Annotated in this window: 48 protein-coding genes and 1 pseudogene; 35 read left to right on the forward strand and 14 right to left on the reverse strand. The window is 40.4% G+C overall.

Annotation, left to right across the window (positions count from 1 at the left end; all coding sequences use genetic code 11):
- The 7 genes from J8L97_RS12915 to purF form a co-directional block, all read left to right on the forward strand.
- A partial coding sequence (locus tag J8L97_RS12915) for a FimV/HubP family polar landmark protein (protein WP_282098525.1) occupies positions 1–3,385 on the forward strand: 3,385 nt, incomplete at its 5' end.
- A 203-nt stretch (positions 3,386–3,588) separates the two neighbouring features.
- On the forward strand, positions 3,589–4,386 hold the full coding sequence (gene truA, locus J8L97_RS12920) for a tRNA pseudouridine(38-40) synthase TruA (protein WP_192508094.1): 798 nt from the start codon (positions 3,589–3,591) through the stop codon (positions 4,384–4,386).
- 293 nt (positions 4,387–4,679) lie between these two features.
- Positions 4,680–5,555 (forward strand): acetyl-CoA carboxylase, carboxyltransferase subunit beta, encoded by an 876-nt coding sequence (accD, locus tag J8L97_RS12925; RefSeq protein WP_192508093.1) that lies wholly within the window; start codon positions 4,680–4,682, stop codon positions 5,553–5,555.
- Positions 5,556–5,578: 23 nt separating this feature from the next.
- On the forward strand, positions 5,579–6,832 hold the full coding sequence (gene folC / locus J8L97_RS12930; protein WP_211050243.1) for a bifunctional tetrahydrofolate synthase/dihydrofolate synthase: 1,254 nt from the start codon (positions 5,579–5,581) through the stop codon (positions 6,830–6,832).
- 15 nt (positions 6,833–6,847) lie between these two features.
- Entirely contained in the window at positions 6,848–7,534 is a 687-nt protein-coding gene (locus tag J8L97_RS12935) for an SPOR domain-containing protein (RefSeq protein ID WP_211050245.1), read from the forward strand.
- 60 nt (positions 7,535–7,594) lie between these two features.
- The gene (locus J8L97_RS12940) at positions 7,595–8,089 is read left to right on the forward strand and encodes a CvpA family protein (protein WP_210996760.1); all 495 of its coding nucleotides are present in this window, start codon (positions 7,595–7,597) and stop codon (positions 8,087–8,089) included.
- Positions 8,090–8,106: 17 nt separating this feature from the next.
- On the forward strand, positions 8,107–9,633 hold the full coding sequence (gene purF / locus J8L97_RS12945) for an amidophosphoribosyltransferase (protein WP_210996759.1): 1,527 nt from the start codon (positions 8,107–8,109) through the stop codon (positions 9,631–9,633).
- Between the two features lie 99 nt (positions 9,634–9,732).
- Here purF and J8L97_RS12950 read toward each other — a convergent pair whose 3' ends face one another.
- Positions 9,733–10,332 carry a Yip1 family protein gene (locus J8L97_RS12950; protein WP_192508088.1) on the reverse strand — a complete coding sequence of 200 codons (600 nt, stop codon included), beginning with the start codon at positions 10,330–10,332 and terminating at the stop codon, positions 9,733–9,735.
- Between the two features lie 273 nt (positions 10,333–10,605).
- On the opposite strand from J8L97_RS12950, the gene miaE (J8L97_RS24070) reads away from it, so the two are divergent.
- From miaE (J8L97_RS24070) to J8L97_RS13000, 10 genes are all read left to right on the forward strand, one after another.
- Entirely contained in the window at positions 10,606–10,839 is a 234-nt protein-coding gene (gene miaE, locus J8L97_RS24070; protein WP_409455162.1) for a tRNA isopentenyl-2-thiomethyl-A-37 hydroxylase MiaE, read from the forward strand.
- Positions 10,793–11,614: a tRNA isopentenyl-2-thiomethyl-A-37 hydroxylase MiaE gene (gene miaE / locus J8L97_RS12960; RefSeq protein ID WP_282098526.1), complete on the forward strand. Its 822-nt coding sequence runs from the start codon at positions 10,793–10,795 to the stop codon at positions 11,612–11,614. Before miaE (J8L97_RS24070) ends, miaE (J8L97_RS12960) begins: the two co-directional genes overlap by 47 nt.
- 98 nt (positions 11,615–11,712) lie before the next feature.
- Positions 11,713–12,915, forward strand: a complete 1,203-nt coding sequence (locus J8L97_RS12965) for a hypothetical protein (protein ID WP_211050249.1) — start codon at positions 11,713–11,715, stop codon at positions 12,913–12,915.
- Positions 12,916–13,830: 915 nt separating this feature from the next.
- Positions 13,831–14,040, forward strand: coding sequence for a helix-turn-helix transcriptional regulator (locus tag J8L97_RS12970; RefSeq protein ID WP_211050251.1), 210 nt, complete (start codon positions 13,831–13,833; stop codon positions 14,038–14,040).
- Positions 14,041–14,113: 73 nt separating this feature from the next.
- Positions 14,114–15,241 (forward strand): hypothetical protein, encoded by a 1,128-nt coding sequence (locus J8L97_RS12975; RefSeq protein WP_211050253.1) that lies wholly within the window; start codon positions 14,114–14,116, stop codon positions 15,239–15,241.
- The gene (locus tag J8L97_RS12980) at positions 15,238–15,690 is read left to right on the forward strand and encodes a three component ABC system middle component (protein WP_211050255.1); all 453 of its coding nucleotides are present in this window, start codon (positions 15,238–15,240) and stop codon (positions 15,688–15,690) included. The genes J8L97_RS12975 and J8L97_RS12980 overlap by 4 nt, the downstream gene beginning before the upstream one ends.
- A complete protein-coding gene (locus J8L97_RS12985; RefSeq protein WP_211050257.1) occupies positions 15,687–17,726 on the forward strand; it encodes a DUF3732 domain-containing protein in 2,040 nt (679 codons plus the stop codon). Before J8L97_RS12980 ends, J8L97_RS12985 begins: the two co-directional genes overlap by 4 nt.
- Before the next feature lie 266 nt (positions 17,727–17,992).
- Complete coding sequence (locus J8L97_RS12990; RefSeq protein ID WP_211050259.1) at positions 17,993–19,252, forward strand: hypothetical protein; 1,260 nt, start codon at positions 17,993–17,995, stop codon at positions 19,250–19,252.
- A 130-nt stretch (positions 19,253–19,382) separates the two neighbouring features.
- Entirely contained in the window at positions 19,383–20,390 is a 1,008-nt protein-coding gene (locus J8L97_RS12995) for a YiiX/YebB-like N1pC/P60 family cysteine hydrolase (RefSeq protein ID WP_211050261.1), read from the forward strand.
- 69 nt (positions 20,391–20,459) lie between these two features.
- Positions 20,460–21,500 carry an IS481 family transposase gene (locus tag J8L97_RS13000; protein ID WP_211050263.1) on the forward strand — a complete coding sequence of 347 codons (1,041 nt, stop codon included), beginning with the start codon at positions 20,460–20,462 and terminating at the stop codon, positions 21,498–21,500.
- A gap of 71 nt (positions 21,501–21,571) precedes the next feature.
- Here J8L97_RS13000 and J8L97_RS13005 read toward each other — a convergent pair whose 3' ends face one another.
- The 3 genes from J8L97_RS13005 to J8L97_RS13015 form a co-directional block, all read right to left on the reverse strand.
- Positions 21,572–22,474 (reverse strand): DarT ssDNA thymidine ADP-ribosyltransferase family protein, encoded by a 903-nt coding sequence (locus J8L97_RS13005; protein ID WP_211050265.1) that lies wholly within the window; start codon positions 22,472–22,474, stop codon positions 21,572–21,574.
- 645 nt (positions 22,475–23,119) lie between these two features.
- Positions 23,120–23,749 carry a recombinase family protein gene (locus tag J8L97_RS13010; protein WP_312037165.1) on the reverse strand — a complete coding sequence of 210 codons (630 nt, stop codon included), beginning with the start codon at positions 23,747–23,749 and terminating at the stop codon, positions 23,120–23,122.
- A 146-nt stretch (positions 23,750–23,895) separates the two neighbouring features.
- Positions 23,896–25,569 carry a recombinase family protein gene (locus tag J8L97_RS13015; RefSeq protein WP_211050269.1) on the reverse strand — a complete coding sequence of 558 codons (1,674 nt, stop codon included), beginning with the start codon at positions 25,567–25,569 and terminating at the stop codon, positions 23,896–23,898.
- Positions 25,570–25,696: 127 nt separating this feature from the next.
- On the opposite strand from J8L97_RS13015, the pseudogene miaE (J8L97_RS13020) reads away from it, so the two are divergent.
- A pseudogene (miaE, locus tag J8L97_RS13020) lies at positions 25,697–26,329 on the forward strand (tRNA isopentenyl-2-thiomethyl-A-37 hydroxylase MiaE); the annotation flags it as partial.
- A gap of 15 nt (positions 26,330–26,344) precedes the next feature.
- On the opposite strand, the gene J8L97_RS13025 reads toward miaE (J8L97_RS13020), so the two are convergent.
- Together J8L97_RS13025 and J8L97_RS13030 are read right to left on the reverse strand one after the other, a co-directional pair.
- The gene (locus tag J8L97_RS13025) at positions 26,345–27,085 is read right to left on the reverse strand and encodes a UDP-2,3-diacylglucosamine diphosphatase (RefSeq protein WP_211050271.1); all 741 of its coding nucleotides are present in this window, start codon (positions 27,083–27,085) and stop codon (positions 26,345–26,347) included.
- A 57-nt stretch (positions 27,086–27,142) separates the two neighbouring features.
- Positions 27,143–27,634 (reverse strand): peptidylprolyl isomerase, encoded by a 492-nt coding sequence (locus J8L97_RS13030; protein WP_211050273.1) that lies wholly within the window; start codon positions 27,632–27,634, stop codon positions 27,143–27,145.
- Positions 27,635–27,838: 204 nt separating this feature from the next.
- On the opposite strand from J8L97_RS13030, the gene cysS reads away from it, so the two are divergent.
- Together cysS and J8L97_RS13040 are read left to right on the forward strand one after the other, a co-directional pair.
- A complete protein-coding gene (gene cysS / locus J8L97_RS13035; protein WP_211050274.1) occupies positions 27,839–29,218 on the forward strand; it encodes a cysteine--tRNA ligase in 1,380 nt (459 codons plus the stop codon).
- A gap of 306 nt (positions 29,219–29,524) precedes the next feature.
- Positions 29,525–29,980 (forward strand): hypothetical protein, encoded by a 456-nt coding sequence (locus J8L97_RS13040; RefSeq protein ID WP_192508083.1) that lies wholly within the window; start codon positions 29,525–29,527, stop codon positions 29,978–29,980.
- A 61-nt stretch (positions 29,981–30,041) separates the two neighbouring features.
- Here J8L97_RS13040 and J8L97_RS13045 read toward each other — a convergent pair whose 3' ends face one another.
- From J8L97_RS13045 to J8L97_RS13060, 4 genes are all read right to left on the reverse strand, one after another.
- Positions 30,042–30,872, reverse strand: coding sequence for a mechanosensitive ion channel family protein (locus tag J8L97_RS13045; protein ID WP_211050275.1), 831 nt, complete (start codon positions 30,870–30,872; stop codon positions 30,042–30,044).
- A gap of 24 nt (positions 30,873–30,896) precedes the next feature.
- The gene (locus J8L97_RS13050; RefSeq protein WP_211050276.1) at positions 30,897–31,598 is read right to left on the reverse strand and encodes an LrgB family protein; all 702 of its coding nucleotides are present in this window, start codon (positions 31,596–31,598) and stop codon (positions 30,897–30,899) included.
- Positions 31,591–31,878, reverse strand: coding sequence for a CidA/LrgA family protein (locus J8L97_RS24075; protein ID WP_409455163.1), 288 nt, complete (start codon positions 31,876–31,878; stop codon positions 31,591–31,593). The genes J8L97_RS13050 and J8L97_RS24075 overlap by 8 nt, the downstream gene beginning before the upstream one ends.
- A gap of 141 nt (positions 31,879–32,019) precedes the next feature.
- Complete coding sequence (locus J8L97_RS13060; RefSeq protein ID WP_211050290.1) at positions 32,020–32,811, reverse strand: crotonase/enoyl-CoA hydratase family protein; 792 nt, start codon at positions 32,809–32,811, stop codon at positions 32,020–32,022.
- 163 nt (positions 32,812–32,974) lie between these two features.
- On the opposite strand from J8L97_RS13060, the gene J8L97_RS13065 reads away from it, so the two are divergent.
- From J8L97_RS13065 to J8L97_RS13075, 3 genes are read left to right on the forward strand one after another with little or no spacing between them, the layout of a single operon-like run.
- On the forward strand, positions 32,975–33,307 hold the full coding sequence (locus tag J8L97_RS13065) for an HI1450 family dsDNA-mimic protein (RefSeq protein WP_247682546.1): 333 nt from the start codon (positions 32,975–32,977) through the stop codon (positions 33,305–33,307).
- Between the two features lie 30 nt (positions 33,308–33,337).
- Entirely contained in the window at positions 33,338–34,162 is an 825-nt protein-coding gene (locus J8L97_RS13070; protein ID WP_211050278.1) for a DUF481 domain-containing protein, read from the forward strand.
- 11 nt (positions 34,163–34,173) lie between these two features.
- Positions 34,174–34,692 carry a hypothetical protein gene (locus tag J8L97_RS13075; protein WP_211050279.1) on the forward strand — a complete coding sequence of 173 codons (519 nt, stop codon included), beginning with the start codon at positions 34,174–34,176 and terminating at the stop codon, positions 34,690–34,692.
- 60 nt (positions 34,693–34,752) lie between these two features.
- On the opposite strand, the gene J8L97_RS13080 is transcribed toward J8L97_RS13075, so the two are convergent.
- The gene (locus J8L97_RS13080; RefSeq protein ID WP_210996750.1) at positions 34,753–35,238 is read right to left on the reverse strand and encodes a peptidylprolyl isomerase; all 486 of its coding nucleotides are present in this window, start codon (positions 35,236–35,238) and stop codon (positions 34,753–34,755) included.
- A gap of 12 nt (positions 35,239–35,250) precedes the next feature.
- The gene (locus tag J8L97_RS13085) at positions 35,251–36,165 is read right to left on the reverse strand and encodes a folate-binding protein YgfZ (RefSeq protein WP_211050280.1); all 915 of its coding nucleotides are present in this window, start codon (positions 36,163–36,165) and stop codon (positions 35,251–35,253) included.
- A gap of 196 nt (positions 36,166–36,361) precedes the next feature.
- On the opposite strand from J8L97_RS13085, the gene J8L97_RS13090 reads away from it, so the two are divergent.
- Together J8L97_RS13090 and J8L97_RS24080 are read left to right on the forward strand one after the other, a co-directional pair.
- Complete coding sequence (locus J8L97_RS13090; protein WP_192508075.1) at positions 36,362–36,613, forward strand: succinate dehydrogenase assembly factor 2; 252 nt, start codon at positions 36,362–36,364, stop codon at positions 36,611–36,613.
- Positions 36,614–36,653: 40 nt separating this feature from the next.
- On the forward strand, positions 36,654–37,010 hold the full coding sequence (locus J8L97_RS24080) for a protein YgfX (RefSeq protein ID WP_409455164.1): 357 nt from the start codon (positions 36,654–36,656) through the stop codon (positions 37,008–37,010).
- On the opposite strand, the gene nadB is transcribed toward J8L97_RS24080, so the two are convergent.
- A complete protein-coding gene (gene nadB / locus J8L97_RS13095) occupies positions 37,007–38,599 on the reverse strand; it encodes an L-aspartate oxidase (protein ID WP_192508074.1) in 1,593 nt (530 codons plus the stop codon). The two genes, J8L97_RS24080 and nadB, sit on opposite strands and share 4 nt — an antisense overlap.
- A gap of 254 nt (positions 38,600–38,853) precedes the next feature.
- On the opposite strand from nadB, the gene rpoE reads away from it, so the two are divergent.
- The 10 genes from rpoE to pdxJ are packed head-to-tail and all read left to right on the forward strand — an operon-like array spanning position 38,854 to position 47,245.
- Positions 38,854–39,435, forward strand: coding sequence for an RNA polymerase sigma factor RpoE (gene rpoE / locus J8L97_RS13100; protein WP_192508073.1), 582 nt, complete (start codon positions 38,854–38,856; stop codon positions 39,433–39,435).
- 1 nt (position 39,436) lies between these two features.
- Entirely contained in the window at positions 39,437–40,042 is a 606-nt protein-coding gene (locus J8L97_RS13105; protein ID WP_210996748.1) for a sigma-E factor negative regulatory protein, read from the forward strand.
- 4 nt (positions 40,043–40,046) lie between these two features.
- Positions 40,047–40,997: a MucB/RseB C-terminal domain-containing protein gene (locus J8L97_RS13110; protein ID WP_192508071.1), complete on the forward strand. Its 951-nt coding sequence runs from the start codon at positions 40,047–40,049 to the stop codon at positions 40,995–40,997.
- The gene (locus tag J8L97_RS13115) at positions 40,994–41,452 is read left to right on the forward strand and encodes a SoxR reducing system RseC family protein (protein ID WP_211050282.1); all 459 of its coding nucleotides are present in this window, start codon (positions 40,994–40,996) and stop codon (positions 41,450–41,452) included. The genes J8L97_RS13110 and J8L97_RS13115 overlap by 4 nt, the downstream gene beginning before the upstream one ends.
- Before the next feature lie 58 nt (positions 41,453–41,510).
- Positions 41,511–43,298 (forward strand): translation elongation factor 4, encoded by a 1,788-nt coding sequence (gene lepA, locus J8L97_RS13120; protein WP_192508069.1) that lies wholly within the window; start codon positions 41,511–41,513, stop codon positions 43,296–43,298.
- Positions 43,299–43,311: 13 nt separating this feature from the next.
- Positions 43,312–44,247: a signal peptidase I gene (gene lepB / locus J8L97_RS13125; protein WP_211050284.1), complete on the forward strand. Its 936-nt coding sequence runs from the start codon at positions 43,312–43,314 to the stop codon at positions 44,245–44,247.
- A gap of 2 nt (positions 44,248–44,249) precedes the next feature.
- On the forward strand, positions 44,250–44,927 hold the full coding sequence (gene rnc / locus J8L97_RS13130; RefSeq protein ID WP_192508067.1) for a ribonuclease III: 678 nt from the start codon (positions 44,250–44,252) through the stop codon (positions 44,925–44,927).
- Positions 44,917–45,816, forward strand: coding sequence for a GTPase Era (era, locus tag J8L97_RS13135; protein WP_192508066.1), 900 nt, complete (start codon positions 44,917–44,919; stop codon positions 45,814–45,816). The genes rnc and era overlap by 11 nt, the downstream gene beginning before the upstream one ends.
- Positions 45,817–46,506: a DNA repair protein RecO gene (gene recO / locus J8L97_RS13140; protein WP_211050286.1), complete on the forward strand. Its 690-nt coding sequence runs from the start codon at positions 45,817–45,819 to the stop codon at positions 46,504–46,506.
- 4 nt (positions 46,507–46,510) lie between these two features.
- On the forward strand, positions 46,511–47,245 hold the full coding sequence (gene pdxJ / locus J8L97_RS13145) for a pyridoxine 5'-phosphate synthase (protein ID WP_211050288.1): 735 nt from the start codon (positions 46,511–46,513) through the stop codon (positions 47,243–47,245).
- A 92-nt stretch (positions 47,246–47,337) separates the two neighbouring features.
- On the opposite strand, the gene J8L97_RS13150 is transcribed toward pdxJ, so the two are convergent.
- A partial coding sequence (locus J8L97_RS13150; RefSeq protein WP_282098528.1) for a catalase-related domain-containing protein occupies positions 47,338–47,750 on the reverse strand: 413 nt, incomplete at its 5' end.

Consider the following 47,750-nt stretch of genomic DNA (forward strand, 5'->3'; position numbering starts at 1 on the left):
CACGCAGTTGCTAGAAGAAAATGACGAACTTGATACAGATGATACAGATGATATCGATGTGCTTGTTGATGACGTGGAGCCAGAGCAAGAACCTGCCACGCAGTTGCTAGAAGAAGAAAATGACGAGCTTGATACAGATGATATCGATGGGCTTGTTGATGATGTGGAGCTAGAGCAAGAATCTGCCACGCAGTTGCTAGAAGAAGCAAATGATGAGCTTGACGCAGATGACATTGATGGACTTGTTGATAATGTGGAGCTAGAGCAAGAATCTGCCACGGAGTTGGAATCAAATCTAGCATCGGTTGAAGAAGGTAGTGAAGATTTCCATGAAGCTAGTGGCGATGAGTTGGACATCGAAGACATAGATAGTTTATTGGATGTTGCTGAGGACGAGCTTGATACGCAAAGTGTAGAAGAGTTATCTAATGTCAATGTGGATGCTGAATTAAGTTCAAGTTTAGCAAATGACTATATTGCTGATGACCTCTTAGATGAAATAGATATTGAACTACAGTCTGAAACGGTAACAGAAAGTAATGGGGTAGAACTATCAGAGAGCGATTTTGATCTTGATGACTTAAGACCTTTGGAAGAAGCTGATACTGCTTCGCTTCAAGAATCAACTGAGCATGCAGATCTTTTACAAGGGATGCTGAATGAGGAGGAGGAGGTTCCGACTACATTTGGCAATGCTGAGCCAAAAGAATTGCAAAGCGTCGATGAGTTGTTAAATGAGCTTGATGATCAGGAAAGCCATGATTGGGATGATGAGTTAGCCGACGAAACGGAAGTTGATTTAGGGGATGATCCGTTATTAGAAGACGTTGATTTATCAGAAAGTGAAGTGTTTTTCGAGCCAGACCCCGTCACACCGAGTATTGAGTTGGAAAGTTACCCTGAACTGGCATTGGACACAGAACCAGCGGAAACTCGATTGGTTTCAAGTGAAACCGAACAAGCACTTTCGGAAGCTTTACAAGGGAATGACTTAATTGAAAGTTCTTTAGATGGCGACTTGGATGATGAGCATGATGATACGCATGATTTGTCATTTTCTGATGAGGAACACGATACTATAGAAGAACCGTATGATAGCGATAATGCCTCCTTATCAGATATAGAAACGCTTCCTGAGTTTAACGAGAAAGATGCGTTAGAATCAATGGGTGATGAACCGGAAGAATTGAGCTCTTCTGAGTTTGACACTTTGCTTGACGAAGCGCGTGACGAGGAACCTGTTACCATAGCTGATGAGTTAGAAGGTGACATTGCGGGATCTGTTGAGCCCGAACCTGAACTAGCGCAAGCGTTAGAGTCCGAGAGTGATGACATCAGTGATGATGCAAGCATTGAGACGCACCATGAAGCACTTGATGACACATTAAGTGAATTTGACGAACAAGCCGCGATGGATGCCGTGGCCGATGAGCCAGCAAGTGATGTTGCGGAATCAGATAAGCCTGAACCGGATCTAGCACAAGCGTTAGAGTCCGAGAGTGATGACATCAGTGATGATGTCAGTGCTGAGACGCACCATGAAGCACTTGATGACACATTAAGTGAATTCGACGAACAAGCCGTGATGGATGCCATGGCCGATGAGCCTGCAAGTGACATTGCGGAATCAGATAAGCCTGAACCGGATCTAGCACAAGCGTTAGAGTCCGAGAGTGATGACATCAGTGATGATGCAAGCATGGAGACGCACCATGAAGTACTTGATGACACATTAGGTGAATTTGACGAACAAGCCGCGATGGATGCCATGGCCAATGAGCCTGCGAGTGATGTTGTGGAATCAGATAAGCCCGAACCGGATCTAGCACAAGTATTAGAGTCCGAGAGTGATGACATCAGTGATGATGCCAGCATTGAGACGCACCATGAAGCACTTGATGACACATTAGGTGAATTCGACGAACAAGCCGCGATGGATGCTATGGCCGATGAGCCTGCAAGTGATGTTGCGGAATCAAATAAGCCCAAGCCCGACTTAGCGCAAGCGTTAGGGTCCGAGAGTGATGACATCAGTGATGATGCCAGCATTGAGACGCATCATGAAGTACTTGATGACACATTAGGTGAATTTGACGAACAAGTTGCGATGGATGCCATGGCCGATGAGCCTGCTAGTGACGTTGCGGAATCAAATAAGCCCAAGCCCGACTTAGCGCAAGCGTTAGGGTCCGAGAGTGATGACATCAGTGATGATGCTAGCGCAGAGACGCATCATGAAGTACTTGATGACACATTAGGTGAATTTGACGAACAAGCTGCGATGGATGCCATGGCCGATGAGCCAGCAAGTGACGTTGCGGGAACTGTTGAGCCCGAACCGGATCTAGCGCAAGCGTTAGAACCCGTAAGTGATGGCATCAGTGATGACGCCAGCATTGAGATGCACCATGAAGCACCTGATGACACATTAGGTGAATTTGACGAACAAGCTGCGATAGATGCCATGGCCGATGAGCCTGCAAGTGATGTTGCGGAATCAGATAAGCCTGAACCGGATCTAGCACAAGCGTTAGAGCCCGAGAGTGATGACGTAAGTGATGATGCCAGCGCAGAGACGCACCATGAAGCACTTGATGACACATTAGGTGAATTCGACGAACAAGCAGAGAAGGCAGATGAGCTTGCAAATGACGTTGCGGAGTCTGTTGAATCTGATTTAACGCAAGTACTTGAAAATGAAGCTATACAGCCATCCAATTTAGCTGATGCACCTGAGTTTGAATTTGAGAATGAAGATTCAGGCCCCACTGATGATGTTGAAAAAACGGCATCTCCAGATGAGTTTTTATCTAATTTAGATACATTGTCAGCAGAGGAAGAAAATACAGAGCAATTAGAAATCGATGAGGCGGCAATTGAAAGTGAGTTTATGTCTAATTTGTCGGACACAGACTTTGATGCGTTGCTTAATGATTTATCTGAACCAGACTCTGTGAATATTGATGATTTGGATGACGTGGAAGTTGATTTTGAATCATTACTGAGTGACGAGCTAGAAACCGAGTTAAACGAGACGGATACTGCTAGCGTATCAGAAGAGCATGAAGTTGAAGAGGAAGATCACTTTGTCAATATCGATGATTTGTTATCTCAAAGTGATGATTTAGAACCTTCAGATGAACCTTACAATGAAGCAGATATGGATGTTGGGTTAGGAGATTTTGATGAGTTTTTAGCAGGGGATAATGCAACCGATGTTGACTTAGAAGCAGATGGTTTCTCCGCAAAACTCGACTTGGCTCGTGCCTATATTGAAATTGAAGATTATGATGGTGCTATGGGAGTTATCCAAGAAGTTTTAGAGAATGGCCCTGAGTCGGTTCAAAGAGAAGCGCAAGCGTTACAAAGTAAGCTTGAGCACTAGATGAATCAAATCAACGAAGGTGATTAAAGGTATAGCTTGCTATACCTTTTTTATTGAATGGTGCCCATATCCATAAATTGAATAATTTCGGTAGTACAGGGGTTAATGGCGATAAATAAGCTAAGTATCACGAGCACGCTTTTATTCATGCGGGCGATCGCATAAAATGCTCGGCTATTAAAACATTGAGATAAGAAGTGAATATGCGTGTAGCATTAGGAATAGAATACAACGGGGCAAATTACAGTGGCTGGCAACGCCAGCCTCACGTAAATAGTGTACAGCAAGAGCTGGAAACAGCATTATCTCGTATCTGTAATCATCCTATTGATATAGTGTGCGCTGGGCGCACCGATGCGGGTGTGCATGCAACCGGTCAAGTTGTTCACTTTGATACCCATGCTGAGCGAGACATGAGCGCCTTCACTTTGGGTTTAAACTCGATGTTGCCTGACGATATTGCGGTACGTTATGCGCAGCAAGTTGATGATGAATTTCATGCACGCTTTAGTGCAACGGCGAGACGGTATCGATATGTTATTTATAACCATGCATATCGACCTGGAATACTGCGCAGTGGTGTAACGCATTTTCATCATCCCCTTGACGAAAACTTGATGCAGGCTGCGTGTCCTGCCATGTTAGGCGAACAAGACTTTACCTCTTTTCGGGCGGTACATTGTCAATCGAATACCCCGTTTCGTAATATCCACCATTTAAGCGTGGAGCGCGTAAATGATTATTTAGTTATTGATATTAAAGCGAATGCATTTTTGCATCATATGGTCCGAAATATCACTGGATGTTTGACTGACATTGGTATGGGGAAACAGTCACCACAGTGGATGGCGGAGCTGTTAACACTTAAAGACCGCACACAAGCAGGCGCAACGGCAAAACCAAATGGCTTGTATTTAGTGGATGTGGATTATCCTGAAAAGTGGGGGATACCGTCTACGTCACTAGGACCATTATTTTTACCAAATAAAGACATTGAATAATACGTTAGTTGATTCGTCATTAATAACACAAACGTTATTAATGCGTTCGATAGTGAATGTGTGTAAAAATTATTTTTGAGCCGAGGCCATTCTAATTTAGTCATAAGTATCAAGAATGTTTATTATAATAAATATAAGTAAATTATTATTGATTTGTTTGTTGTGGCTCGTATTATGGCACGACTACTAAGACCAGTTTTTTATACCGTTGTAGTCTAAATCATGGTTTAATTGAATCAGTTTGTCTGTATTTACAGACGTCGCGACACAGAATTAGCACAAGAGAGTTGCAAATGAGTTGGTTAGAAAAGATCTTACCTAAAACAGCAAAAGCTTCAGGTAAAAAAGAAATTCCTGAAGGTGTATGGGCAAAATGCGGAGATTGTGATGCTATTTTATATAAAGCTGAACTTGAAAAGTCATTAAATGTCTGCCCTAAATGTGATCATCATATGCGTTTAAGCGCTCGTAAGCGCTTAGAGTATTTTTTAGACGATGCTGATCTTCAAGAGATTGGTGCTCAGCATGAGCCGAAAGACGTACTAAAATTTAAAGATTCGAAAAAATATTCAGATCGAATTTCATCAGCGCAAAAAGTAAGCGGCGAAAAAGATGCGTTGGTTGCTATGACAGGCCGTTTGAAAGGTATGCCTGTTGCTGCTGTTTCATTCGAATTTGCTTTCATGGGCGGGTCAATGGCCTCTGTTGTCGGCGCGCGTTTTGTTGACGCAGTGAATCAAAGTTTAGAGCATAATATGCCATTGGTATGCTTCTCTTCATCTGGCGGTGCACGTATGCAGGAAGCTTTGATGTCGTTAATGCAAATGGCTAAAACAAGCGCGGCGTTGGCAAAAATGAGTGAGAAAGGTTTGCCATTTATTTCAGTGTTAACCGACCCAACAATGGGTGGGGTTTCTGCATCGCTTGCTATGCTAGGTGATATTAATGTTGCAGAGCCAAAAGCACTTATTGGTTTTGCGGGCCCACGTGTTATTGAACAAACTGTACGTGAAACGTTACCAGATGGTTTTCAGCGCAGTGAATTCTTATTAGAGCATGGTGCAATCGATATGATTGTTGACCGACGCGAAATGAGAGATACCTTAGCACGTATACTGGCTAAGTTTATGGACTTGCCTTCAACTGAACAAGAGCATAGAGTAGCGTAAATTTTTTAGTTTAAGCTACGTTTATGACAATTCAGACGCCCAGCCAATCGTCAACCCTTGATGATTGGCTTTGTTATTTAGAAAGTGTGCACCCTGCGAATATTGCAATGGGTTTAGCACGAGTCCAAGAAGTTGCGGAAAATATTGACTTACTTGACACGCCAAGCAAAATTATTCTTATCGCTGGGACAAATGGCAAAGGAACAACCGCACGTTGTTTAGAGTCACTTTTGCTTGCTCAAGGGTATAGTGTTGGTACCTATGCATCACCCCACTTAAGTCGTTATAACGAGCGTGTCAGAATAAATGGAAAAGAACTAGACGATCAAGTGCATGTCGATGCTTTTCATTTATTAGAGCTGGGTAGAAAAGAGACCCCTTTAACCTATTTTGAATATGGCACATTGGGTGCGCTTGCTATTTTTAAGCGCTTTGCAGTCGATTTTGTCCTTCTTGAGGTTGGATTAGGTGGACGACATGATGCGACCAATATTGTTACACCATATGCGAGTGTGATCACGACGATTGATTTAGATCACAAGGAATATTTAGGAGATACCCGAGAGCTGGTCGGGTACGATAAAGCAGGTATTTTCCGTAAAGATACGCCAGCTATTGTGGGGGATTTAAAAATACCCCATACAGTAACCGATTATGGCGTTGAAATTGACGCTGATTTGATACTGTCAAAGCGTGACTTTTTATTTATTCCTACGCCCACGGGGTTTAGGTGGATTTATAACGATTTTGATTATGAATTTGCTAAGCCCTCTATTCCAGCGCAAAATGTCACCACAGCATTAACCACATTGGCACGGTTAAATTTATTACCAGAAGAAGATGTCATTAGGCAATGTTTGATTGACTTGCAAGTTGAAGGCCGTTTTCAGCAGTTAAGTGCGCAGCCGAGAATATTCACGGATGTGGCACACAACCCAGAGTCAGCACGGTATTTAGCACATAAATTGAATGACTTTAAAGTGCGGGGCTTTAAAATTCATGCATTAATCGCTATGCTTGCAGATAAAGATAAGTTGAGTGTTATCAATGAAGTGGTTGATTTAGTAGATACATGGTCATGTGCGTCTTTGCAAAACCCTCGTGCAGAATTAGCAACCAACTTACAAACATTGATACCAAACATAGCATCGAGTCAGGTATTTGACAGCGTTCAAGAGGCGCTTGACTGTATTGTACCAATACTAGATGAGCAGACTGTATTGATTATCTTTGGCTCATTTTTCACGGTGGCAGATGCCATTGCATATTTTGAATAAATAGAGAGTAATTACGTGAACTCAGGATTTATTAACCGTCTAGTAGGAACAAGTATCGTCGTTGTTGCGGCCATAGTTTTTATTCCCAATATTCTTGATGGTGAAAAGGTTCACTACAAAGAAGGCTTTAAAGCCATCCCAGAACGTCCTGAGTTTACGACAGTCGATTTAAAATCGAAAATAAACCTGCGAGTAGAGAACGGCCCAACGATACGTGGTGAGGCTATTGAGGAGGTTGAGGCAGACGATGAGCATTTACTTGAACCTACTGTAAAAGTAGCTGAAGTAAATAGTGAGATTGAAGCCGATGAATCTGAGACGAAAAATAGTAGTGTAAATGTGTCTACTACAGACGCAACAGTGCAAGAGCAAGTCAAACCTGCACCAGAAAAAGTCACAGTAAAGTCTCAGCCCAAAGTCACTCCCCCGGTGCGTAATAGCACTTCCAACCTGACAAAAATGGCTTATGTGATTCAGTTGGGTAGCTTTTCACATAAACCGAATGTGGATGCGTTGGTTAAAAAGTTACACAATGCTGGCTTTAAAGCTTTTACACGACCAGTAAAAACGCCTAATGGTACATTGACCAAAGTGTTTGTTGGCCCAGACCTGGATAAGACGAAACTCGAATCTAAGCTATCTAAATTGAAAGAATTAACCAAATTGAATGGTCGTCTTACTCAGTTCAATATTGCAAAATGATCTGGTAATTGCCTTTAGGCTCTTATAGAATGCGCCCAAATTAACGACTTATTGGTTATTATGATCTGGGTTGATTACGCTATACTGTGTATTGTCGGGTTATCGACATTATTTGGCTTACTTCGTGGTTTCGTCAAAGAAGCTATGTCTCTAGTCGTATGGATTGGCGCATTCTTTATCTCTAGTCTTTTTTATCAATATCTAGCAACCTTTCTCACTTCCATTTCAGAACCCCTTTTAAGAAATGCGGCCGCAATTGCCATATTATTCATTGCGACCTTGATGTTGGGTGGGTTTGTTAACTATATCTTAGGTGAGCTTGTGCAGCGCACGGGTTTGTCTGGCACCGATCGACTTTTCGGAATCGTATTTGGTGGTTTACGAGGCGTACTGGTCGTCAGCGCCTTATTGTTTTTTCTGGATGCATTCACTAGTGCGCCTGGCACGCAGTGGTGGTCAGCATCTACTTTGATCCCTGAATTTGGCTTTGTGATAGAGTGGTTTTTTACCTACCTTGAGCATAACTCCAGCTTTTTAAATTCAGTAAACCGTTAATCGGCGAGGAAAATTTCATGTGTGGTATCGTTGGGATAGTCGGAACTTCTCCTGTAAATCAGGCGATTTATGATGGCTTAACTGTTTTGCAACACCGTGGCCAAGATGCTGCTGGCATAATTACTATTGACAATAATACGTTTAGTCTACGTAAAGCAAATGGTTTAGTAAAAGATGTGTTCCATACACGTCATATGAAGCGCCTACAAGGTAACATCGGCATTGGGCATGTGCGCTATCCAACAGCAGGCTCTTCTAGCTCAGCTGAAGCTCAGCCTTTTTATGTGAACTCTCCTTTTGGTATTGGTCTTGCTCATAATGGTAATTTAACCAATGCAGAAGCACTTAAAGAGCGTTTATTTACCACGGCGCGCCGTCATGTAAATACAACGTCAGACTCTGAAATTTTATTAAATATATTGGCACATGAGTTAGGTAAACCTAACAAGATGAAACTCGATGCTGAAGACATGTTTAATGCAATTACCGAGGTAAATGCACAGGCAACAGGTGGTTATGCGAGTATTGCGATGATCATCGGACATGGTATTCTTGCATTTAGAGATCCAAACGGCATTCGCCCACTGGTTTTTGGCAAACGAGAGACGAGCAGTGGTGTTGAGTATATGTTTGCCTCTGAAAGTGTTGCGTTAAAGATTGATGGTTTTGAGTTTGTTCGTGACGTCGCGCCAGGCGAAGCGATTTATGTAACCGAAGATGGACAATTGCATTCACAAATCTGTGCAGTGAAAACTCAACATGCACCGTGTATTTTCGAGTTTGTTTATTTTGCCCGCCCAGACTCAGTTATTGATAATATGTCAGTTTATGCGACCCGTATGAATATGGGTACTAAATTGGGTGAGAAAATAGCAAGAGATTGGGCAGACAAAGACATTGACGTGGTTATTCCTATTCCAGAAACATCTTGTGATGTAGCGTTAGAAATAGCGTCTGAGTTGAACTTGCCGTACCGCCAAGGGTTTGTGAAAAACCGTTACATTGGCCGGACATTCATTATGCCGGGGCAGGAACTACGAAAGAAATCAGTTCGTCGCAAGCTCAATGCAATCGACAGTGAATTTAAAGGCAAAAACGTCTTACTTGTTGATGATTCAATTGTACGTGGTACAACATCGGCGCAAATTGTTGAAATGGCGCGTGAAGCCGGTGCAAAAAATGTGTATTTTGCATCAGCAGCACCAGAAGTACGTTTCCCTAACGTGTACGGTATTGATATGCCATCTGCGGCAGAACTGATTGCGCACGGACGGGAAGTTGAAGATATTAACGCAAGCATTGGCGCCGATGGCCTAATTTATCAATCGCTGAATGATTTGATTGCTGCTGTTGGTCAAGAGAATCCAGAGATTAAAGTATTCGAAACATCAGTATTTGATGGGGAATACATTACTGGAGATGTTGATCAAAATTATTTGAATCGCATTGATGCATTACGTAATGATTCAGCTAAGTCAACACGTGAACATGCCATGTCTTCTAGTTTAGAGTTACATAACCAAGAAACAGACGAAGGTGAATAACCTTATAGTCAGTTAACAGGTTCATTAAAACAAAAAAGGAGCGACTAGTCGCTCCTTTTTAATTTAGGATAAAAGCAAGGGGTGTCGGTTTCGATACCCCTAATTGAATGTAGGACTAATTATGCCATTGGTCCATAAAATTGCTGTTGCAGCTAATATAATCACTAGTAGTATCAAACCGCAAGTCACCACAGAGCTGGCATAGATAAACCCGCGTTCCTCAGGAATATGCATAAGTATTGGCACACCTGTGTAGAGCAAGTAAACAGAATACGCTAAGGCAACCATTCCCGCAGACACCACAAACCAAAGTTCAGGGTAAAATGCTGAGAATGCCGACATAAACATAGGTGTTGCTGTATAAGCAGAAAGCTCTAAAGTTTGGGTAAATGTTGGTTTGGCGCCAAATGTAACCGCCATCCAATGTGCAAGGTACGATAAGGCAAAAATGCCTAAAATGAGTGCTGTATACATGGCAATGCCAATAAGTAGTGCGCTTTCATGTGTTAAATAAACGGCATCTCCAACACCAATTTCCCATCCTAGATGAACGGATGAGTAATACCCCATAATACTTGGGATCAATGCGATTATTGCAATATGAGATAGGCTGTACTTTACGCTTTCATGACGGTTATCTATTGTTTGCCACTCTTCAAGTGGGTGAGCGTATAAGCCCCACAAATGGTTAAAAATCATATTATGCCCCTTTTTGTTGTCGGTATTATTTTTATACTGCACATATAATTTATGAGGGACTGCTCAATTTTTGTCAAGAAAAGGTTAAACTTTCGTCTAATTGAAAAGTTTTGAATTATTTGAAAACAGATAAAATAAAATCGGTTTCCCGAGTCGGTTCAAGGCGAAGTATCGACTACTTGTGTTGGGTAGGGTTATGGTATAATTGCTCGCGTTGCGCAAAATTAAGAGTCATAAGACCTATTTTCCTGAATTTTAGAAGAGATGTAACCCTTGGACGAGCTATTACACCCAATTAAACAATTCTTACAATGTGAAACACCTCAAGCGTGGATTGAGGCAGCAATTGACCCAGATAATTTATCAATTGTCCTAATTGACCATCTGATCTGCGAGCTTAAAGTATATATGTGCACATTGCTCAATCGTTGTACAACGATTGAGCCTTGCAGTTATGGCAATGGTGCACAGTTCCAAAGCAATAAATTTGCAAGTTTGGAGGTGTAACGTGGATGAGTTGTTAAAACCTATATATTCGTTTTTAAAATGTGAAACGCCTGATGAGTGGATAACAGAGGCAACAAAACGTGAAAACTTAACTGTAGTGCTTACGGACCACTTAGTGTGTGAGTTGAAAGCAGCTCAGTCAGCAATGTTCTTAATCAGAAAGTATGCTGTAGATAAAGCTAGTGGTGATGCGCTACTTGAATGGTTAAAGCCGTTCGAAACACTTATCTACAAGCGCGAGGGAGATTGGCGTGAGTTGGCTGACAAGAACAAACTAACCAAGTCGATGATCCCAAAGTCAAATACTCCATATGGTCAAGATCTCATCGATAAGATGGTGATTCTAATTAAAGAAGAGTTGCATCACTTCTATCAAGTACTTGAAATTATGGACGAGTATGGCATTAAGTATCAAAGCATCACGCCATGTCGCTATGCAAAGGGCATGCTTCGTAATGTAAAAACTTTCGAGCCAGACGCGTTGGTGGATAAGCTCATTGTTGGTGCGTACATTGAAGCGCGTTCGTGTGAGCGGTTTGCCAAATTAGCGCCACATGTAGATAAGCGTTTGGGGGATTTTTATATTTCCTTACTACGCTCAGAAGCTCGCCACTACCAAGACTACCTAAAGCTGGCACAAGAAATTAGCGAACTTGATATTTCTGAACGAGTAGAGCTTTTGGGCACTGTTGAAGCTGAGCTAATTTCCACCCCAGACGATGACTTTAAGTTCCACAGTGGTTTGCCAGCCTCGAGCGCAAGCAGTGTTAGGTAGTATCAGAAGTGAGCTCTAAGGATAATTTAGAACTCGATAGAGCTATAAAACTCTCTAGCTCTTCGTCACTTCGAGGTGAAAAGGTAACTCGTAGGTTTATGAGCCGAGTAAGCTATAAAAGTATAGCTGCGTTAGAGGAGTTACTCGAAGTATTAAAGAGTGACTTTCAAGCTAACGATAAAAAGTTTCATAAGAGTGTATATCGTGAGTACCTCAGTATTGTTCTGGCTCACTTGTTGTATGCTAAGGAGCATGAGTGTAGGGTAAGGTACTCCCGATCAACTAGTCATTGTTCTGGCTCATTAAATGCGGAAATCATAATTAAGCTTTTGGATTTTCTTGGTAAACTTGGATTAATTAAGCAACATATTGCAGCTCCAGTTGAAGGGAATCCCGAGCAGTCGACTTTTTGGCCAACAGAAAAGTTTGCTAGCTATTCCTATGGTAAGTTTGAGTGGAAAAACATAGTATTCGTGGGTACTGGCATCCTTCTAAGGGACAAAGACAAAGTTGAGTTACCGTTGCCTAAAAGTGCAAAGCACTTGCTTAGTAGAGTTAGTAAGGTGAACTCTTTACTGCAAAATACAATAGTTCTTCAAGATAATAAAAAGCAAAAAGTTGCGCTAACACGGATATTCAAACATTCACTTGATCTCGGCGGAAGGTTTTACACTCGAAATGAAGTTAACTCTTATCAAACTAGTAAAAAAGAGCATCGAAAATTAATAACAATTGATGGCTACTCTACTAAGGAAATTGACTTCAAAGCTATGCATCTGAACATGCTATATGCTTGGGCTGGTATTAAGATAGCTCGAGACCCTTATATTATAGAAGGGTTAGAGCGTGGGCTTGTTAAGGCGCTTGTATTACGCTTTGTGAACTCTGAGAACTTGTCTGCTTTTAAGGCTGCTGTAACCAGAAGCGCTAACTCTGAATTCAAGCACAAAATGAATTGTCCGATTGAAAGAGCTAAGGTAGTTCCTGAGGCAAGGGAAAGTTTTATAGAAGGACTTCCAGATGGTATGACTGGGGGGGAGGCATACGGCTACCTATCTTCTGCTTATGCTGACATTAGTGAGTATATAGCTCAAGAGAATATAGGGTTAAAACTTCAAAACACGGATAGCAAAATCATGGATGCAATTCTGGTAGAATTATGCGATAGAGGTATAGCCGCATTGCCTATGCATGACTCGGTAATCGTCAAAGAAAGTGACGTTTTAACAGCACAAGAAGTAATGAAGAAAGCTTACAAAGACATTATGGGTGGCTATGAGATTGACGTTTCAGTTACATAGTTGTAATCAGCTGTCGCGCAGTTGGTTATCGAATTGAGCAGTTATAAATGGTTGGGGTGACCTCTAATTGTTAGTTACTTATTTGCAAGTAGATGTTTGATTGTGATCTATCACAAATAGGAAGTACACCCACGACAGCGTCGGGGGTGCACGTGTCGGGCGAAGCCTGACACGTCCTTGCTGTTGTCTATAGTGCCATGCCCGTTGTATTACAGATTCTAGTTTAGTGATCTTTCTAGCAAGCTTTACTGTTATTGGTTGTTCTAATTATTATTGATTATTTATGTTGTATTAAACTGCCCACCAATAGTGTTGAATAGTGTATTGGTGCGTTAATGCTATGCTCTATTTGCATAGGTCGGAGGGGGGTAGTAGGTATGTGTTTAATGGTGCCCCTTGTACATATCAACTAACACGTTCTTAACTTTGTGTTTTGTTTATCGGAAGTGTTTGCGCTGCAACATATTTGGGTGTTATTTCAACAACCGAAATATCTATGATGGTTGGCCTGCACTTATCTTAAACACTGTCTTACGCTTTCCTTGAAATTAAAGAGTTTTATTAATAACAGTCATTTAGCCCCCCTAAATGACCGAACGAAAAGTTAGCATGCTGTGGTGCAGCGTATTAGAAGTCATTAGCGGCGTATGTTTTTTATCATTTGATTGCAACAATTGTCGTGGGATCGTCATTCAGGTCTTGTATTAAGCATTCCGGTGCAATCTTTTAGGTATTATGCAGTTGCTCAAATAGAAAATATTTGCTGAATGCTTGCTTTGGATATTACGAAGTCAAATGCATCTTCCTCTAAACCGTAATAATTAGAGTTAAACTTAAAAAATTAAAGACAAAGCAATATTATGGGTGTATAAAATAGTCTTAGGTTTGATTGTCTTGCTCTGAGGGGAAGGCCACATGATCAGGTGTCACCTTGCACGTTTGATGGGCGAACAAAAAATGAAAATTAGTGACGTCATCCGAGAGACCGGTTTGAGTAGAAATACAGTTACTCTCATGTATAAAGAAACTGCGAAAAAGTATGATATTGGGGCTTTAGACAAAATTTGCGAGCTTTTTGATTGTGAAATTGCAGACTTATTAGAACGAGAAGTCAGTAAACATTGATACAAAGGGTTACAGGTAGTTGGTTGTCTCAAATTTCAGTTTATTGACAATTATTGGAGTCTAGGAAGAGGGAGTGAGCACAATTAAAACAAAAAATGCTGCATTAACAACAGCGCTAGCGTTTCATTATCAAGTGCTAATTGGCTTGGATAGCTGCTTTTCACTTGAAGATGGGCAGAGAATTTGGTTCGAATTAGATGGCGATGTTAGCTTACTTTCCTCAGACTCTTCTGTATCTATACAAACCGAAGTTAAAGATTATGCTTCGCCACTTACAGACCATCACGAAAACCTATGGAAAACACTAAAAAATTGGCTTGAGCCGGCATTCGAACATCATCAGTATGGTGTCTTGGTTTTACATACAACCCAAGCTTTCGGAAAAACTACACGTTTAAAAAATTGGAACGCTTTGAGCTCCGCCAAGCGTTTAGCTGTGCTTAAAGAAATATTCGCAGAAAGAAGCGAAGAAGAAGTTAACGCTGAAAAAGTATCAGAAGTAATCAAGCATCAAAAGTCAGTTATGGCGTACGATTCAAATGTACTTGAGACTTTGCTTACAAAAGTTACCTTGTATACGGAAGCTGATAGCTCCCAAAAGCTTCAAGAAAAAGTTAAATCTTACCTTGTGGGCATACCTCCTAGTAATCGTAAAAGCTACTTAGACGGGCTTGTAGGCTTTGTATATGGTCAAGCCTCAAATCAATCATGGAGTATTTGTTATAAGGATTTTACTGCAAAGTGTGAAGAGTTAACTGCGCGTTTATGTAAAAAGGAGTTTACCTTCCCTGCATTTTCTGGACAAGAGGCGTCAGAGAGTGAGATTGAGCAGCACCAGGATCGCGATTTTGTAAAAAAAATTACGGATATTAATCACAATGTGATGATTACTGATGCGGTGGGAAACTGGATCGAACTGCAAAACTCGCTTATCGAACAATTAGATGAATATCCACTCTATAGAAAGCAAACAGTTACTTATCAGAATCGATTGGTGAAGAAGTTTCAACTTCAATACTCCAATGCCCAACTAGAGGACGATGATGTTATTAAGAGTTCAAAACGACTATATAACAATACTATTGGCGAACAAGCGTTGAATATGGGAGATAATATACCTCCGATTGAATACAAAAATGGTTTAATTCACGATGCAATGGATGACGAGGAGCGTGAATTGCAGTGGAGGGTTGAAAAGTGAGCAGTGTCGTTGATGCACTATACGAGCTAAAGTATAACCCGTTTGAGTATGGACCTTATTTCGTTTCATTCTATCGAGCGCTTGACGAAGCCGAGAATAACCTTTTATTAGCTCCACTTTTAATCCCGCTTTGTAGTCACCCGATTTACGAAAAAAAGATATCTAATTCAAATGTTAGAAGTTCAATCTGGTCTGTTTTTGACGACCGCTCTAAGCTTTACGATCTACAAGAACGTATCGACGCATTTCAAAAACTAACAGAGCAATGCATTCAATATTGCTTGGTTAATGATTGGATAGTTGTAAATCAAGAGAGCTTGTCTCTCAGTATATCTGGCAGTGAGAGCAAAGAAATCGCTTTCCCAAAAGTTGCAGAGAAGTTAGGTCGTTTATTCAAAGAGCATTCAGTAGTTGAAATATATGCGTTTTTAGGAGTGAAACCGCAATGAGAACTTTAATTCACGAAATTGGCGTTATTGATAATAATGGGAACAAACACCCTGTAAAGTTTCAAAAAGGATTAAACGTCGTGACTGGTAAGTCTTCGACAGGTAAGAGTGCTCTTATCGAAATCTTTGACTATTGTTTTGGTAGTGGCGAAAACACAATTCCTAAAGGGGTTATTACTGATAACGCTGACATGTATTACGTTGCTTTAGCTGTTAATGGGCAAGATATGGTTATTGCACGTGATCCGAGCCTTACTAACAAAGCTTTCTTTCGCCGCGAAGATGTTTTTGAATCCGACGAAATTGATAGAGAATACTTCAATACGAGCTATTTCCGTCCATTAGAAGAGTTCAAGAAACATTTAAGAGACTTCTTTTTGGATATAGATGATGTCGATGAATCCTTGGCTGCGAGAGCTAATAGAAGGTTTAACGCGAAAGCGCCAACACCTTCCATTAGAAGCTTTTCGTCTTTTACGCTGCAACATCAAAACTTAGTAGCTAACAAACATGCCTTGTTCTATCGATTTGATGAAAAAGCTAAGCGTGATCAAGCGATAGAGCATACTAAAATATTTCTGGGGCTAGTTGATCAAGAGTTTTATCATTTATCTCAAGAGAAAGAGCGATTAACGGCTGAGGTTAAGAAGTTAGAAAGGTTGAAAGATACTAATAAGCGAACTTCTGACGTTAACAAACAAAAAGTCGGTCCAGTTTTAAATCAGCTATACGCGCTAATGGGGATTAAAGATGAACCTCTGTCGTTAGAGAAGATAGTTCGACACCCTCAAGATGCTAAAGAACAACTTGATAAAATAGTTGTCCCTGAAAAAATTAACCACAACTCTGATGCTATAACCCAAAGATATAATCAACTAAAAAAAGAGCGTGATAGTAAAACAGCAGAATTAAGAAAAATGCAACGTCAAATTGCTTCTATTAATAAAAACATTAGCGAAGAAGAGCGATTTGTTGGCAACATAAAGAAATTTAGCGTTCCGCAGCATGTTCATATATCAACATCAGTTTGTCCGTTTTGTAATACGGAACAAGATTCACTTCAAGAAAGCGCAGTTAGACTGAAAAAAGCTATTTCTAAGGTATCTGGAAATCTAGCACAAGCTCGTCCAATGAAAGCGAAATTTCAGTCATCTCTGGTTGCGGTACAAAGGGAGACTGAGTTATTAAACAAAGAGTTACTAGCTCTGAGTAAAGAAATAGAAGATGTCGAAGCTACAGAAGAAAAAATAGCAAAAAATAAGAGTCTTTATGAAAGTGTTATTATGCAAAAGGCTAAGCTATTCGCTCTTTTGGATAATCTTAATATCGCTGATGATGCAGATCTCGAGCAACAACTAAAAGCTCTGATAAAACAGTTAAAAAGCATAAATAGAGACCTTGGTAAGTATGATGTGCAGCGTGGACTCGAAGATGCGTCTGCAACAGTAAATGAATATATGACTGAGATTGGAAGCCATTTTGAATTCGAAGCTAGTTACAAGCCAATTAATCTTCATTTTTCATTTGAGACTTTCGACTTATATCACCTAACATCCGATGGTGAAAAAATTTATTTGAGATCAATGGGAAGTGGGGCTAACTGGTTATATTGCCATGTTACTTTGTTTTTGGCATTGCATAAGTATTTCGCTGAGCTAGGAGATGCATGCGCAATCCCTTCATTACTTTTCTTAGATCAACCAACACAGGTCTATTTCCCTAACTTTAATCGAGATAATTCGGATACATTTGAAGAGCAGAAAGAGCAAGAAGCGCAATATAGAACAACAACAGAAAGGGCTGTGGATGAGGATATTAAAGCTGTTGAGAACTTGTTTAGTCAGTTATCAACTTATTGCAATGAATTGGAATTGAATAATGGATTTAGTCCGCAGCTAATTATTACTGATCATGCCGATAGTTTGGCGCTATCAAATGAAGTGTCGTTTGAATATTTAGTAAATGGCAATCGTTGGCGTAAAAGAGGCTTAATAGAGCCGCTTCCAGTGAAAGACGAGGAAACACCCGTGGCGTGAGTCTAGCTATTTCTTTTTAGATTCACCACGGTAATTTGAGAGGCTCGCTCAAATATAACTGGCAATCATGAATGTTAGTTAGGGTTGGGTAAGTTAGTATTTTCTCAATTCAGACCTTGTGCATGCTAACCTTTCCCACTATTTCTTACTCTCAAAAGGTTTTAAGTTTAGTCGTAAAGGTTAGCATCAGGATTCTTAGCGATTAGATGAGTCACTAATTCAAAAGTTACATACCATTAAGTTTTTATCACTCGAAGGAGTAATCATTGAGAACGGAAACACCGCAGCAAAGGATAATAAGGCTTCAAAATGCTGCAAATGCAATAGTGATGCATGCGTCTTCTGATAGCTTCAAAAACCTAATAGATAATAACGAAAATTTATTCCGTGGGTTTAGGCTAGTATATTCCACAAATAACATTGAGGCAGGGTTTTCACACTCTTCATTGAAAAGCATTGAAGATGACTGTCCGACACTAAAAAAATTTTTTTATGGTACGGGGTTATTGTTTTATTCCGAAAAGCATTACGAAGATACTAAAAGAAAAGGTCGAATTCGAATTCCAATAGATTATTCGCTAAGTCTAGATTCTAACGCTGCGGAGAGGTTTCGAATATGGGAAAGTGGAGGCTCTCTAGACAAAGAAGAAAGCAGATTTGAAGGGCTTGTTAGATTTATAATGGAGGGGAAAGAGCAAGGGTTTAATTTTGATTATTCTTTTTTCATTATTGAAAACTTATTGGACTCATTGAAGCCAGAAAATCTCCGGCCATTTAATACCATCAGCGCATTAAAGCGATTTGACCACCTAGAGTATGAAGGTGAATCATTTGATATTCGTAACCCAAAATTCACTGAAAACAAAGAGGTTGCTGGCCAGAGAGCAGTCGAAGCATTACGTGCCTTTCAATCAAGTACCGAAACCCAAAGGTTTCTAGACAGAAGAATGGGGCTTTATCTCATCTTCCTTAAAGCTGTTCTACTTAGAGAACAGAAAGAAATGGGGTTGTACAAGCAGTTGGAAGCATTGATTGAATATTCATTAGATACTCTAGGTGCCTTTGCTAAAACTGAAATTTATTTTTCATGGAAACTTTTGAAGTATGGTAAAACCTTTAGATTCTTTGATCCAATCAGTCAACTGGGGAAAAAATCACTTCACAAAATAAAAGGAATGTCTTGGGATCTGTTTGCGGTAAGGTACCAAGAAACACTTGCAAGTATGTCTGATATTGGCGATTTCTATGTTCCATTTTTTGCTTCATTTGATAACCGATTTGTTGAACTTGCACAAGCATGTCCTATCAGAGCAATTCTAATTGATGATCTAGATAAGCGGGTTATGACTATTCATTTAGATGAGTATGAGTACATGGTTGATCTAAATAGATCAATTTCTACGGAATTAAATCATCGGTTACAAGACCCCGAAGAAAAAATAAAACGTATGTCGAGAAAGCCTACCGTAAAAGAGTTAGAGAAAAAAGCTAATGAATTAGAGCTAGCATTGACTAAGTACTATTAACCTATAGAAACCCTAAAATTAAGGTGCGAAAAAACGGATTATTTTGACGAGGTGTATAGCATCTTTTTTATAAATTTATAATTCCGTGGCTTGGTGTTTGTCTTACAGATTGTATTACTAGGAAGTTAATATGTTTTTACTAAAAATGGAAAGCTTGATTGCTGGAGATATCATACTTACTGGGAATGATGAAAAGCTTAGTCGAGTAATAAAAAAGTACACTAAAGGGGGCTTTTCTCACGCTATTTTGTATGTTGGTCATGGCAGTTACATTCATTCAGACCGAGACGGTGTTCACTCTAATAATATACAGCGATTACTCTTCGAATCGAAAGATAACGTATCTGTTTTTCGGGCTATAGATAATTCCATTGTCCCAGCTGTTTGTCAGTATGCTCGTTCTCAAGTCGGCAAAGAGTACTCTATACCGAGTGCAGTTAACGCACAGTTTAAAGCTCCAATAGAAGTTGCTAGTAACCGTCAGTTTTGTTCAAAATTAGTTGCACAGGCTTACGAGTATGCCGGTTTGAAGTTAGTTAAAGTCTCCGAGCGCTGTACTCCGAAAGAAATCGAAGAGAGCCCTAGCTTGAAGAGGCTTGATGATATTGTTAGAGAAGCTAATGACGCTGAGATTGATTTTGCAAATAGTGAAAGCCCTTTGGATAAACAAACAAGAGTCACAAATGATATTCTGGAAAATGCGAGAAAAATTTTTGATAGAGATATACAGACTCTTTCAGAGCTAACTGCTGCATTATTTATTAATCCGGAACATGACTCTAAAATATCAAAACTTATGTTACTGTCTGGGTATTTCAGTTTGTGGGATGAAGATTTGGCAAGAAATTCATGGCGGTATGAATATTTATCATTCATGGAGTTACCTATATCGAAACAAGAGAAGGTTGATTTAGCTCGGAGAGAAATTGAAAGCTCCAAAGAAATGGTAAGTAGATTTGGAAGCATGTTGGAGCATTATAAACAGGCTCATGAAAAGTATGATTTGGAATATACTCGTTTACACAAATCACTATATGAAAAGTTGCTTAAAGCTATGCTTGATAATAATAAAGTTGCCTCAAGAGTAGTAAGCACCTTAACTGTATTAGCTCAGACTAGATCTTACATCTCACCTTGAAAAGTTGAGAGTTACCCGTTTTGATTAAAGGTGTCGAATCTTCAAATCAAAACAAAAGAGGTAACTCTCATGTTACATACTAACAACCCAATTATTAAACACAAAGCTGGCTTACTTAATCTTGCCGAAGAATTAGGTAACGTATCGAAGGCATGTAAAGTAATGGGCGTATCGCGAGATACGTTTTATCGATATCAAGAACTTGTGACCGATGGCGGTATTGATGCGCTTATCAATAAAAACCGCAGAGCACCTAACATTAAAAATCGAGTAGATGAAGCAACAGAAAAAGCAGTAATGGAGTATGCCGTCGCTCAACCGGCTCATGGTCAACACAGAACCAGTAACGAATTGCGTAAACAAGGTATCTTTGTTTCTGGTAGCGGCGTGCGCTCGATTTGGTTACGCCATAACTTAGAAAATTTCAAAAAACGGCTAAAGGCACTCGAAGCTAAGGTAGCAAAGGACGGCATTATTTTAACCGAAGCTCAAGTCGCTGCACTTGAGAAAAAGAAACATGATGATGAAGCATGCGGTGAAATTGAAACAGCGCATCCAGGCTACCTTGGTTCACAAGATACGTTCTATGTAGGCAATCTGAAAGGTGTAGGTCGTATTTATCAGCAAACCTTCGTTGATACTTATAGTAAAATTGCCTTTGCCAAGCTTTATACAACCAAAACGCCAATAACAGCAGCCGATATGTTAAATGATAAAGTTCTCCCGTACTTCGATGAATATGAGCTTCCAATGTTACGGATATTAACAGACCGTGGCACTGAATATTGTGGTCGAGTCGATCATCATGATTATCAGCTATATCTAGCGATCAATGATATAGAGCATACAAAGACGAAAGCTATGTCACCGCAAACAAATGGTATCTGCGAGCGGTTCCACAAAACTATTTTAAATGAGTTCTACCAAATTACATTTAGGAAAAAGTTGTATGCTGACATGGAAGAGCTTCAAAAAGATCTGGACGAATGGATGGATTACTACAACAATGAACGAACTCATCAAGGAAAAATGTGCTGTGGACGAACTCCGCTGGTAACATTAATTGATGGTAAATCGATTTGGGCTGAAAAGAATTTAGCTCAAATCTAAGCTGACAAAACACCGTTAAAAAACGGGTAACTGTCAGATCAGGTTTGAGCTACTACACCTTAACTTAACGATTATAAAAATTCATGATCAAGTCTGTTGTCAAATAACTCCGGACTTACCTCCGCTTTGATACCGTTTAGCTTCCCTTGGTACTTTGATAATGTTTCTTTGTTAGCAAAATGAGCGGCTATAATGTGACTGCATTCAACTTTATCAAAGACTAAGATCTCCGCTTGTGGATCTGTTGGATAATTATCTGGAAGGCCTCGTTCTTCGCGTGTTGGAAGTTCGTCGATATCGTCAAACATCTTCTCAAATGCCGTCGCCATCTTTCGATTTTCGATAACTTCTGATTTAACCTGTCGCGATGCAGCATTTCGCTCAAAAAATGCTGAATCTTTATTCAAAATAATCTCAGGAGATAACTCTAATATAACCCAATTTTGTTGGGGGTTTTGTACTCGCTTGATAAAGAACATTCTGTATTGAGGAAAGCTAACTGATATACAGTTTGCATTGAGAAAGCCATCTGAGCGATTGATATCTGTGTACTTGTAATCACCTTCTTTTAATTGACCTCTAGGAATTAATCCTTGGTTAACGATAGCTTCTAAGTTCTCAATTTTTGAAAAGTGATAGAGCGATCCTATTTCTCTGTTCCGTATAATGCCTTTGATACCGTCTGTTTCAATAGCATCATCAGACTCGTATTCATCAAACTCGTAAGACGCTTCACTAAAGTAAAGGTCTTCTTCATCAACTTGGTCTGACGAAAGGTACAACTCGTAGTAACTGTTAGAACCTACATAATCAATGTGATGTTCGCAGTGCTCACATTCGATTTCGCCCCAAAACTCTACTCCGCTGTCCTTCATTCGATCAGCTTGGAAGTTTGGCTCAGGGATAGAAATTGTTTGTTCGATTTGTTTCTCACACTCTGGGCAAGTTAATTTGATATCTGCGAACATGCTCATATTTTTTACCTTTACCATCGAATACTAGAGATATAGTTTCTCAATTTTTTTATTGGGTATGCAACATAAAACTGCTAGATAACAACCCATTGACAACGTTCTAGTTATCCCATTTATTTTCGTTTGTATTCGATCACGCAGCTAAACAAATCTGTCAATGTCGTTGTACAATGGTTTGAGAAATTAATATTTGATCACGCACTTCAATCAGATGGCAAAAGTCAGCCAAGAAGTGATAGTGGTTTCTCCTTCGTATTCGATCACGTACCTTAAATCAGGCAGTAGAAATCAGTTAAGAAGTGACGGGGCTCTCTTTCGTATTCGATCACGCAGCTAAACAAAGTTGTCACTACCGTTGTACAATGATTTGAGAAATTAATACTCGATCACGTACCTTTAATCAGGCAGTAAAAGTCAGTTAAGAAGTGACGGGGGCTCTCTTTCGTATTCGATCACGCAGCTAAACTAAGTTGTCATTAACGTTGTACAATGATTTGAGAAGTTAATACTCGATCACGTACCTTAAACCAGACGGTAGAAGTCAGTTAAGAAGTGACGGGGCTCTCTTTCGTATTCGATCACGCACCTTAAATTAGACGGCAGAAGTCAATTAAGAAGTGACGGGGCTCCCTCTTTCGTATTCGATCACGCACATGCGATTTGAGCTAACTGAATTTCTTTCTTTATGCGGTATACTGTAGCGACGCTGCAATCGGCCAGTTTAGCTACTTCTTCTGCACCTAGATTTTTAGCTGAGTACCTAGCAACTTTCTCGCGAGTAGCTTTATTTTTACTTCGCCCTCCGATGTTTTTACCAGCAGACTTAGCGCGCGCCAAACCTTGTTTGATCCTTTCGCGTCGCTTATCGTTATCTTGACGAGCCATAGTTGCCATAAGATCGAGCAACATATTGTTGACTATTTTTAATATGTTACTAGTTAAGTCGTCATCACTAATAAGTGTGTGAGTGGTTGGCAAGTCAGCAACAATTAGCCGTAGTTCTTTTTCGTTAATGATTGCTTTTAGCTGGTGCCATTCATCTAGCGATAGTCGAGAGAGCCGATCGACGCTTTCGACAAGAAGTATTTCATCAGCATTAGATTCAGATAGTAGCTGCCCTAGCATAGGGCGCTTTAACTTAGTACCTGTATAATTTTCAATGTATTTCCCAACAATCTTGATATGATTGTTTTCACAAAAAGTAACGAGCTCTTGTTCAGCTCGATAGGCGTCTTGTTCTTTTGTGCTTGCTCTCAAATAGATTCTAGCGTTCACATTACCCTCACTTCTCATTAGCCATAGGCATTACTATCTTCATTGATAAACTCTCAATAGCCATATGGCAAAATGTCTATTGAGAGTTAACTTATATCGGTCTTACGATGGAGAAAGTTCTTGTTCAGCTATAGTCGAATGAGACCTTATTCTCGCTGCTGCTTTTCTTTGTCGTCATCTATTTCTTGCATCTTTTTGTCGAAGTTAGATAAGAAGTCACCTAGGGTTGCGTCAAAATGCTGGTCAAGCTTAGTAAACTCTTCCGCTGGTAGCGATTGACGAAGGTTTTGTATCTCAATTGCATGTTTCCAGTATGCTATATCTTCATCTGTCATCTTTGTAAGCGGGTAGAACAGGTTTTCTTCGCTGTAGTATTCACTCGAAATTTCTAATTGTGGCAATGGATAATTGTCACATTTTACGACGTATTTTTTAATTTTCTTGTCAAAGCCTTGGTACTCGAAGTTTTGCGTTTCATCGAAGTAAAGCCTGTTACCATCGAGGTAAGCAAATAGCTGTAGCCTGTGCATTGCAGTATTGAACTGCTTAGGCTCTCTTAGAAGCTCGATTAAGTCGGGTAGTATTAGTTCTGCACTCTCAGCATGGCTGTCTTGATTTAGAGCTTGCAGTTGTTCTTGAATAGCTTCTATTTCATCTTCTATTTTAAGAGTATGCTTGATGGCATGTCTTGAAGCGTTATGGTTTCCATCAGCCTCTTCTTCTTCAATTGCGATTCTGTAATTTTCTAATTTTGACTCTAATTTTGCGAGCTTACTATTCAGCATGCTTTCTTGTTGCTGTCGCTCTTTGTTGACCTCAGATTTAGTTAGTCGCTCTAATACTTTGCGAAGCGAGTATTCAAAGAAAAAGTAATGAGCGACGATGAGGGGAAAAGTGCTTACAGTGGTACACTCAGAGCTTTTCTTGCCTTTGCGCTGTGTGTTGCTGCACCTCAGCAATGGGAGAGAGTAACGTTGCTTCTGCTTGTTGTAGGTTCGCTGAATGCTCATCCCACAGCCACACCCTTTACAGCGGATAAGGCCAGTTAGAGGCCATTGGCTATCTGGCTTTACGTTTTTATGCTTACGGTTTTCACGGATGTCCTGCGCTTGATAATATGTAGCTTCATCAATAGCTGCCTCGTAAACTTTGTTACCACGCCACATACCTATCACTGACTCTTTTGAAATCCAATCCATGACTGTGCTAGGGTTAGTTTTCTCTAAAAATGGAGCGTCGGGATACTTTTCTTTGATCGCATTTAATATGTTTCTCTGGCCTTGACCTGATAAGTACAGAGCGAAGATATCTTCAATAATAGGCCTGAACTGGTTGCATTTGCCTTCTTTATCGAGCCAAAACGGGCGTCGCATTCTAGGAACAATACCCTGCTTAGCGTTCTCTTCACGTCGAACGTAACTACCTTTGACCTTCTTTGAACGATACTCAGAGTCATTGAAAGCATGATTGATTTCAAAAAGTAGCTGAAATCTCGAAAAAATGTCATCTCTGCCTGATGGGTCAAAAATTTTATCCCTGTTAGCAATTGCAAAGGATATCCCATGATCCCAAAGTTTGAATAAAAGAGGCTCTGCTTCTTTTAAATTTTGTCTAGTAAATCGACTGAAGTCCTCAACTAGTAATATTGAGTTTGGCTGAACAAGGCCTTGTTCCAATTTGTTAAAGTACTCGCCCAGAGCTCCATCGGAGATGTTTTTTCCTGTATAAGCGGATATACCTTCATCAACTATTTCTTCTTCGAGCTCACACTCGGGATGTCTGTTCAGCCAAGACCGTATTAGTTTGGACTGTCTGTCCAACGAACTGTTTCCAATCTGAGCATCTGAGCTAAACCGCTGGTACGCATATACTTTACGCTTCATAACTTATAATTTTTGGGAGTATTTTATTTGGATAATAGTCAGTATGCACAGGTAGGTCAATAGTGAGCTCAAAGCTGCCCAGTCAGCGATGTTCTTGATACGTAAATATGCAGTTGACAAAGACAGTGCTGATGCCTTATTAGAGTGGCTAAAGCCCTTTGAAACACTCATTTATAAGCGAGAAGGGGATTGGCGTGCGCTTCCAGACAAGAATAAACTCACAAAGTCAGTGATCCCAAAATCTAATTCACCATATGGGCAAGATTTGATAGATAAAATGGTAATTCTGATTAAAGAAGAGTTACATCACTTTTATCAAGTGTTAGAGATCATGGATGAGTATGGTGTTGAATATCGCAGCATTACCCCGTGCCGCTACGCAAAGGGGATGCTGCGTCATGTTAAAACGTATGAGCCGAATGCGATGATTGATAAGTTGATTTGTGGTGCTTATATTGAAGCTCGTTCATGTGAGCGTTTTGCTAAGCTTGCGCCTCATGTTGATAAAAGGCTTGGGGACTTTTATGTTTCTTTATTGCGCTCAGAAGCACGCCACTATCAAGATTATTTAACGCTGGCAGAAGAGATTGCTGGTGGTGATATTTCTGAACGAGTGACGTTTTTTGGTGAAGTAGAAGCGGACTTGATCACTTCCCCAGATACAGACTTTAAATTTCACTCAGGATATCCAGTATAAGTTGCTTTGTTAAATTTACTTTAAGGTCGTCCCTTTGAGTTTTTGGCCAAGTTCATTAACGACTAAGTATGAACTTTGGCTATACCAATCACCTAATACAGTCCGGGTAAGAAGTGGTTGTTCGGGCTGTATTGGTTCATATGTATGGACATAAGGTCGATGTGTATGACCGTGGATCATATTGCATACATTGTGTTGTGCAAACATGTCTTTGACGGCATCGTTTGTCACATCGAGTATTTCAACTGCTTTCCCGGATTGATTTTGTTTGCTTTTTAAACGTGCTTTTCTAGCTACTCTACGGCGGTACCAAAGTGGCGTCGCAAGAATGAGTTTGGGCCACCACCACCCTCTACTTTTTTTACGAAACTGTTGATAGGCAATGTCTTGCGTACACATTTCATCACCATGGAGTATAACTGTATTAGTGCCGTATAAATTGACTACAATTTGTTCAGGCAGTAACGTAAAGCCGGCTTGCTGTGCATAAGCTTTACCAAGTAAAAAATCTCGATTGCCGTGCAAAAAGTACACTGAAATATGCATGCTTTGTAATGTTTTTAATTTTTCAGCAATGTTAATAGCCAAGGGTGCTTGTTCATCATCACCAATCCAGACTTCAAAGAAATCGCCTAAAATATATAGCGCATCGACTTCTTGATTCATATGCGTATCAAGAAAATCATAAAAAGCACGGGTAATGTCAGGGCGGTCATCGGTCAAATGAAGGTCAGAGATAAAGTAAGTTTTACGCATTGGGCCTCTTGCAAAATAAAGCGGGTAAATGACCCGCTTATGATTTGTTGTAATCGATTAAGCTACAGTAACCTTTTCGATTAGCACATCTTCAAGAGGGACATCTTGATGAAAGCCTGAAGAGCCTGTCGCTACATTTTTAATTTTCTCGACAATATCCATGCCTTCAACGACTTCAGCAAACACACAATAGCCCCAGCCTTGTGATGTTTCACTGCTGAAATTTAAAAAATCATTATTATTTACGTTAATGAAAAATTGCGCTGTAGCTGAATGTGGATCAGGCGTACGTGCCATAGCCAACGTACCTGTTTTATTACTTAAGCCATTAGTCGCTTCATTTTGAATAGGTGATTGGACTGTTTTTTGCTCCATACCTGGTGTAAAGCCTCCACCTTGAACCATAAACCCGTCAATTACACGATGGAATATAGTGCCATCATAAAAACCGGATTTAGCGTAATTTAAAAAGTTTTCAACAGTAGCTGGCGCTTCTTCAGCGAATAGTTTGATACTGATATCACCGAAATTAGTGTGTAGAACAACCATAGAGGCTTCCTAATAATTAGTTTTCAAAGAAGGATATTCTATAGCAGAAATAACTAGGCTGACAATTTTCGTCGCATATTTATTGTCAGCTGATGAAAAATTGCGCGTAAACATATGGATTTGTATTGATTTGGGTATAGAGCGGCGGCAGAGCAAGTGTTATCATTGTTGTTCATGTCTACTTTTGTTTAGGAATAACGCTACATGTTGCAGATATACAATACACTTACACGCCAAAAGGCGCCGTTTAAACCATTAGTCGAAGGTAAAGTCGACATGTACGTGTGTGGTATTACGATTTATGATTTCTGCCATGTGGGGCATGCGCGCACTTATGTCTCGTTCGATGTTATGAACCGGTATTTACGTCATTTGGGTTACCAAGTTACTTATGTACGAAATATCACAGATGTTGACGATAAAATAATAAAAAGAGCAGCTGAAAATAACGAAGAAATTAATGAATTAACGGTTCGAATGACTAAAGCGATGCATGAGGATTTTGCTGCATTGAACATTTTACCTGCGGATATAGAACCGACAGTGACTGGTCATATGGATGAAATCATTGAAATGATTGAACGTCTAGTCGCGAAAGGCCATGCCTATATTGCCAATAGTGGTGATGTGTTGTTTGACGTGTCTACATTTGAGCAATATGGGCAGTTATCTCAACAAGATTTAGAAATGTTGCAGGCGGGAGCCCGGGTAGAGGTTGCTCATGATAAAGATGATCCATTGGACTTTGTACTGTGGAAAAAGGCTAAAGCAGATGAGCCATCATGGTCATCCCCTTGGGGTGATGGTCGTCCAGGTTGGCACATAGAATGTAGTGCTATGAGCTCGAAACACTTAGGTGAATTCTTTGACATTCATGGAGGTGGCTCTGATTTACAGTTTCCTCATCACGAAAATGAAATTGCACAATCATGCTGTGCGAACAACGGTCGCTATGTAAATACGTGGATCCATACAGGTATGGTGCAGGTAAACAAAGAGAAAATGTCTAAGTCTTTAGGGAATTTTTTTACTGTGCGAGAGGTTCTTAAAAAGTATGATCGTGAAACAGTACGTTACTTTTTAATTAATGGGCAATACCGAAGTCAATTAAATTACTCTCAAGAAAACCTTGACCAAGCACGCGCCTCGTTAGAACGTATTTATACCGCTTTACGCGGCATCGAAACAATCGCAGTGGAACTAGCAGAGAACACCTACGTTAAACGTTTCGAATCGGCAATGAACGATGACTTTAATACACCAGAAGCTTTACCTGTGATTTTTGAATTAGCAAAAGAAATTAATGTGCTAAGAGAGAAAGATGTAAAAGCAGCAGGAGAGCATGCATATGTGCTTGTAAAGTTAGGTGAGATATTAGGTATTGCGCAGCAAGCGCCTGAAGCATTCTTGCAAGGTGAGCAAGATAATGATGAAGTTGCAAAGATTGAAGGGTTGATCGTTGCTCGAAATGAAGCTCGGGCAAATAAAGACTGGGCAGCTGCTGATGCGGCACGAGATGCACTCACTGAGCTTGGGGTTGTGCTTGAAGACAGTGCAGGAAAGACCACTTGGCGTAAAGCATAAGATACGTATTGCGCATACAAGGTCTGTAATGACCGATGACAGTTCATGCTTAAAAGCACGATTTTTTATCGTGCTTTTTTGTTTTTAAAATAACATTATTTCTCTAAAACAATTCGCCCTGGTACTTTTGTGTAAAAGCGTATATTGCTATTTTTCTGAAGCTCTTTGTCTTGAAAATCAGTGGTTCGTCGAAAAACCTAGTAAATTATCGTATTTAGTGTTAAATATTTACATATGATAGAAATCTTGCACTAATTAAAAGTAGAATTATAGTTAAATAAGTGTGATTTATTCCGGTGGCGAGCCATGGTAGATAACTATGTAAGTACTGAGTTAGATAATATCGGCATATTTGTCGATAAAATGAACGTGGGTCTTAGGCACTTCAATAGCAGTATTTTTACATTTCGGTCAGTACCGGGGTTGCCTCTTGATGTGCAATGCTTTGCTCGAAAGAAAGATCCGTTTTCTCAGAGCGAGACTTGGCTTGTGTGCAAAGAAATATCCGAAGATCAATTGTCTAGTAGTGACCAAGTTCACGTTGAGCTCTCTGTTCCGAGTAGTGAGTTTGTGCAAACTTTACAGAGTAAAGGTCACAGTGCATTGACTATGTATATAGTGACGCGTCGAGGACAGCTTATGTCATTCTTTTTAGATGACGGTGAAGCTGCAACGGGGTATTTGAGTTCACAAGAGGCGATGAGCAGAATGATGTCAGATCTTTGTGCTGCACGGGCATTGATCTCAACAGTAATTTATTAGTAGATTTAAGTGTTACCCAACCACATAAAAGGCACTGAAAGGTGCCTTTTTTCTATTCTATTTAGTCATCACTTTTATTGATCGTAACAACTCTTTGTGGAAAAGGAATATCAATATTTGCTGCTTTAATATCATTGTAAATGAGCTGGTTAATCGCGAGTTTAGACTCAATAATTTGAGTGGTAGGTACCCAATAACGATAACTGATAATTATTGCGCTATCACCGAATCGTTCGATCCCAATTTGGGGTGCTGGGTTATTTGTCACATTTGAATGGGCACCAAGTACTTGGTTAATGACTTTAATTGCCGTGTTTGGGCAAGCACTATAGGCAATACCAATGTCACCTTTCACTAATGAATATTTAAATGTGTTATGGAGGATTTCTCCAATAATATGTTTATTTGGAATGGTAATTTCAACTTGGTCTTCATTTACCAAGATTGTATGGCCGAGCTCGATTACTTTAACAAGTCCACTAACTCCTTTAACTGAAATTGTATCTCCGACAATAAAAGGTCGGGTAGCAATGATGGCAAGCCCAGAGCCGTAGTTTGATAGCATGCCTTGCAGAGCTAAGCCAGCCCCTAAAGATGCCGCACCAATGGCTGCTACAAATGGGGTTACACTGATCCCAAGTTTACCCAGTGCAATGATCACGAACATAATGATGAGCAGTACTTTTACAACATTACTGATAAAGTTAGTTAAGGTTACATCCATCTTATGGCGCAGCATGAGCTGTTCTACCATTTTAGATAGTCGGTTAGAAAGCCATAAGCCAACTACTAAGATGACAATTGCACCAACAACTTGCATGCTATAGTTGATGAGATAGTCTCGAATTAAATTAAAGTAATGTTCAAATTGCTGTATTTCTTGCTCAATCATAGTGCGAAGTCCTAGAGGTATATTTCACGCGAATAATAAAGTGAATTTAGTTAACCATTTATACAGTATAGGTACCCAAAAGGCTGTGATTAATGCGCTTATAGTCATTGCGGCAGACGCAAAGACGCCAGCTTGTGGGTGATATTCTATTGCGGTGGCAGTGCCAATAGCATGGCATGATACACCAAGCGCAACCCCTTTGGCTTGAGGTTTATCAATTGCGAGAAATGATAAGATATTTAGGCCGAATACGCCTCCAAAAACACCGATAAGTATGACCATGATAGCTGCGACTGCCGGCAGTCCATTTAAACTTTCAGTGACAATGAGGCTAATAGGTGTTGTGACTGAAAGCGCTGCTAATGACGCTGTAAGGTTTGGTGAAGCATTGAACCCCAAGCATAGGAAGTACGCGCCTACAGTGGCTACACTGACGCCCGTAAAGCTACTTGAAATAAGTAATAGCAGCGACTTTTTAACTATTCTAAACTGCATATAAATTGGATATGCCAGAGACACTACCGCCAATTCTAAGAAAAAGTTAATAGGCATAGTTGCGGCTTTGTAATCTATGTACCGTATATCTAATGCCAATAATATCGTACTTGAAATACAAATAGTAGTAAGAACAGGGTTGAGCAAAGGGGTGGGAATACGTTTATAGAGCGCGCGGCAGAGGGAGAAAAGTGCAATGGTGAGCCCGCTTATTAGTAAGAGGTTATTCACGATAATGCCCTTTGTTAGCGATATACCCAGAGATAAATAGGCCAAGACATGGGATTGCGATTAAAATATATAGTAATAATAGTAAATTGCTTGAAAAGAGGGGGATGTATTGAATAATTCCTACTCCGGCTGGGACAAAAAACAACGCCATGTACTTTAAAATAGGTATCACGGCAGGAGAAAGGAGCATAGGTTTTATTAACTTTACAGACAGCAAGAGCAGTAAAATTAGCATGCCTAATAACGGTCCAGGAATTGTCAATTGGAAAATATGGATCACACCTTTCGCACTGTACAAACAAATAATAAGGAGCAATAACGCAAAGCAGGTTTGAAGAATACGTTTTATCAAAATAGGTCTATCTGCCTCTAAAGTAATGACACCATAATATGTACTAGAGCGTTTGGCAATGAGACTCTTTTACCATTTACTTCTCGGGATATACGGCTTTATTTCTTCCTTTGCTGCGTTTTGCATTGCAATGCGGGTGTTTTTATTTATTAATAAACGCAATTGGGACCAGGTTTCTAGGGAGAGAACTAGTCGTCGATTTGCTGAGTAGGCGCAATTGTTCACTTTTTTTATTGCGGCAAGTGCGTCTGGTGAGCACAATAATAGAGAATCTAATAATGCGGTGACTGCACCAGCTGTATGTGTATGTATTTCACTGATCAGGCCATACTCTTTGGCATTTGATGCACTAATAGGTTGAGCTTGTGACGTGATACGCCATAGTATGTCCTGATTAATAAGGCCTGGTAATAAAAAACCACTGCCCATATCAGGGCACAACCCCCATTTTGCTTCCATGATAGCCAGTTGAGCACACGGATCCGCTATGCGATAGTCGGCACCAAGGGCGATATGCAGGCCTGCGCCAAAGCAGTTGCCATTTATAACAGCAATGACGGGTATAGGGAGGTCTTTCCACGCTAAAGTGACACGTTGCACAAGGTTGGCACTGCCTGGTAGCCATTTGAATAAGAGTTTGAAAATTGCAGCTGGTTTATTTACTACAGACTTAACATCTAAGCCAGAGCAAAAGTGACCGCCAGCTCCGGATAAAACCACGGCTCTGACTGTTTTATCTTTTTTGAGGTCTTTAATGATTTTATCAAGTTCTATAAACATTGATAAGTTGAGCGCGTTTTGTTTCTTAGGACGGTTGAGCGTTACCCAAGCAATGTTATTTTTGATTTCTAGTGTAATCATCATTTTCTTCCATAAAACGGTAAACCTTACAACCAAATTAGAGTGTAAACTCTATCTCGAGTAAATTCATCAAAGAAATTTGATAATTTAACGGATCTAGATAGCCAACAAATTTATGACTTTGCTATGATAGCGCTATAGCTTAAATAAAGAGATTGCCATTATGTCTGCTCGCCTTTCTAGCGTAGAAGAGATCACCCATCAAGCGTATGATATTTTTTTACAGTTAGCACCAGAGAATTTATCGGAACAAGATATTCAGCAATTTAACGAGCATCACGGAGAGTATGGTTTCATTGAGGATAGTGAGCCAGATGATGATTGGCAGCAGTTTGTTTCTTTGGAAATTGAACCGGAGCACTTTATTCAAGTTATTATCGGAATTGAATATGAAGATGGCGATGAAGTTTTTGCACGTATCTTAATTAGCCGTGATATGGATGCTCCATTTTGTCATGTATTATGGAAGCAAGAGAAAGTGCAATTAGAACAGTAAAATAACAGAGTGAAGTAGAAAATCAGTATTGTGTCATACATCAAATTAGCAGGTTACGCTTATCTAACTGCATGTAGTTTTCAGTCTTGGGCAGTCGACCCATTTGAAGAGTTTCATCAGTACGGAGAGTTATCCGACGAAGAAATACATAAGTTGCATCAAGGTGAAGTGTTGTACGGAGATATCGAGTTTGGCTTGATAGCCAATAAAGGTAACACACGAAGTACAGCGTTTAAGTTAAAAAGTAATGTGTATCAGGATTTTAAAAATTGGCGCAATCACTTCAAACTCGATGGCCTGTATAAAGAAGAAACAGATTCAGATACAGATAAATCGGATGTATCTGCTTCACGCTATTATATTTCCGCGCAAGGGAACTATAAAATTGGACGTGATAATGAGTCTTTGTTTATCTATGGCGATTACAATAATGATAAGTTTAATGGCAAAGCATATACAGGGACTGTAGCACTGGGGTATGGCAACCGGATATTCCAAGGTACCAAAAATACCGTCGACTTCGATATCGGACCTGGATTATATTTATCTAAAACAGCTCATGATGTGGTGCTTGAACCCGACGTAGACCGAACTCAGCACGGGCAATTGCTGAGGGTGTCATTGCAATGGGAAAGAACAGTATCTAAGCAGACTCGATTTAACCATGATCTTAGTATTGAAAAGTCATTATCAGGATTAAATAGCAGAGTCTTTAGTGAGACGGCCTTGGTGAGCCAAGTAATGGGGGGGGTGTCATTAAAAGTGTCTTATACCTATAGATATAACTCCCAGCCTGAAGAAAACAAACAAAAAGTAGATACCGAATTAGGTGTTACTTTGGTTTATAGCTTTTAATAGGAGTAAAGATGTACCAACATACACAATTAGCATGGACTATCTGGGGAATTGTCGCCTGGATTGCAAGCTTTTTAGCGATGGCAATCGTGCTGATGGGTAACAATGCAGCTATCTTACTTTTCGCAGGCGTTTTGTTGTTAGTGGCAGTGGTGTTCTACGGTTTAACAATTAAAGTAGACCAAAAAGCGCAACAGCTATCGTGGTGGTTTGGACCTGGGGTTGCGAAGAAATCATTAAACTTTGACGAAATATCGTCTATAAAAGCGGTAACGAATACGTTTCGCCATGGTGTTGGTATGAGGATCACCAATGATGGTTGGGTGTATTCTGTTTCAGGCTTTCGTGCAGTTGAAATAACACTGAATGATGGAATGAAGTATCGGTTGGGAACGAATGATCAGGCTGCACTCATAGATACGATGCAAGATAAAGTAATTATCGAGCCAAAACTGAGTGAAGAAGGAGCGACCGATGAGATTGAAACTCAGTTGAAAAAACGCAAAAAAGATGCGTTTGATATGAATTAGCTACTCATTGCTAATGTGTTTAAAACGCGCACCTGGGTGGTGAGCGTTTTAAATTAAAGCTTAGTGATCGTGACCACACCCACCATCGCCATGGACGTGGCCATGACTTAGTTCATCTTCAGTCGCATCACGCACTTCTAAAATTTCTACGTCAAAATGTAGAGTAATCCCTGAAAGAGGATGATTTCCATCAACGATGACTTCTTCATCTTGAATATCAATGATCATAACCATTTGATCACCGTCATCAGTCGATGCTCTAAACTGCATACCGACCTCAATTTCCATACCATCAAACATTGATTTAGGTACCGCTTGCATTAGGTCATCATATCGCTCACCATAGCCTTGCTCAGGCTCAACGGTCACACTTAAGGTATCACCAGCTACTTTGTCTATGATTGCATCTTCTAAGCCTGGAATTAAGTAGCCTGTACCTATGATAAACAATAATGGCTCACCATCAAATGAATTATCAATTGTGTTTTTGTCATTATCCAGTACTGAATAATGCATTTTCACTACTTTGTTTGGTGCGATTTTCATAATATTTCCCGTCTATTTGTCATCTTCTAGAGAATATGGCAGAGGTAAAATTGACATAGATACCTCTGGCGAGTGCTTAGCACGTAATGTCGATGTGACATCAGTGTCATTAGGTAGTACAGCTAAAGCACTATATTTTTGTGTTTTGGAATTATAAACTTGATTGATAATTTTTCCTGCTCGACGCCAGTTTTCACCTAACTGTATTTCCACATCAGTTTCACTGAGCGCTTTGTCATTGGAGCCTTGTAGAATATACATAGCACGTTTGTTTTTACCTAAGTAACGCATGCGCGCTACCGTTTCCTGGCCGGTATAACACCCTTTTTTAAAGCTTATTCCACCAATTGCTTGCAAGTTAATCATTTGTGGGACGAACTCTTCAACCATTCCATCACTTAACTGCGGCTCACCCGCAATAATCGTTGCCTCTGTAAAGGCATGGTGCTCATCACTTAATGTGATTTCAGCAGGTAAATTGAAATCTTCATCAACGTAAAGCACGATACGGTTTTCATCCAAACGCAGTGCTTTTTGATTGGCGAACTCACATGCATTTGAGTTTGCGAAGTTTAAGCCGAGTAATTCACATGTTTTAGTTTCGTTGTCAGTTAATATCCCTATGATATTTGGAGAGGCTAAATGATGAATATCCACTTGCGCGAACACACCATATTTTTTTAGCTCTCGTGCTGATGCCGCAACTTCACTTTCAGAGCCCATCATAAAAAAATGATCATTAAATTTAAATACTCTGAATGCGCCCCAAAGCTTGCCCTTAGGACTACAGTGGCCTGCCCACATAAATTGTTCATCAGTGATTAGATTCATATCTTGCGTTAACTGGCCATGCAAATAACTTAGTTGCTCTTGACCTGAAATAGAAATCAGCTGATATGGCAACTGAAAAGCGCGAGTGAGCGACATAATATAGATCCCTATAAATTGAGTTTTTTAATAATAACGCATATCCAGAGTGTCATAAATGGATGGTGATGATTTAACAACAGATATGAGAGTTTTATTTGGTGATTTAAAGTAAAGCGGTGTATTTCTACACATATTCTAAGATATAATCTTAAACTTAAGAAGGTGATAAGAAATTAAAATTTAGGGGTGAATAATGGCTGAGCTTTTTTCTAAATCTCGCACAAAGTGGGCTTGTCGTCGGGGTATGTTAGAGCTTGATGTTTTACTTGGGCCATTTGTTGACGAAGCGTATGATGCATTGTCAGAACATCAAAAGTTGGTATTTCAACGATTACTTGAAATGGAAGACCCGGACTTGTTTGCTTGGTTTATGGGCCATGAACAATGTCCTGATGCAGAGCTAAATACCATGGTGCAATTAATTCTTGGCAGAGTCCGCGTATAGATTTGAAGTAAAAAATAATGTATTAGACCATCGAACAATCGTGGTCTTTTTTGCATGTCTAAGTTTTCTATTCATTTTGTTATTCCCAACGGTTGTGGTGATAATCAGCAATATATTATGTTGTATATTGGGGTGTGTGATCAGTATCAATACACTGGAAAAGAAATTCATTACATCAGGCGTGATAAACCTCAGTATTTCAAAAAACTATATTAGTTGGCAAACCGGTGAACAGGTTATAGAAGGCAAAGTTAGCCGGGCGAAGTTGTACTTAAATGTACTTGTTTTGGAAGTGAATAACTTTGACCATTCTCAACAGTTGTGCGTTATACAGTCTGCGTTGACGACACAATCGTGGAGACGATTGTGTCGTGTAAGTTTAAACTGTTCAAGCTAAGGTGTTAAAATGGTTGGTTCTGGGTTACTGCTTTGGTCTGGGTAATCCAATGTATAATGCAAGCCTCTGCTCTCTTTACGTTCTAGTGCACTGCGAATAATTAACTCCGCAACCTGAACTAAATTCCTAAGCTCTAATAAGTTATTGCTGACTCTAAAATTAGCATAATACTCGTGGATCTCTTGATTAAGTAACTCAACCCTGCGCAATGCTCTTTCAAGTCGTTTAGTTGAACGAACGATACCAACATAGTCCCACATGAACAAACGTAACTCATGCCAATTATGCGTAATCACCACTTCTTCATCTGAGTTACTTACTCTACTTTCGTCCCATTCAGGCAGCATAGGAGGGGCGGGCATAGTGTTAAGTTTAAGTAAAATATCTTTGGCAGCGGCATGAGCAAATACAATACATTCGAGTAGGGAATTACTCGCCATACGATTGGCGCCGTGGAGACCTGTATAGGCGACCTCTCCAACCGCATATAAATTACTTAAATCAGTACTGCCATTGAAGTCGGTGATTACACCACCACAAGTGTAGTGTGCTGCAGGTACTACGGGGATTGCATCCTTGGTTATATCTAACCCAACACTTAAACATTTGGCATATATCGTCGGGAAATGCTCAATGATAAAGTCTTTATCTTTATGAGAGATATCTAGGTAAACACAATTCGCACCAAGACGTTTCATTTCATAATCAATCGCGCGTGCAACGACATCCCGTGGTGCAAGTTCTTCTCGTTCGTCAAAATCGGGCATAAACCGAGTACCGTCAGGACGCTTCAATAGCGCTCCTTCACCGCGCATGGCCTCAGTAATAAGAAAGTTTTGTAGCTCTGGGTGATATAAACTGGTTGGGTGGAATTGATTAAACTCCATATTGGCAACTCGACATCCTGCACGCCATGCCATAGCAATACCATCCCCACTCGATACGTCAGGGTTTGAAGTGTATAAATATACTTTGCTAGCTCCGCCTGTTGCTAACGCCACAAACTTTGCTGAAATGGTTTCTACTTGTTCGGCAATACGATTGTAGACATAAATACCATCGATCTGTTTCTTATTATTTTTGTTCGGAATTAAGTCAATGGCATTGAATTGTTCACATACAGTGATATTTGCATGACTTAATACTTGACTGACTAATGTGGTTTGCACAGCTTTACCGGTCGCATCGGCGGTGTGCAATATACGACGGTGACTGTGGCCTCCTTCCCGTGTTAAGTGAAAGCGTTCTTTGCCTTTACTGTCAAATTCCATGTCAAATGGCACACCTTGCTCAATAAGCCACTTTAAGCAATTTTTAGCATTACTAGCAGTATAATGAACCGCTTCTCGGTCGCATAATCCCGCTCCTGCGGCCAGCGTGTCATCTACGTGGGATTCAATGCTGTCATTTTTTTTATCGAATACTGCGGCTATTCCACCTTGAGCATAGAGTGTTGAACCTTCTTTTAGCGCACCTTTGCTGACAACGGTTACGTGGCAGTGGTTTGCTAAAGATAGAGCTAAGCTTAAACCGGCAGCACCGCTGCCAATAACAACTACGTCAGTGTGATGGTGTTTTATTTGTTTCATGATCTTCGCTTTTTCTATGCGTTTCATTCAGCTATATGTACATATCTGCTATGATACAACTAACTTGACGTCAATACTGAATATTTTTATTAGCATTTAGTGCTGATATATACGTCTAGACGTGTAATTTGGACTTATTTTAAAAAAAATATAAAAAAAACAGAACTTTTTATTTATAACTTAGTCAGAGTAGCTGTGATTAATGGCAATAGTGATTAAGTGATAAATTATAACAATGAGGAGTACCGGCTCGAATGAGCGAGCAGGATTTGGATTTAGAACTGGTTAAGCGGGTTCAGCAAGGAGATAAAAACGCCTTCAACCTTTTAGTTGCCAAGTATCAGAATAAAGTAGCGGCTTTGATCTCTCGTTATGTGTCGAATCATGGCGATGTGGCGGATGTTGCACAAGAAGCATTTATTAAGGCTTATCGTGCATTGCCGAACTTTCGGGGAGATAGTGCATTTTATACGTGGTTATATCGTATAGCTGTTAATTGCTCGAAAAATTACTTGGTATCTCAAGGGCGAAAGCCGCCAGCCAATGATGTCGATGCAGAAGAAGCCGAGTTTTATGACGGCGCAGAGCAACTTCGCTCTAATGCATCACCAGAGAATTTGTTGTTAAGTGAAGAGGTTAAATCAGTGATATATCAAACTATCGATGGTTTGCCTGATGACTTGAAAACCGCTATCACCTTGCGAGAAATCGAAGGGATGAGTTATGAAGAAATTGCGGTGATTATGGATTGTCCAGTAGGGACAGTGCGTTCTCGCATTTTCAGAGCTCGAGAAGCGATAGACAATAATTTAAACCCATTAATAGGTGAATCCTAACATGACAAAAGCTAACCACACTGCATCGCGTCAAGAAGTAGCGTCTCGAGTGCTAGATGGTGACTTACCGTCGAATGAGCTATCAGTGGCACAACTTGATACTGAAAAGTTTGTTCGCTATGCCCAGATTGGGGATGTAATGCGTGAACGCCAGGGTGGGCTCAACATTGATATTACTGCAAGCGTGGCTGCAGCGTTAGAGAGTGAGCCATGCCATAGTGTTCCAGTGGGGTCGCAGGTTGATGTTCAAGATAATGGGACAAAAGTAATTAAGTTAAGCGCTTGGCAAAAGCCGCTATCACAAATGGCTATTGCTGCGAGTGTCGCGCTTGTTGCTATTGTCGGAGTGAATACAATGCCGCAGCCAAGTGGTGAAAATACAGATAACTTACCTGTATTCCAATCAACCCCATTGGCAGGTGGAGTGTCTCCAGTGAGTTTCTCTTCAGAGCAACCTGCTTTGGAAAGCGCCGAAAAAGGCTTGCGTGAGCTACAACAGCAGCGTATAGGTGCTCTCGTTTTAGAACATCAAAGACAATCAAGAGTAGCGTACTCTTTGCAAAAGCAGATACAGCGAGCAGATGAACAGCCAGAGGAAAAGAAGTAATTAAATGAGATTAATTGGCTGTATTTTAGGTTTATTTTTTACATTTATTGCAAACGCTAATGATGTAACGACAGCAGAGCAGCTTTTACACAATATGGCAAAAGCTGTTCATACTAGGAACTTTAACGCATCATTCGTTGTTTCTAAGGGGAAGGGGATGGAACCTTATCGTTGGATACACGCAAAACAAGGTGATACAGAACTTGAACTATTAAGCTTACTGAATGGTGCTGGCTTAGAAATGGTAAGAGTGAATGACCGTGTAACTTACTTTGAACCCCAGTCGCCTCCGTACTCGATAAGTACAGACTCAATCGCGGGGCCTATTCCGGAAGTTTTATTTAAAGATATTTCTTCTTTACTAGAAAATTATGATTTTGTGCTGGGCGGTAAAGGACGAGTTGCTGGCAGGCCTTCACAGTTGGTACGAATAGAGTCAAAAGATGAGAGTAAATATAATTATTGGTTATGGATTGACACACAATCGTCATTACTTTTGAAAGCGGCTTATGTAAACCAACAAGGTGACCTTTTAGAGCAGTTGTTATTAACTCACATAAGTGTCACTCCTGAGCCATCATCTCAACTTCTTGAGCTACAACAGAAAGAATTTCCAGCACCATTACCAATGCAAACTGTCAATGAGCAAGGTAGCACAACGAGCAATTGGGTAATTGGATGGTTACCTCAGGGGTTTAAGTTACTTAAATCAGACAGACATAAATTGGATTTAAATAACGAATTGGCCGATTACTACTTATACTCTGATGGTTTAGTTGATATTTCGGTGTTTGTGCAGCGGCCATTACCAGGACAACGCGCTAGTGGTGCGCTCTCTTCAGGCGCGACCACAGTATATGTGCATAACTCAGGTGCTTTTGATGTATCAGTTGTAGGTAATATCCCTGCGTTGACAGCAAAGAGCATTGCAGAGTCGGTACAACGACCTTTATGATTGAACAGACTCTACAGGTGGTGTCAGTTGATGGCACTACCGCATATTTACAAGCTGAGCAAAAGCCAGCTTGTGCCGGCTGCAATGGTAAATGTGGCTCTCAAATATTTAGTAAACTGTTTGGTACTCACAGCAAAACCTTTCCAATTGAACTTGAACATGTCGTAGAAGTCGGTCAACAGATACGTCTGTCATTAGATGATAGACATATTGTGCGCAATGCTTTTTTTGTATATATGTTTCCATTGTTGGGGGCATTTTTTGCTTTGTTTATCAGCGCAGTCGGTTTTAGCTTACCTGAACCTTGGCAAATATTTTGTGCTGTGATAGGTGGGTTTTTAGGCTTTTTAATTGCTAAACAGCAAGTTAAACGCTTGAAGCATGAAGTTCGATTGGTGAAAGTTTATCCAATTAGTATTCCTCTGACGCAAATAGATGGTGATTGCGGCAAATAAAAGGTAAAATCTCGGCTTTATTATAAACCATGACTTACAGAAGTTTAGAATCCAGTATATGAAGCATATCCGTAACTTTTCTATCATCGCCCACATCGACCACGGCAAATCAACGCTTTCAGACCGTTTGATCCATGTCTGCGGTGGCCTTACTGACCGTGAAATGCAACAGCAAGTGCTGGATTCGATGGACATCGAACGTGAGCGCGGCATTACCATTAAAGCGCAGAGTGTAACGTTAAATTACACCGCGAAAGATGGTGAAACTTACATGTTGAATTTTATCGACACACCAGGACACGTAGATTTTACTTATGAAGTGTCTCGTTCTTTAGCTGCTTGTGAAGGTGCTTTACTTGTAGTTGATGCTGGGCAGGGGGTCGAAGCACAAACGTTGGCAAACTGTTACACCGCCATCGAAATGGATTTGGAAGTCATTCCAATTCTGAATAAAATTGATTTACCGCAAGCAGATCCTTTACGTGTTGCTGAGGAAATTGAAGACATTGTTGGTATCGACGCATTAGATGCGGTGCAATGTAGCGCTAAAACAGGCATCGGTATTGATGATGTACTGGAAAACATTGTACGAGATGTACCGCCACCGGAAGGTGATCCGGAAGCGCCGTTACAAGCATTAATTATCGACTCTTGGTTTGACCCGTATCAAGGGGTTGTATCATTGGTACGTATTAAACACGGTGAATTGCGTAAAGGCGATAAAATAAAAATAATGTCGACGGATCAAACGCATATTGCGGATCATGTTGGTATTTTTACACCAAAGCAAACGAATACCGGTATTTTAAAAACAGGTGAAGTGGGCTTTGTTATTGCGGGTATTAAAGACATTCATGGTGCGCCTGTGGGTGACACGATTACATTATCGCAAAATTCAGCGGTTGAGCGTTTACCCGGTTTCCAGCGAGTTAAGCCTCAGGTTTATGCGGGTATGTTCCCAATAGCTTCAGATGATTATGAAGCATTCCGTGACGCCTTAAATAAATTAAGTCTGAATGACGCATCGTTATTCTTTGAACCTGAAAGTTCAACAGCACTGGGTTTTGGTTTTCGAGTCGGTTTCCTTGGCATGCTCCATATGGAAATCATCCAAGAACGACTAGAGCGTGAATATGATATGGATCTAATCACGTCTGCGCCAACAGTAATTTATGAAATAGTAACAAAGGATGGTACTATTCAAATTGATAACCCGTCTGACTTACCTGCAGTGAACGACATTATTGAAATGCGTGAACCAATGGTTGAAGCAAATATCCTAGTACCGCAAGAGTACTTAGGTAATGTTATTACACTGTGTGTAGAAAAGCGTGGTTCGCAAACAAAGATGGCATACCACGGAAAACAAGTTGCAGTAACTTATGAGTTGCCTATGGCTGAAGTGGTGATGGACTTCTTTGATAAGTTGAAATCAACCAGCCGCGGTTTTGCTTCACTAGATTATAACTTTAAACGCTTCCAAGTATCAGACATGGTAAGAGTAGATATACTTATTAACGGTGATAGAGTTGATGCGTTGGCTATTATTGTCCATCGCGATGGCGCGCAATCAAGAGGCCGCCAACTTGCCGAGGCACTTAAAGAACTGATCCCACGGCAAATGTTTGATATAGCAATTCAGGCGGCAATTGGTGCTCATGTTATAGCAAGAACAACCGTGAAACAGTTACGTAAGAATGTAATTGCAAAATGTTACGGTGGTGACGTGAGTCGTAAGAAGAAGTTACTTCAAAAACAAAAAGATGGTAAAAAACGCATGAAACAGTTAGGTAATGTAGAAGTGCCTCAAGATGCATTTTTAGCCATATTAAAAGTAGGCAAATAACAGGAATTTTTAGATGGCTGGCTATTTTTCAGTATTATTGGTGTTAATTACGCTAGGTTCAGGCCTTATTTGGTTGTTGGACCACTTATTATATGCACCGAAAAGAAAAGAGCGTATCGCGCTTGCACAAGGGAGCAGTGGCACACTTTTAGAAGATGATGTAATCGCTGAGATAGCACCTGAACCTGCAATTGTTGAAGGGGCAAAGTCGATTTTCCCAATGATTGCCGCCATCACAATTTTCCGGTCGTTTATTTTTGAACCATTTCAGATCCCATCAGGGTCAATGATGCCAACGCTACTAGATGGTGACTTTATTCTAGTACAAAAGTTTGCGTATGGTATTAAAGATCCAGTTTGGCGTTCTCAACTTGTTGAAGTAGGCGAGCCAGAGCGGGGGGATGTAACGGTGTTTAAGTTTCCTCTGGACGAGCGTATTGATTTCATCAAACGTATAATTGGTTTACCAGGGGATCGTATCGTTTATCGTAATCGACAGTTATACATTCAGCCAAAGTGTCAAGAGGGGCAAACTCAACAAGGCAATTTGGTGTGTGGCGAGTATAATAAGATTAAGTTAGACATTGTAAATCGTGATGAATATAAGCAAGGCTCAATGCAACTGGTACGTTTGACAGAAGATTTACCAGGTGTACAGCATGATATACTCATTAACCCACAAGCATTGGAATTAACTGAACGTTATTACCAGCAGCAGGGCACCCGAAAAGATGAATGGGTAGTACCTGAAGACAGCTACTTTGCAATGGGTGACAATCGCAATAATAGTCAAGACAGCCGTATGTGGGGCTTTGTACCTAAGGCAAACTTAGTCGGTAAAGCCGTATTTATTTGGATGAGTTTTGAATTTGATAATGGCCCAGATAGCCTATTACCAGGCTGGGTTCCAACTGGTGTTCGTTTTGAACGCCTAGGTAATATTCAGTAGCAATGAAAAGAAACGTAGCAGAATTATACAGTAAGATAGGATATCAATTTAATAACGAAGCATTGCTTGAGCAAGCTATGACGCACCGAAGTCATAAAGGCCAGCACAATGAGCGCTTAGAGTTTTTGGGCGACTCAATTTTAAGTTTCGTTATCGCTAATGCCCTATATGAGCAATTCCCAAAAGCGCGTGAAGGCGATTTAAGTCGGATGCGTTCAACTTTGGTTCGAGGTCAAACCTTGGCTGAATTTGGTGTGGAATTTAACTTAGGGGATTACTTAAGGTTAGGTCCTGGGGAATTAAAAAGTGGAGGGTTTCGTCGTGAATCAACACTTGCCGATGCAGTTGAAGCAATTATAGGCGCTGTATTTTTAGATTCAGATATTAATAAATGCAGTGACCTTATCTTGCATTGGTATCAGTCTCGGTTAGATGCCATCTCTCCAGGCCATAACCAAAAAGATCCAAAAACTTTATTGCAAGAATATTTGCAGGCACGCAAACTTCCGTTGCCAGGCTATACGGTTATCGATACAAAAGGTCAAGCACATAATCAAACATTCACGGTAGAATGTATTGTTGAAGGAATGGATAGTATTATTTCAATCGGTAGCTCACGTCGAAAGGCGGAGCAAAAAGCTGCCGAAAAAGCATTGAAGATCATAAAAAATGACGCCTAATACGCACTGTGGCATGATAGCCATCGTTGGTCGCCCAAATGTTGGCAAATCAACACTCTTGAATCAAATTGTTGAGCAAAAAGTGAGTATTACATCACGTAAGCCACAAACCACTCGCCACCGTATAATGGGTATTCACACAGAAGACAATTATCAAGCTGTCTATGTTGATACACCAGGGCTTCATATTGAAGAGAAGCGTGCTATAAACCGTTTAATGAACCGTGCAGCATCAAGTTCTATCGGTGACGTTGAGCTAATTATCTTTGTTCTAGAAGGTACGCTTTGGAATGCTGATGATGAGATGGTCTTAACCAAAGTCATGGGCAGTGGTCGGCCTGTTTTAGTGGTAATGAACAAAGTTGACCAAGTAAAAGATCATGAACTTGTTTTACCGCATATGCAATGGTTGAGTGAGCAGGGGAACTTCGCCGGTATTATCCCTGTTTCTGCGAAACAAGGCAAAAACATTGATATGGTAAAAGAAGAAGTGCGTAAGCGTTTACCTGAATCTGAGTTTTACTTTCCTGAGGATTATGTAACCGACCGCTCAATGCGTTTCTTGTCAGCTGAAATTGTGCGTGAAAAGCTGATGCGCTTTATGGGAGATGAGTTACCTTACTCAGTGACTGTTGAAATTGAACAGTTTAAATGGCAAGACAATGGCGTGTGGCAAATTAATGCGTTGATCTTAGTTGAACGTGAAACCCAAAAGCGTATGGTGATAGGTAACAAAGGCGAAAAGCTTAAAGTTATTGGCCGTGAAGCGCGCAAAGATCTGGAAGATATGCTTGATAACAAAGTCTTTTTAGAGCTTTGGGTTAAAGTGAAGTCTGGCTGGGCTGATGATGAGCGTGCTCTGCGTAGTTTAGGTTACGGAGAAGAATGATTGCATAGCGACTTTCGGCAAGCGTATTTATTGCATCGACGTCCCTATAGTGACTCTCAATTGATGCTCAATATGCTTGTTGAAGGCATTGGTCACCTCACTATGCTTGCTCGTATCAAGGGTAAGCAATCATTGAAGCATAATGCCCACCTACAACCCTTCGGGTTACTCCTTTGTCAATATGCCGGGCGATATGATCTAAAGTACCTTAATAAGTTTGAACTGGCCTCAGAACCTTTGCAGTTATCGGGTAAACTATTGTATTGTGGCTTTTATTTAAATGAACTGACCTATCGTGCAATACCGTGCAATGAACCATTAGAGCAAGTTTTTGAATTGTATCAAACCCACTTAACATTGTTGGCTAAGTGTGATGATATTGAGCCTATTTTACGAAGTTATGAATTTCAATTGCTGAGTATGTTAGGGTTTGGTTTAGAATTTGATTATGATGCACATGGTGAACCTGTGAGTGCGAATTACTCGTATCAATATGTTGCCGAGCTTGGGTTCATTCGCACTGATCAGCCTCAACTGGGTTTTTCAGGTGCTGTGCTATTGGCTATGGCGGAACATGATTTTGCTAAGCAAGCAGTACGCCAGCCAGCAAAACACTTGAGCCGATATTTATTAAAACCGCTTTTAGGACATAAAGCCTTAAAAAGCCGAGAACTTTTTATATCAAGGTAGAACAATGAGAGATATTTTATTAGGTGTTAATGTTGACCACATTGCGACATTACGCCAAGCGCGTGGTACCCGTTACCCTGATCCAGCTCATGCGGCTTCTGTTGCCGAGCACGCTGGTGCGGATGGGATCACGATTCATTTGCGTGAAGACCGTCGTCATATTCAAGACCGAGATGTTTATGTTATGGCGCAAACCATCCAAACTCGTATGAATCTTGAAATCGCGGTCACTGATGAAATGATTGATATTGCATTGGAAGTAAAGCCGGCTTATGTCTGCTTAGTACCAGAAAAACGGGAAGAGCTAACAACGGAAGGTGGTTTAGATGTAGTGAGTAACGTCGAAAGAATCACAAGTGCAGTAGGACAGCTTGCAAAGGCTGGTATTAAAGTGTCTTTGTTCATTGATGCGGATAATGCACAAATTGATGCAGCGAAACAAACAGGTGCGCCGTATGTAGAGATCCATACAGGCGCGTACGCTGATGCTGAAACAGATGCTGAGCAACAAATTGAACTAGAACGAATTCGTCAGGGTGTTCAATATGCAGATAAGCAAGGTATTATTGTCAATGCCGGACATGGTTTACACTATCATAATGTTAAACCGATAGCCCAAATGCCAGAAATATATGAACTTAATATAGGTCATGCCATCATTGCTAGAGCCTCGGTTGATGGGCTTGAAAAAGCCATAAGAGACATGAAACGTCTGATGATTGAAGCGCGACAAGCGTGATCAATTTTTTATTTATTTGCGACAAAGCCGACATTATGTCGGTTTTGTCGCAAATAAAAGCTGGCGAAAGCCACTTTGGTTACAATTAAAAATTAATCCTGAGCTGCTAAAGCGGTCTTAACGGCAAGCATATATTGTTCATCAGCTTTGGCAAACTGTGTAAGCATTCGTTGCTGAATATCTTCATTAGCCAAGCTTAACCCTCCCGCAATGTTGTCCGCTAGTTCTCGTCGCTGTACGGGGCTCATTAAGCGAAATAAATCACCCGCCTGCGTATAGTAATCTTCGTGATCTTGGTCATGTGGTTTGACCCATGCATTTTTTGCTAATGGCATTGGTGGTTCTGCGACTGTCGGATCAGGGCTCGGGGCGCCAGCATCAATTCTGTCGTTGGGGTAGAAGTTGACGCTGTTATTACCGCTGTTTGTGGGATCAGAAAATGGGCAGACCCCTGCGAACGCACCGTCACGTTGGTAATTATGGACAGGGCACTTTGGCGCATTAA

The sequence above is a fragment of the Pseudoalteromonas sp. MMG012 genome, from assembly GCF_018100875.1.
Taxonomy (GTDB): Bacteria; Pseudomonadota; Gammaproteobacteria; order Enterobacterales; family Alteromonadaceae; genus Pseudoalteromonas; species Pseudoalteromonas aurantia.

What these genes read in the sequence shown, in the direction of transcription:
- truA (WP_192508094.1), top strand. Translation starts at nt 3,589, where the DNA reads ATGCGTGTAGCATTAGGAATAGAATACAACGGGGCAAATTACAGTGGC.
- accD (WP_192508093.1), top strand. Translation starts at nt 4,680, where the DNA reads ATGAGTTGGTTAGAAAAGATCTTACCTAAAACAGCAAAAGCTTCAGGT.
- folC (WP_211050243.1), top strand. Translation starts at nt 5,579, where the DNA reads ATGACAATTCAGACGCCCAGCCAATCGTCAACCCTTGATGATTGGCTT.
- J8L97_RS12940 (WP_210996760.1), top strand. Translation starts at nt 7,595, where the DNA reads ATGATCTGGGTTGATTACGCTATACTGTGTATTGTCGGGTTATCGACA.
- purF (WP_210996759.1), top strand. Translation starts at nt 8,107, where the DNA reads ATGTGTGGTATCGTTGGGATAGTCGGAACTTCTCCTGTAAATCAGGCG.
- J8L97_RS12950 (WP_192508088.1), bottom strand. Translation starts at nt 10,332, where the DNA reads ATGATTTTTAACCATTTGTGGGGCTTATACGCTCACCCACTTGAAGAG.
- miaE (WP_282098526.1), top strand. Translation starts at nt 10,793, where the DNA reads ATGGTGCACAGTTCCAAAGCAATAAATTTGCAAGTTTGGAGGTGTAAC.
- J8L97_RS12965 (WP_211050249.1), top strand. Translation starts at nt 11,713, where the DNA reads ATGAGCCGAGTAAGCTATAAAAGTATAGCTGCGTTAGAGGAGTTACTC.
- J8L97_RS12970 (WP_211050251.1), top strand. Translation starts at nt 13,831, where the DNA reads ATGATCAGGTGTCACCTTGCACGTTTGATGGGCGAACAAAAAATGAAA.
- J8L97_RS12985 (WP_211050257.1), top strand. Translation starts at nt 15,687, where the DNA reads ATGAGAACTTTAATTCACGAAATTGGCGTTATTGATAATAATGGGAAC.
- J8L97_RS12995 (WP_211050261.1), top strand. Translation starts at nt 19,383, where the DNA reads ATGTTTTTACTAAAAATGGAAAGCTTGATTGCTGGAGATATCATACTT.
- J8L97_RS13000 (WP_211050263.1), top strand. Translation starts at nt 20,460, where the DNA reads ATGTTACATACTAACAACCCAATTATTAAACACAAAGCTGGCTTACTT.
- J8L97_RS13005 (WP_211050265.1), bottom strand. Translation starts at nt 22,474, where the DNA reads ATGAGCATGTTCGCAGATATCAAATTAACTTGCCCAGAGTGTGAGAAA.
- J8L97_RS13025 (WP_211050271.1), bottom strand. Translation starts at nt 27,085, where the DNA reads ATGCGTAAAACTTACTTTATCTCTGACCTTCATTTGACCGATGACCGC.
- J8L97_RS13030 (WP_211050273.1), bottom strand. Translation starts at nt 27,634, where the DNA reads ATGGTTGTTCTACACACTAATTTCGGTGATATCAGTATCAAACTATTC.
- cysS (WP_211050274.1), top strand. Translation starts at nt 27,839, where the DNA reads ATGTTGCAGATATACAATACACTTACACGCCAAAAGGCGCCGTTTAAA.
- J8L97_RS13040 (WP_192508083.1), top strand. Translation starts at nt 29,525, where the DNA reads ATGGTAGATAACTATGTAAGTACTGAGTTAGATAATATCGGCATATTT.
- J8L97_RS13045 (WP_211050275.1), bottom strand. Translation starts at nt 30,872, where the DNA reads ATGATTGAGCAAGAAATACAGCAATTTGAACATTACTTTAATTTAATT.
- J8L97_RS13060 (WP_211050290.1), bottom strand. Translation starts at nt 32,811, where the DNA reads ATGATTACACTAGAAATCAAAAATAACATTGCTTGGGTAACGCTCAAC.
- J8L97_RS13065 (WP_247682546.1), top strand. Translation starts at nt 32,975, where the DNA reads ATGTCTGCTCGCCTTTCTAGCGTAGAAGAGATCACCCATCAAGCGTAT.
- J8L97_RS13075 (WP_211050279.1), top strand. Translation starts at nt 34,174, where the DNA reads ATGTACCAACATACACAATTAGCATGGACTATCTGGGGAATTGTCGCC.
- J8L97_RS13080 (WP_210996750.1), bottom strand. Translation starts at nt 35,238, where the DNA reads ATGAAAATCGCACCAAACAAAGTAGTGAAAATGCATTATTCAGTACTG.
- J8L97_RS13085 (WP_211050280.1), bottom strand. Translation starts at nt 36,165, where the DNA reads ATGTCGCTCACTCGCGCTTTTCAGTTGCCATATCAGCTGATTTCTATT.
- J8L97_RS13090 (WP_192508075.1), top strand. Translation starts at nt 36,362, where the DNA reads ATGGCTGAGCTTTTTTCTAAATCTCGCACAAAGTGGGCTTGTCGTCGG.
- nadB (WP_192508074.1), bottom strand. Translation starts at nt 38,599, where the DNA reads ATGAAACAAATAAAACACCATCACACTGACGTAGTTGTTATTGGCAGC.
- rpoE (WP_192508073.1), top strand. Translation starts at nt 38,854, where the DNA reads ATGAGCGAGCAGGATTTGGATTTAGAACTGGTTAAGCGGGTTCAGCAA.
- J8L97_RS13105 (WP_210996748.1), top strand. Translation starts at nt 39,437, where the DNA reads ATGACAAAAGCTAACCACACTGCATCGCGTCAAGAAGTAGCGTCTCGA.
- J8L97_RS13110 (WP_192508071.1), top strand. Translation starts at nt 40,047, where the DNA reads ATGAGATTAATTGGCTGTATTTTAGGTTTATTTTTTACATTTATTGCA.
- J8L97_RS13115 (WP_211050282.1), top strand. Translation starts at nt 40,994, where the DNA reads ATGATTGAACAGACTCTACAGGTGGTGTCAGTTGATGGCACTACCGCA.
- lepA (WP_192508069.1), top strand. Translation starts at nt 41,511, where the DNA reads ATGAAGCATATCCGTAACTTTTCTATCATCGCCCACATCGACCACGGC.
- lepB (WP_211050284.1), top strand. Translation starts at nt 43,312, where the DNA reads ATGGCTGGCTATTTTTCAGTATTATTGGTGTTAATTACGCTAGGTTCA.
- rnc (WP_192508067.1), top strand. Translation starts at nt 44,250, where the DNA reads ATGAAAAGAAACGTAGCAGAATTATACAGTAAGATAGGATATCAATTT.
- era (WP_192508066.1), top strand. Translation starts at nt 44,917, where the DNA reads ATGACGCCTAATACGCACTGTGGCATGATAGCCATCGTTGGTCGCCCA.
- pdxJ (WP_211050288.1), top strand. Translation starts at nt 46,511, where the DNA reads ATGAGAGATATTTTATTAGGTGTTAATGTTGACCACATTGCGACATTA.